The organism is Photorhabdus hindustanensis, assembly GCF_002968995.1.
Lineage (GTDB): Bacteria > Pseudomonadota > Gammaproteobacteria > Enterobacterales > Enterobacteriaceae > Photorhabdus > Photorhabdus akhurstii.
The window spans coordinates 57,672-99,221 of record NZ_PUWT01000052.1 but is presented as its reverse complement, the minus strand read 5'-3'; the positions used below and the strand labels follow the sequence as shown (position 1 = coordinate 99,221).

Sequence of the window (41,550 nt, the reverse complement as noted above, 5' to 3'; positions counted from 1 at the left end):
TATTCGAGTTAAAAGGACATTTATTAAATAATGGTTAAAATTAAACTATTTTATAAACAATATTCAGTGGGAGTAGGTGAATTTTTTATAATTAATATTTGTTTGAAAAATATGACAGCCAAAACTACCTCGGCCTTGTGAATTGCTCCCCAAAATCAGACAATTCAAATCACGCTTTCATTAAGGTCCGAGTCCTGTATTTTACTGGACTCAGACCATTTAATTTATACTTGATGCGTAAGCGTGCAGCGAAAAAGGGTAACAGTGTTATGGTCAAGAGAATTTATATTTCAGCTATTAATAACGACTATAATGGAAAAATGATTTTGGTTGATAATTATTTTTTTACAATCAAACATGCGTCTCAATATTATGCTGAAATGATCAAGAATAGCAAATGGAATAATCCAAAGGTTGTATATAATTTGGAGAGCAGTTCTGTTGGTAAGTAAATGTTAATATATTGTAAGATGTAAAAGGTGGTTAATTTATTCTTTATCAGATAGATATGAACTTGGTATAACAATGATATTAGGAGAGCCAGGTAAACGGATTTTTACGTTAAGACTATTTTTCAATTGTCATGAATTTTCTTTTTTCCCTATTCAGGGCCTGTATCTGGTTAACTTTAAAATTAATTATTGCCTTAATTTTCTTTTTATTATCTGGATATTTTAATTTTACTCAAGAAAACTTCTTGCTTTGTTTAAAATTAGGAACTTTGGGAGAGTCTGTTGATAGAATAGAATGTTGATTCATATATTATTGTTAACGTAATTTATATTCAAATACTGGAATAATTAAATCACATTTTTATTGTTATAAATCTTTATAAGTTAGGATTGAAAGAATCTATTGATTTAGCAATAAGCTTTTTCCCACATTTTTGGCAGATATAATGACTCTCTCCTCGCAGAATTTTATTATGGCGTCGCAGGGTTAGTTCATGTTGCTGGCAACTACAATAATAAGTAAAAGTTTGACTGCGTACTGAGTCGATTTTAAATTTGTGTGTACGGTTAGCTGGAATGTTTAGTACTTCTTCCATCATCCAACGCCACTGTTTCCCATGTGGAGGTACTTTCCCAAAGTAGCGATAAATCAATAGATGAGCTAATTCGTGAGGCACAACTTCATCAATAAAAGCTTGTTGGTTTTCAATCAGTAACACGGGATTCAGGCGGATTTCCCAATTTTTTATATAGGCGCTGCCCGCGGTGGTTCCCCGCTGGTGATAATTTATTGTAGGTTCAGGGAAATCACGGTTGAGATATGAGTTTGCCTGTCGCAGTTTTTGCCGCAAAGTATTCATAACGGCTTGTTGTAGGGAAATTGGAACGCTAGCTGATTTCATGTGTTGAAAATAAATAGGTAAGGATTGGTGAATTTTATTAAAAATCCTTGAACAACCGATAGTAATATTTTTAGGGCTCCTTCGGTCGTCAGCTAATGTTAAAAAAGCCCGGTTTAGTTATCCAAACGGGCTTTTCGTATTTATATTTTTACATATTCATCGCTGATAGCTTCAAACCCGCAGCGTCACGCAGTGCTTCTGCTTTATCAGTGGCTTCCCACGGGAACTGTGGACGACCAAAATGACCATAAGCCGCAGTATCACGATAGATTGGGTGTAATAGATCCAGCATCTGAATCAAACCATAAGGACGTAGATCAAAGAATTCACGTACCAGCAGAGTCAGAGTTGCGGTTGAAACTTTTTCGGTACCGAATGTTTCCACCATGATGGACGTGGGTTCTGCAACGCCGATAGCGTAAGAAACTTGAATTTCACAACGATCAGCCAGGCCGGCAGCGACAATATTTTTTGCTACATAGCGTGCTGCATAAGCCGCTGAACGGTCAACTTTGGATGGATCTTTACCAGAGAATGCTCCACCACCATGACGTGCCATACCACCGTAAGTATCTACGATAATTTTACGGCCAGTCAGACCACAATCACCCATCGGGCCACCAATGACAAAACGACCGGTTGGGTTAATGAAATATTTGGTTGTTGGATTTAACCATTCAGCAGGTAGAACCGGCTTGATGATCTCTTCCATGACGGCTTCTTGCAGATCTTTCTGGCTAATATTTTCAGCATGCTGTGTGGAAAGTACAACTGCGTCAACGCCGACAATTTTGTCGTTATTGTATTGGAACGTGACTTGGCTTTTAGCATCGGGACGTAACCAAGGCAGTACACCATTTTTTCGAACTTCGGCTTGACGTTGAACCAGGCGGTGAGCATAGGTGATAGGCGCAGGCATGAGGACATCAGTTTCGTTGGTTGCATAACCAAACATTAGCCCTTGGTCGCCAGCACCTTGTTGCAGGGGATCTTCACGGTCAACACCTTGGTTAATATCCGGTGACTGTTTACCAATGGCGCTTAATACTGCGCATGAGTTCGCATCAAAACCCATTTCAGAATTAACATAACCAATCTCTCGAACTGTTTGTCGCGTAATTTCTTCAATATCAACCCAAGCGCTGGTAGTAATTTCACCACCAACCATGACCATGCCGGTTTTAACATAGGTTTCGCAGGCAACTCGTGCTTTTGGATCTTGTTCCAGGATAGCATCAAGAACGGCATCAGATATTTGGTCTGCAATTTTATCAGGATGCCCTTCGGAAACAGATTCGGAAGTGAAAAGGTATGTGGTCATTATATAACGTTACCTTAAAGTATAATTTCAGTTTGGAAATGGATGGATTAACATCTAGATGGCTATTCTAGGGTAATTCTTATCCATGTGCTAGATTTTTTTAGTTCAGTGAGTAATTTTCATCGAGTGAATGAATAATTTCTTGGTTTAATGAATAATTTCTTGGTTTATAGTCAGTTTTGTTCAATTTCATTTTGCAATTTTGTGTAATTGCGAGTATAAACAGCGGCCGTAGTTGAATGATTTGTGCTACAGACTCGCAGAAAGCTAAATAGCTTCTGTTTCTCAATCGAGAAATGGCTCCTTAAATATGAGTCATGTGTGGGGGTGAATGGGGTAATGAACCATTATCTGCTGATTGCAAATGGCCAACAGCCACACTTGGCGTCGGATGTATCCGCGTCTTTTTCCTTTCTTTTCAATATGTCTTTAATTCGATGTTATCTGTTGCCAGCAAATAGGCCGGGTATGTCGAACAGGCGTGTTGTCACTCGGTAATTTTATCATTGTTTAGTAGTAACTAAACGCTTATTTATAACCTGAGAACATGCTCTTCCCTGATATTTCTCAACACGCGAGAGTATAGCGTTTTGGGTTATTTATTAATTACAGGCGAAGGCGAAAAACTCTAACTCCCTTAAGGAGACTGCCATGAATGATAATATCGCTCGTAAAATGCAACAGACTTATAATATTGCATATTGGGGAGGGAGTTACTACTACGTCAATGATCTTGGCAATGTTAGTGTGTGTCCAAATCCTGATTTGCCGGGGGCAAGAATTGATCTCGCGGAATTGGTGAAAAGAGTTCAGCAGGAGCAGAAAAATTTGCGCTTGCCGGCGCTATTTTGTTTCCCTCAAATCCTGCAACATCGTTTGCGTTCAATCAACGCTGCATTTAAACGTGCTAGAGAGTCATATGGTTATAAAGGCGATTACTTTTTAGTTTATCCCATTAAAGTTAACCAACAACGCCGCGTTATTGAAGCACTGGCCAGTTCCGGCGAACCTTTAGGGCTTGAGGCTGGCTCCAAAGCCGAGCTAATGGCGGTGCTAGCGCATGCGGGCATGACTCGTACCGTTATCGTGTGTAATGGATATAAAGATCGTGAATATATTCGTCTGGCGCTGATAGGTGAAAAGTTAGGTCACAAGGTTTATTTGGTGATCGAAAAAATGTCTGAGATTGCCCAGGTATTGGAAGAAGCTGAACGATTGAATGTGATCCCTCGCTTGGGAGTCCGTGCACGTTTGGCATCTCAGGGGTCAGGCAAATGGCAGGCCAGTGGCGGTGAAAAATCGAAGTTTGGTTTGGCGGCGACTCAGGTGTTGCAGTTGGTTGAGACTTTGCGCGCAGTGGATCGACTTGATAGTCTGCAATTATTGCATTTTCACCTTGGCTCGCAGTTGGCGAATATCCGTGATATTGCAACAGGCGTCCGTGAATCAGCGCGTTTTTATGTCGAGTTACATAAACTAGGTGTCAATATTCAATGTTTTGATGTTGGTGGTGGATTGGGTGTCGATTATGAAGGGACTCGTTCTCAATCTGATTGTTCTGTGAACTATGGGTTGAATGAATATGCCAACAATGTCATTTGGGGTATTGGTGATGCTTGTGATGAGCATGGTTTACCCCATCCAACAGTTATTACCGAATCTGGTCGCGCCCTGACCGCTCATCATACCGTCTTGGTCTCCAATGTTATCGGGGTTGAGCGTAATGAATTTACGCAGACGACGCCACCGGCAGAGGATGCTTCCCGCCCACTCGCCAGTTTGTGGGAAACATGGCAGGAGATGCACTCGGAAGGAAATAGGCGCTCTTTACGTGAATCTCTGCATGATGGTCAGCTCGATCTGCATGATGTTCATACACAATATGCTCATGGCATGTTGGATTTAAAGGAGCGGGCGTGGGCGGAAGAGTTATATCTGAATATCTGTCGCCGTATTCAACAGGATCTTGATCCAAGCAACCGTGCTCACCGGCCAATTATTGATGAGCTGCAAGAGCGTATGGCAGACAAATTCTATGTGAATTTTTCACTGTTTCAGTCTATGCCTGATGCATGGGGCATTGATCAGTTGTTTCCTGTGTTACCCATTGAAGGGCTGGATAAGCCGTTGGATCGCCGTGCGGTATTGTTAGATATCACCTGTGACTCCGATGGTATTATTGATCATTATGTGGATGGTGATGGTGTAGCAGCGACAATGCCGATGCCTGCTTATGATCCTGATTGCCCGCCAATGATTGGTTTCTTTATGGTGGGAGCATATCAGGAAATTCTTGGCAATATGCATAACCTGTTTGGCGATACAGCGGCTATTGATGTTTATGTATTCGATAATGGCGAAGTGACCTATAACCAAAGTGAAGAGGGGGATTCAGTCGCTGATATGCTGCAATATGTGAAACTGGACCCTAACGTACTGATGGCTCGTTTCCGTGATCAAGTAAAAAGCACGGATTTGGATACAGGTTTGCAAGAGCAATTTTTACTGGAATTTGAAAGTGGTCTTTATGGCTACACATATCTGGAAGATGAATAATCTTCTGGTGTTAATTAAGCCTCCTGTATACAGATAATGTTATTTATATAAACCAGATACAGAATGCAGAAAAATGGGGTTATCTCAGAAATACCCCATTTCGTCATGGCATGGGTATTCTGGTATTAAGTAACTTTGTCCTGTCAGGAAACTTTTGAGGATATATCTCATGACAATAAGTACCTTGGGCAACCAACAAGATGACTCTTTGGTTTCAAATGCCTTCGGTTTCCTGCGCTTTCCGTTGAATTTCCAGCCATATTCTAGCGATGCAGAGTGGGTAATTACCGGGGTGCCATTTGATATGGCAACATCAGGTCGTGCAGGTAGCCGCCACGGGCCTGCGGCTATTCGTCAGGTTTCTACCAACTTGGCATGGGAAAGCCGCCGTTGGCCGTGGGATTTTAAATTACGCAATTGTCTTAACGTTGTGGATTGTGGTGATTTAGTCTTCAACTTTGGTGATGCTCAGGATATGAGTGATAAGTTGCAAGCTCATGCTGAAAAAGTGCTGGCTTCCGGTAAGCGTATGCTCTCTTTTGGTGGCGACCACTTTATTACTTTGCCTTTGCTGCGCGCTCATGCCAAACATTTCGGCAAAATGGCTCTGGTTCATTTTGATGCTCATGCTGATACCTATCCAAATGGCAGTCAATTTGATCACGGCACCATGTTCTATCATGCGCCAAATGAAGGGTTGATCGACCCGTATCATTCAGTACAAATTGGTATTCGTACTGAACATGGACGGGACAATGGTTTTACGGTGCTGGATGCTGATCAGGTTAATGATCGTAGTGTGGATGATTTGCTTGCTCAGATAAAAGAGACGGTTGGTGATATGCCGGTTTACCTGACTTTCGATATCGATTGTCTTGATCCGGCTTTTGCACCAGGTACGGGTACACCCGTCATTGGTGGTTTGACAACCGATCGAGCACTGAAATTACTGCGTGGTTTGCAACCGCTAAATATTGTCGGTATGGATGTGGTGGAAGTCGCTCCAGCGTATGATCAGTCTGAAATTACGGCTCTGGCAGGTGCGACTATTGCACTGGAGATGCTCTATTTACAGGCGTCTAAGAAGCGCTAAAGAGCACGTAGTCTTAATATAGCCTTAGGGGATAGTGAGATAAGCTCGTGCTGAGTTGTGGCGCTATCCCCTTGAAACTCGGCTATTTTGATTGATGTAACCTTTATATGCTTTTCTGGATTCTCTTTGTCATTTTTTACATGCGAGCATCAATTAACCGAATATCATATTGAGAGAAAATACTATCGGCTGAAATCAATGTCAGTCCTTCCATCTGAGATTGAACAATTAGCATCCTATCAAAAGGATCACTATGATAGCGTGGTAAGTCCCCTGCGTACTCAGCATGGGAATGGGATATAGGTAGTGGAAAGAAGTTATTCTTCTCCATAGCAATTTCAAAGTCGGCTCTGAAGTCCAGTTTACCGATGGAGCGTTTAATAGATATTTCCCAAGGCGTAACCGCGCTAACATGAACAATGTTTGCCCCTTTGGACAAAATATTCCGAGTAATTGGCCCCAGTTTTGAATTATTGGTGAGCCACCAGATAAAAACATGTGTATCAAGCAACAAACGTTTCACTTGTCACCTTCAAACATGAACTGAATTTCCCGATCTGCATCAAAAAAATCTTCTCCTATGGTAATAAGATCTTCGAATCCTCCAGGAACTCTATTTTGTTGGGTTATTGGTACAATCTGGACATAAGGCTTGCCAGCTTTGGCTATGATGATAACTTCACCACTGACAGCTTTGTCAGCTAGTTGGCTTAAGTTACTTTTAGCTTCATGCATATTTGCTTGGATAGTCATAATAAAGCCCTCATACTTGGCTAGATTAGCTAAGTATAACAAAAAATGCCGAAATAACCGGCAATTTTTTGCTGCATAGAATTGAGATGCCGCAGTGTTGAACTGGGTATCTACTAGTAGCATACTTTTTAAATCAAAGAATGATATTTTCTTAGCGTTATTGTAGCGCTATATCTAATTTCTTTTCTTTTTCCCACGCATGAGATTCAGTGTTTCTACTGCTATTGAGAAGAACATAGCGAAATAGATGTAACCTTTAGGTATATGCACTTGTACGCTTTCCAGAATAAGGGTAAAGCCCACAAGGATTAAGAACGACAGCGCCAGCATTTTGACTGAGGGGTGACGGTCAACGAATTCGCCGATAGGACGAGCGGCTAGCATCATAACACCGACCGCTATGATAACGGCTGCCATCATAATGAATAGGTGATCGGACAGACCAACAGCGGTGATGACTGAATCCAGGCTGAAAATAATATCCAGCAACATAATCTGGATGATGGCTCCCAAGAAAGAGTGAACAGGACGTTTTAGCTCTCCTTCATTGTCACCTTCGATAGCTTCGTGGATTTCTTTGCTGGCTTTCCAGATCAGGAACAGACCACCGAAGAATAGGATTAAATCACGGGCAGAGACATCATGCTCAAAAACTGTCAATATCGGGTAGGTCAGTCGAATAACCCAGGCAATAGATGCTAACAGCGCCAAGCGCATTAGCATTGCTCCCATTAGTCCGATCTTACGTGCTTTATTTTGTTGATGGCTAGGGAGTTTTGCCACAACAAGTGACAAAAAGATAATATTATCAATTCCTAAAACGATTTCTAGAACTGTCAGGGTGGCAAGTGCCATCCAAGCCTGGGGATCAGCAATCCATTCTAACATTGCTTATTAAAACCTTAAGGTAAAAATCCAATTATACGCGCGATTAGGTGTAAGGTAAGTATGCCAATGTAAAAATCAGTCAGAGCTAACGCTAAATTAAGAAATGACGGGCCAATAGAGGAGCCGTGAAATTTTTCCTCAGATAGAACCCGCGAGGTAGAGTCATAATAGGCTGGCCGTGTACTCCTATTGCTTCGGTTAATGCTTTACTGTTAGCCGCTTTTGGACGTAACTGTAATACTTCGCCATGACGGGCGGTAACGCTCTCTACTTTGCCAAGCACGATGAAATCCATCAATTCTTCCCAGTCACGACGCAGTAACTCTTCCTCTTGTTGATTGGGACTCCACAATAAAGGGGAACCAACTCGGCGTTTGGCTAAAGGAATTTCCCGTTCGCCTTCAACAGGTATCCATAGCACTCGCGATAATTTGCGTCTGACATGACAACTTTCCCAGGTAATACCACTGTTCCCTGTTAATGGTGCAACGCAGACAAATGTTGTCTCCAGTGGATAACCTCTTCTGTCCACGGGGATGGTTTTAAGCTCAATACCGATATGTTCGAAATCTTGCTCCGGCTTACTGCCGGCACTCGCACCGAGGTAATATTCTAGCAACATGCCCACCCAGCCTTTATCTCGTTTCAGATTGGGCGGGATAGGTAAATTTGCTTTTGCCGCGAGTTCTCCCATTGATAAGCCAGCCAGAAGGTGGGCGCATTCAAGCAATTGTTGCTCGTTGTCTGGTGGTGGTGGAGGGGAAAAAAGAGTGCTCATTTGGGATATCCGTTTTTTAGGTCAAAAAACAGCCTTAGTTTCTGTGAATAATAAATTTGAGGTTCATACAATAGCTAACAAGTGATAATAGCATGATATACAAACATTTTTTATTGCTGTTTCAAATGTTGTAAAATTGACAGCCGTTCTTGTTCACCTATTGCCGGTAATAATGAACAGGATCTTACACCATGTTATCCACAGTTTTATGGGATAAGTAGACAAAAATGAGATCACTGGTTTGATTTACAGGTTTGACTAACACTTTTTTCTACAAAAACCGCTGTTTTTTGCTTAACTAAAAAGAATAACTTGTGGATAACATGATGTTTGGTTGTTTTTTGTTCTCATCAACTAACGTTGTCCATTATAGCCGTGACTGACGTTAGAAATAACGAGGTAAATAGCTGCTATTTCAATGAAAAATAAATACTATTTCATTTTTTGTCTATAAATTGATAATTCATAATATAAAGCTATACCTGAATTACCCCTGCCTTTTTCACATAGATATCCACAGAAAAAGTGAATAAAAGCGAGTTTGTACACCTGTGTATGTTCATAACTCTGGCCTTTTCTGTGAATTACCCTTCAGATGGGTTGAACCAGGCAGATTTGAAATCAAACCAACCAAAGGTGTTCATTTTGACTCCCCGCATACTTCTCTGTCCCTGTAACTCAAGCCAGTGGTGGAACAGTGGATGCAGCCAATGTTCATCAATTATTTTTTCACACCACTCTTCAAGCGATAACTCTTGTTGTCGCCATTGTGATACTTCTTTACTTAAATCATTACCAAGGCACTTTTTCAATAATGGCATCTCGTACAGCGTAGCGAACAGCGAAAACTCCAGAGGATTATAAAAGTTGGCGGTAGCAAGCCAGAGGTCACTTTCGGTGTTGCCATTGAACCATGTGTCATAATCCACGATGTTGATTTTCAATTCGACGCCGCACTTGGTCAGTATGGCTTGAAGGATCTGGCTGATTGTGTGGTATTCGTGATGTTGATGGCAAAGCGTGACGGTCAGATGGGTAATATCCTCTGGTTTGTTCAATTCAGATATCAGCTTACTGTGATGCCAGCGTAGTAATAAACCATAAGCGGGTGACCAGTGGCGTTGATAAAAGGGGTCACAGTGCGCTAGTAGATTGATCGGTGTTAGCAGGCTGCATAGCCATTGGCGAACCTCTTCTCTCTTACATTTAGTTGAACGATGGTCGTGTAGTAGGAAATAACAGCCTTCTTCTATCCTGCTATCTAACGAGTTATTATCCGTGCTGTCACTTTCCAGATGCAGAGTTGTACAAACCAGTTTCTCGGCGAGTTCCGGTAGAAACCATATGTTCACTTGATCAATCAGCGCCCGAAAGCCAAAGTAATTATCGAAGGCACGAATTTGTAGTTTCTGAGCGCTGTTTTTTATGACCTGGTAAGGACCGGTTCCCACTGGCATACGAGAGAAGTTCGGTAACTTTTGCCACTCTTGAGGCAAGATCATGGCATGTGGGCTGCCGATTAATAAAGGGAGCCAGAGATCGGGTTCTGAAAGAAAAATATCAATCACATAGGGTGTGGGTGTGGTGACTTTTTCAATATGAGAAAAAAGGGGTAGGTTGCGTAATCTTTGTAGCGAAGCAATGACATCCGCCATCTGTAATTCTCTGCCGTGGTGAAAATGGATGGCCGGCCGTAGATAAAATCGCCAATGATTTGAGGATAATTGTTGCCAATGATGAGCTAAGTCAGCTTCTGGTTCCCCATTTTCCTCATTTATGCGGGTTAAGCTATTAAATATCTGCCTGACCAGATGAATTTCAGAACGGCGTAACGGTGAGCCGGGTAGAAGATTAGGAAAGGGGCGATAATAGAGTATCCGCAGTAAGTTTTTCCCCTGACGGAAACGGCGTTCAATCTGGGAGAGTACCATATGACGAACTGTATCTTTATCACCAACCAGTTGGACCAACTTCTCAACGTTATGTTGCTCGAGTAACTCTTCAGCTCGTTGTTGTTGAAGTTCCCATCCATCGCGTAAGAAATTCAGTTGAGAACGTTTCCCTCGACCAGACTCAGCCTGCCACTGTAACCAACCCGCTTTCTGCATATTGTTGAGCAGTGAACGGATATGGCGTTTTGAACAATGCAGTACATTTGCCAGCTCTTGTAATGTTGTTTCAGCCTCTTTTCCTTGATGGTGTTGCCATAATCGAATGAATTGTTGTTGTAAGCGTGAACTGGGCATAAAAGAGGAACTCCAGAGTATTATTCATCAATTTTTATTTCCTTATATTGCGACGATAATTATCCATATTGAAAGTAGCTCAATAGGCCAGGCGAAATCTGGCTTCTCCCCCAATTTTCTTGAGTAATGGTGATTTGCCAGCCAGTAAGAAAACTTACTGGCTTTTTTTCTTATTGTACATTATGTACTCCCCGCTTCTTTTTTACATGTTAGCTTAAAACGAGTAATCATCTGGCATTGATGGCGATTTGTCCAGCCACTATCGCTATTTTATCTGTTAATTTCTTTTAAATGTGATATGGAGTGATTAAATATTAGTTAAGACATTGTATGTGGCTGAAAAGTGACTGCCTGCATGAGTATAGACGTGGTGGGATTGTTCTTGCCTTTGACGTCGATAGAAAAATCCCGTAGTAGAAAACTACGGGATGAATCAGTAAAGGAAAAATTAACGCAGAAAAATCGGTTGTTCCTGCTCGTAGGCTGTTATGGCGTCCAGATGTTGTAATGTCAAGCCGATGCTGTCCAGACCATTCATCATACAGTGACGTCGGAAACTATCGATTTCAAAATCATAATTTTTATTGCCAGCATGAACTTTCTGTTGTTCTAGATCGACAGTAAAACGACAAGCTTTGTTTTGTTGAACCAAATCAAATAGCTCATTGACATCTTTATCGTTCAGTTTTACTGGCAATAACTGGTTGTTGAAAGCGTTACTGTAGAAAATATCCGCAAAACTTGGGGCGATAACCACTTTAAAACCATAATCCGTTAGTGCCCAAGGCGCATGTTCGCGGGAGGAACCGCAACCAAAGTTTTCACGAGCCAGAAGGATACTGGCACCCTGATAACAAGGCTGATTTAATACGAATTCAGGGTTAGGTTTTTGTCCTGCATCATCAAGAAAACGCCAGTCATGAAACAGATGTTGACCAAATCCTGTACGAGTAACTTTCTGCAAGAATTGTTTGGGAATAATGGCATCAGTATCGACGTTTGCCGCATCTAAAGGAGCAACTAAACCGATATGTTGAATAAACTTTTCCATCATTCTCTCCTTTATGACTTCTGTGCTGGATGGCGTATATCGATAAAATGACCATTAATCGCTGCTGCTGCTGCCATCGCTGGACTGACCAAATGGGTGCGTCCACCACGTCCCTGGCGCCCTTCAAAGTTGCGGTTACTAGTAGAAGCGCAGCGTTCACCGGGTTGCAGGCGGTCGTTATTCATTGCCAGACACATGGAACATCCGGGTAAGCGCCATTCAAAACCAGCCTCTATGAAAATTTTATCCAAACCCTCTGCTTCCGCTTGTGCTTGAACAGGGCCTGATCCGGGAACAACGATTGCCTGAACGCCAGGAGCCACTTTATGGCCTTGTGCGATGGCTGCGGCAGCCCGTAAATCTTCAATCCGGGAGTTGGTGCAAGAGCCGATAAAGACTTTATCGATCTTCACATCTGTCAGCTTAATACCGGGTTTCAAATCCATATAAGCCAGTGCTTTTTCAGCAGAGGCACGTTCGACAGGATCACTAAAAGATTCTGGCGCTGGAATGGCTTGATCAATAGCGATCACCTGTCCAGGGTTTGTTCCCCATGTGACCTGCGGAGAGATCTCTTCTGCATTAATCGTAATAACGGTGTCATATTGTGCGTCAGGATCAGATTTCAATGTCTTCCAGTAAGCAACAGCTTGTTCCCACAGCTCTCCTTTTGGTGAGAACTGGCGGCCTTTCATATAAGCAAAAGTCGTTTCATCCGGTGCAACCAAACCAGCTTTAGCACCCATTTCAATTGCCATGTTACATAAAGTCATACGGCCTTCCATGCTAAGCGCTTCAATCGCCTTACCACAGAATTCCACCACATACCCGGTACCACCCGCGCTACCTGTTTTGCCGATGATCGCCAGAACGATATCTTTGGCGGTGATAGCATTACCGACACCACCCATCACTTCGATTTTCATAGTTTTAGCGCGGGCTTGTTTCAGGGTTTGGGTGGCGAGTACATGTTCAACTTCAGAAGTGCCAATGCCGAAAGCCAGTGAGCCGAATGCCCCATGCGTTGCGGTATGGGAATCACCACAAACAATCGTCATGCCCGGCAGGGTTATACCCTGTTCAGGTCCGATGACATGAACAATCCCCTGATAAGGGTGGTTGAGATCATATAATGTGATACCGAATTCGGCACAGTTTTTCATCAACTCCTGCATTTGAATACGAGCCATGTCACCACAGGCGTTAATATCTTTTGTTTGCGTGGATACGTTATGATCCATTGTTGCGAACGTTTTACCTGGCTGGTGCACTGGGCGGCCTTTGGTGCGCAAACCATCAAAGGCTTGCGGCGAGGTCACTTCATGAACCAGATGACGATCAATATAGAGTAACGGGGTTTCATTCGGTACTTCCCGGACAATATGGGCGTCATATAATTTTTGGTATAAAGTTTTAGCCATGTTAAATACCCTCGGCTATATAACGGGCGATAGCGCTGCCCATTTCATCAGTACTAATTGCTTTACCGTTTCCGGCTAAATCTGTTGTGCGATAGCCCTGTTCCAGCGCGTAGTTAACCGCCTGTTCAATCGCATTTGCGGCGTCATTGCGACCTAAGCTGTAACGCAATAGTAAGGCGGCAGACAGGATCTGGGCTATCGGGTTAGCAATACCTTTTCCGGCAATATCTGGAGCAGAACCACCTGCGGGTTCATACAGGCCAAAGCCTTTTTCATTCAGGCTGGCGGAAGGTAACATGCCCATTGAACCGGTAATCATGGCGCATTCATCAGATAAGATATCGCCGAAAATATTAGAGCACAGCATCACATCAAACTGAGATGGATCTTTAATTAACTGCATGGTGGCGTTATCAATATACATGTGATTGATTTCTACATCTGGATGCTCTTTTGCAATCTCAGTAACAACTTCTCGCCACAATACGGAACTCTGCAACACATTTGCTTTATCAATAGATGTAACTTTATTACTACGTTTGCGAGCGGATTCGAAGGCGATACGGGCAATGCGCTCGATTTCAAAACGGTGATAAATCTCAGTATCAAATGCTCGTTCGTATTTACCTTGGCCTTCACGTCCTTTGGGTTGACCAAAATAGATACCGCCGGTTAATTCACGGACACATAAAATATCAAAGCCTTTGGCGGCAATATCACTGCGTAAAGGACAAAATACTTCTAATCCGGCATATAAGCGAGCAGGGCGTAAGTTGCTGAACAGTTTGAAATGTTTGCGTAATGGCAACAATGCGCCACGCTCAGGTTGTTCTGTTGGTGGTAAATGTTCCCATTTAGGCCCTCCCACGGAGCCGAACAATATGGCATCAGCCTGTTCACAACCAGCTATGGTTTTTGCCGGTAGCGGACAGCCGTGGCGATCGATAGCAATCCCCCCCACATCATATTCGCTGGTGGTGATGCGGATATTGAAACGCTTACGGATTGCATCCAATATCTTATAGGCTTGTGCCATAACTTCGGGGCCAATACCATCACCGGGTAAAACTGCAATATGATAATTGTTCGACATGTTTACACCATTTCCTTTGTATTTTGCTGTATGCGTTGTTTCTCTTTCTTAACTTGCTCTGTACGCCAAACGCAGTTCAGAGCATGAACCATTGCTTTGGCAGAAGATTCAACAATATCGGTTTCCAACCCCATGCCGTGGAAGCGACGCCCAAAGCATTCGACAACGATATTTACCTGGCCCAGTGCATTTTTCCCGTGTCCTTTACCTGATAACTGATAAGAAACCAGTTCAATTGGGTATTCAGTTATTCGGCTAATTGCCTGATAAACCGCATCTACCGGGCCATTACCTGTGGCAGCTTCTGATTTCAGCTCTTTGCCACACACTAAACGTACAGCGGCTGTTGCCATCACATTGGAGCCAGATTGGATATTAAAGTGATCAAGATGGAAAAATTCGGGTTCTTGCTGTTGCAGGTTCATGAAAGCTAAGGCTTCCAAATCATAGTCAAATACCTGACCTTTTTTATCTGCCAGGCGTAAAAAGGCTTCGTATAAGCTATCCAGATCGTAATCTTTATCCTGATATCCCATCTCCTCCATACGGTGTTTCACTGCGGCACGACCGGATCGGGAAGTCAGATTCAATTGAATTTCTTTCAGGCCGATGGACTCTGGTGTCATAATCTCGTAAGTTTCACGATTTTTCAGTACTCCGTCCTGATGAATCCCGGATGAGTGGGAAAATGCATTGCTACCAACAACTGCTTTATTCGCGGGGATCGGCATATTGCATAATTGACTGACCAACTGACTGGTGCGGTAAATTTCTTGATGGTTGATATTGGTATAAACGCCTAACGTTTGCTGACGAACTTTAATCGCCATAATGACTTCTTCCAGTGAGCAGTTGCCGGCACGTTCACCCAAACCGTTTATCGTCCCTTCTATCTGACGGGCGCCCGATTGTACTGCTGAGATCGAGTTGGCGACCGACATCCCCAAATCATCGTGGCAATGGACGGATAATATCGCTTTATCGATATTAGGAACGCGTTCGATCAAATTGGTAATGATGCCGCCGAATTGATATGGCACGGTGTAACCGACAGTATCTGGGATATTGATAGTCGTTGCGCCAGCTTTGATAGCGTTTTCAACGATCCGACACAGATTATCAATAGGTGTACGGCCCGCATCTTCACAGGAGAATTCGACATCATCAGTGTAACGACGTGCTCGTTTGATTGATTGAGCTGCCATTTCCATAACATTTTCGAATGTTTTTTTCAGCTTGGATTCAATATGTAAATTGGAAGTGGCCAGGAACACGTGGATTCGAAAGGCTTCCGCAACTTTTAATGCTTCTGCGGCCACATCGATATCTTTTTCTACACAACGCGCCAAGGCACAAACACGGCTGTTTTTGATCTGTTTAGCGATCGTTTGGACAGATTCAAAATCACCAGGAGAGGAAACTGGAAAACCGACTTCCATGATATCAACACCCATTCTTTCCAGAGCCAAGGCAATTTGGAGTTTTTCGTTCACACATAAGCTGGCTTGTAATGCTTGTTCTCCATCACGTAACGTGGTGTCGAAGATAATAACTTGCTGGTTCATATGTACGTTCCTCTCGTGGTTATTTTTTGCGCCCAGCAGGTAAAAAAAACCCGCGCATGGCGCGGGTTCTTGTGAATGTCTGGTTTGGACCAACTCTGTTTTGAATCAACTCTGTTTTCTGTCCACCAGCATACCGCGCATATCAGATACGATAAGTAGTAGGTTTAATAGACAAATTGAGTGAATCATATCGATCCAACCTTTCAGTAGTATTAATGAGTGTTCGTGATTCGTATGCTTTTATTGATACGTTATCTTAAAAGTGATGTCAAGAATTCATTTAGGCATATGATTCTTGGTTTTACTTTTCTTATGGCGGTAAATTGAAGTGTTGATCTGTTTATATTTAAAAAGATTTTATTTTATCCTTTTTTGTTTGGGTTTGACTTTCGTGATGAGCTAAGATTTATATAAAAATAGTGCATTATACTGATTAATTAAAATTAAGTATTTTTCGTTTGGTGAGCTGGAAGTGGATTTGTATTTTTCTGAAAAACATCATTTATCATTGGAAAAATAGATACAAATAGGAAGTTATGTTATATATCTTTGAAAAAATAATTCTATAACATAATAACTCTGATAAAATTGTTTAATAATAATAAGTCAGTAATTTTATTATGAATTGTGTCATTCTTTGATTTATCATCATATACAGAATAGCAGGGTGAATAAATTGTTAACATAATTGTACTTTTTTGTGAATAAATAATGAGCATTACATTGTCTACTAATTGAAATTATATATTTTTAACACTAATAGGGGGATGCGCTGGTTAGCTATGCGTATTCAGATTTGTACAAGGACGAGTCTTAATTATTTGTTATCGAAATGATTAAGACAATTGATCTCGTTAATAGTTATAGTCATCGTAATATCTGAGTAATAAATGAAGGTATTTCCGATGTTTTGTTATTAGCCGGGATCATCTGCATGAGTTTAGTGGAGTTAAACAATGGCTGAATACACCTCAGTAACTGCAACCAAAAAAGATCCAAATGAAATTCATTTGCGTAATGTGGATCTCAATCTGCTGACTGTTTTTGATGCAGTTATGCAAATGCAGAATGTGACACGTGCGGCACAGATATTAGGAATGTCACAACCGGCGGTCAGTAATGCGGTTTCTCGTTTGAAGCTAATGTTCAATGACGAATTATTTGTACGTTATGGGCGTGGAATACAACCGACGGCAAGGGCCCATCAATTATTTGGTCCAGTCCGTCAGGCATTACAACTGGTATATAATGAGTTACCTGGGGTTGGTTTTGAACCTGATAATAGTGATAGGGTTTTTAGTCTTTCAATTTGTAGCCCTTTGGATATTAGGCTGGCTGCAAAAATAGTTGAACAGGTAAAACAAAATACACCTAATCTGGGTGTGACGATTAGATCATATTTACATGATAATATTGAGCATCAGCTCAGATACCAGGAAACTGAGTTTGTCATTAGCTATACGCAGCTAGAACGCATGGATTTTCATCATTACCCGTTATTCAATGATGAGTTGGTTTTGGCTGTTTCTAATCATCATCCAAGAATTGAAAATAGTATTAGTGAGCAGCAATTGTATGAGGAACATCATGCAGTTGTATCATTGGATAATATATGTTCATTCAGCGTTCCCTATTATGATGGAGGTGAACGTCTGCGTTCGGTTGTTTATCAGGGTACCGACTTGAATAGTGTGTTGCACATTGTCTCTCAAACTTATTTGGTTGCAATTGCGCCAAAATGGCTGGTTGAGCACTATAGCGAACAATTAGCAATAAGGGCGGTTTCATTACCGTGGGATCAAGTAAGTCGTCCGTGTTATTTGATTTGGCACGAATCTACAACGAAAGATAAAGGGCATCAGTGGATGAAGTCGTTGTTGAGTCAACTTAGTAACAGATAATTAATTTGAAACTCACTACTGCATAAGGGTGGTGAGTTTTTTTATTTTATCACAAATTTTTCAACTTTTGATAAATAGGCTTTTCCTGTTGTTCAGGAATCGGTAGACTGCGAGGAAATAGCTAACACCTGTAAGCTGAAAAGCGAATAAGTGATGCGAAAAGGTATTATCAGAGAATAAAATTACTGTTTTTTCTCCGATAAGAAAAAAAATTTTCGAACAGGAAAAAAATTGTGATAACTAAAAATTTACATCCTTATCACTTGATAAACCGATTGCAACAACAAATCAAACGACACCCAGAGAAAATTGCTTTTCGCCAATGGTCTCCGGCTGAACAACTCGAACTAAATTGGAATGATATTGGCAAAAAGACCAATGCTATTAGCCGGGCATTGTTGGAGATTGGTGTTGATGTGCAAGAAAAAATTGGTCTCTTTGCACATAACAGCATGGCGTGGTCATTGACAGATATTGCTGTATTACAACTTCGGGCGGTTACTGTTCCTCTGTATGCGACTAGTAGTCAAGAACAAGCGAGTTTCATACTGAATGATGCTAGTGTGCGTATTCTGTTTGTCGGTGGGCAGCCGCAGTATGATGTTGCTATTACTTTGACAGAACGTTGTCCCCAGTTGAGTCACATTATTGTCTTAGATGAATCAGTCGATTTGCGGGATTGTTCATTAGCTCAACATTTATCTGATTTCATGGCTGATGATAAATTACAACATCAGTCGGAGTTGGAAACCCGTATCGCTAACCACAATCTGGATGATCTTTTTACGCTTATTTATACGTCTGGTACAACTGGCGAGCCTAAAGGCGTCATGCTTGATTACCGTAATTTAGCCTATCAGTTGTATTCACATGATCATGTCCTGGCGTTAACTGATCAGGATGTTTCTTTGAGTTTTCTGCCGTTATCCCATGTCTTTGAACGCGCATGGAGTTTTTATGTCATGCATGTAGGGGCACAAAATGTTTATCTGACAGACACTAACTTTGTTCGTCAAGCTATGGCCGATATTCGCCCGACCGTGATGTGCGCAGTGCCGAGATTTTATGAAAAAATTTACAGTGCGATTTTTGAAAAAGTTTCTCAGGCTCCTTGGCATCGAAGAAAACTCTTTAATTGGGCGATTAAATGTGGTGAGCGTCAGTTTTTACGTAAGTTGCAAGGTAAAAAAAGCTGCCCTTGGTCGACAGCAATGCATCGACTGGCTGATAAATTGGTATTGAGTAAATTGCGTAATGTATTGGGGGGCAGAGTTCGGTTTTTACCTGCTGCTGGCGCGCGTCTGGACGAAACGATTATCCTGTTCTTTCTCGCTGTTGGGATAAATATCAAATATGGCTATGGCATGACAGAGACTTGCGCCACAGTTTCTTGTTGGGAAGAGCAAGGTTATGTACTTGGTTCTATTGGCAAACCATTGCCTGGCATTGACGTCCGTATCGGTGAAGAAGATGAGATACAAGTGCGTGGCCCAATTGTGATGAAAGGCTATTTCAATAATCAGCAAGAAACCGCCAAAGCATTTACTCAAGACGGTTGGTTGCGTACCGGTGACGCCGGTAAATTGGATGAAAATGGTCATTTGTTCATTACTGAACGTCTGAAAGATTTGATGAAAACATCGAATGGCAAATATATTGCCCCTCAAATGATTGAAGGTATTTTGGGACAAGATCGTTTTATTGAACATATTGCTGTTATTGCTGATGCTCGTAAATTTGTATCCGCCCTTATAGTGCCTTGTTATGAAGCATTGGAAGAGTATGCAAGGTCAATTAACCTCAAATATCATGATCGAGTTGAATTGCTGCGTCATAGTCAAATTATCAATATGTTTGAGCAACGCTTGAAAGAGATGCAGAAAAACTTCGCTCACTTCGATCAGGTAAAGCGTTTCACATTGTTGCCAAATCCATTTTCAATGGAAACAGGGGAATTAACGCCAACACTAAAATTGCGAAGGAAAATTATTATGCAGCGTTACCATAACGAAATTGAATCCATGTATCGAGATTAATTTCTGGAGCTTTATAGAGCGCGACCGGCTATTCAAGGGAAATTTAAGGTAGTATTCTACTTTCAATTTATCTCAGGAGTATCCGGTTTTTAAAATTTCAATATTAGATGAATAAGCTGTAGTTTAATTTTAAAAATTATAAATAAATTATATTCACGGGTATCATTCTATGCCTGGAATAGAGCACTTGTTATTTAATAGGTTAGGGCAAGGTATAATTATCTGACTTCAAACGTCATGATGAAAAAGATGGTTATAAAAATGAAATAATAGTATTTTGTACTTGTGCGGTGCGCATGCATAGTAAATAAGACATATTTTGTATAATGAGGTGAATTGATGAATTTTGATAATATAGTTATTGTTCATGGCCTTATGGCGACTCCTGATCATCATTGGTTTCCTTGGCTTAAAAGTCAATATGAAAGGTCAAATGTTCGGGTAATAGTGCCGGAAATGCCTGAATCTCACGCTCCTTCACCTCATTTATGGCAAGAAAAGTTGCAGGAGAGTGTACCTAATCCTAATGAAAAAACGCTTTTTATTGGGCATAGCTTGGGTTGTATTGCCGCCCTCCGTTATATTTCATCTTTACCTGATAATGTAAATATTGGCGGGATTGTATTAATTGCAGGATTTTATGAAAAATTATCGACTTTACCCGAATTAAGTATATTTACTGAGGAGAACTTGGATTTTCATCCCCTTATACACAGAATAAACCAACGAATAGTAATATTATCGCTTAATGATGAAATTGTACCTCCACAGTTTACATTAAATTTAAGTCAGCAGCTCCGGGCTGAATTATATGGCTTCCCTGATGGCGGGCATTTTTTAGATCGCGACGGTTTTACTGTTTTTCCTAGCTTAGAGAAGGTATTAAAAGACAATTCAATGTTGTAAATAAATGTCTTTGTTGTTCTGTAAATATGCCAAGTTTACTTATATTCATAACTTGGCTATTTTAATTGATATGGATTATGACTAATAACAAATAAGTTCGGGATAGTGTAAATTAAAACTTAATCTAAATAAATGAAGTGGAATGGTTAGTACCAAAATATATATTCTGCATTTTTAATCGCAGCGGTGAAAAAATTAAACTATAAGCTGCTATCGAAGTTCTCTATCGTTTGATGAAGGGTGAGGTCTGCTGACAAAATGGGCACTTCACGTCAACTTTGGCCATCAAAAATTTTTTAATAAATGACGGAATTTTACATGATGATCACTGCATTGAATGCATGGCCGAGAGAATAATGACAATAAATTCAAGTAATTACGTAAAATCAGCCTATTGAAAAGCATACCAAGCTCGGTACAATTTTCATCACAAAAAGTAACAAAAAATGTACAATTTTTTCAATGGGTTACATTTTTAGTTGTGATGATACCCACAAATAATTAACTATTATATAACTGAAATAATAAAAACTGTTAATATTACAAAACTGAATTAAATTTTAATCCAGTGTAATTTGTCAAAACAAACATCCCGGAGGGGAATAAAGTGGATGTGATAACAGCACAAGCATTTAGACCACTAACTGATGATGAAACATTAAATTATGATAATGGTTTAATGAGTTCGTCACCTAATTAATAGAAAAAGGAATAAAGGTATATCATAACCTTTATTCCTTTATTTGTTCTTTCATTTATAAGATAAAAGGTAAAGCATGGACATAATTAACGTAAAAAGGAAAATAACAGAAATAATAAATAAAAAATTTAATGATACTGATCTGTATACTTGCTACTTGTCAGGCTCAGTCATTGAAGGGTTTGCAACGCCAAAATCTGATTATGATGTCTATGTTATATTGGAAGAAGAATTAGAAAAAGAATGCGAAGAGATATTTATACCATCCGATATCGGAATGTTAGAAGTGACAATAATCTCTTTAAAAGAGATAAAAGAAATCATGAAGATAATCAACAATGGAAGCTTAAACTCCGATTGGTATAAATTACATTTATCTCATAGGATATTAACAGGGGAATCGATTATAAAATCAAATAATTTTGACACATTAAAAGGAGGAATAAATAAAGCTAAATTATGTGAAATACTTAAGACCAAAGCAAAAAACTTTGGAGAAAAGTGTTTTTCCGATGGGATTGGAAATATTTTAAATAATGACCTAATATCAGCAGCATTTAACTTTGAACGAACAGTTAATTCAGCAATGGATTATATCCTGGCTTCAAGTGAAAACACATCCACTTTAATAAAGTGGCGCTATCAAAATGCAATGAAGGTGTTTGGAAAAGACCATCCAATAACATCTATATACTTGATGGTTTGTTCAAAATTTAATGTAATCAATGATATTGCAACAATTGATTACATAAATTCAGTTGCAAAAATGTGGCAATTAACTTTAGACTATTGTCAAGGAAAAGATATTTTTAGTTACAATGTATCTTTTACAAAAAAAAGCATAGCTAATACATCCGACATTTCATTATCAAATGAAAATAATAAACCAATAATAAAAAATTTATGGTATAGAGTCTTGTGTAAAGATGGGAAATTAATACTTTTCGCAAAGAAAGCATTATGTGAGATCAATTCAGATGCATATAGGGTTTGGTTAGTAATAGACAATGGAAAAACAGAGTTTGAAGTTGTTTCAGAGTTGGAAAAACTTGGAATAACTAATACAAATGCTAATTTTTATATATCGGAATTCGAAAGACTAGGGGCATTAACAAAGTAATACATATTTGGAATGAATTAGTTGATTATTTAAATGCAAATAGACTTACTTCTGGTATGGATACTAATTTAGTAAATAAATATGGCTTAGATCCAGAATTAGCCTTATATGGTACTGAACTATGCGAGTTAAAGAGAAATAAAGAAAACATCTTAGGAAACTTTCCCCACATTAAACATAGAAAACATTTACCAAGATCATTACCTGTGGGATAAGATTTTTACGCTAGCTAAAAACAAACCATTTATTATCGGTAGTGGCAGAAATTCACTTGATACTGAAGCGTACTACGGGGAAAAAAGAAATGATTAAGCGCGGTTTATTTATAGCTTTTGAAGGAAATGATGGTGCAGGTAAATCAACAATTTCACGCGAAGTTTATGATATTTTATCTCTAGATTATAATAATATTGTTTTTTTAGATAAAAATTATCCTTTACTACCATCTAGGTATAGTGTGTATCACATGGGAAAAATACGAGATGTCCTTTGGGATTATGACATTTCAGCTCCATTGGGTGAACTTGGTGACCGGCATTGGATTCTATTGATAGCATCATGGTTTTCTGTTTTAGATAGTTTAATTATTCAACCTTGTTTATTGCAAGGTAAAATTATTATATGTGATAGTTGGTATTATAAATATTTGGCAAGATTCTTACTTAAATCCACGGAATTAGCAGAATTAAGTAAATTAGTTCTATCTATAAACACAAAACCAGACATGGTTATATATCTTGATGTTCCTCCAAATATTGCTGAAAAAAGGAAAAGAATATTAAAACCTAGTGAGTCTGGAAAATTAGAGACAAATGAAAACTATGATTTTATAGAATATCAAAAACATGTTATTAATCAATACCAGACGTTTTATGATGACACTTGGGAAATTATTGATACTGACACCTTAACTAAAGATGCAGTAATTAAATTAATAGTGGATATTATTCAAGTGGAAATACTGAAAAAAATGTAATTATTGCAAGACCTATATTTATTGAGGTTATTTTATCTGGAGGAAAATAATGGATAAAGAATTTAGAAAATTAATATTAGCTTCCTCAGGAAATTCTTTTACCTTGTATTTGGAGATGATAATATCATTCACGCTATTCTTTATTATTTTATTAAAAATATCCTTCTTTTATTTTTATAATCTTCTGATTTTTTAATATTAAAAAACATATCAACCAACCAACCAATTTGAAAAAATTTAGTTATTTTTAGGTTTTATTCTTATCTATTGCTCAATAAAACAGATTCTTATTTTAATATGGTAATATGATTTTTATGGGCTATTAAGATTATTTCATGAACCTTGTGAATAATTTGTTTCTATTTTAAATAATCATTTGACTGATTATTATATTTGGTTGTTTAATTATGAAAATGAATATTTATATATCCAAGTGAGTATTGAATATATGGAATTACTATTCCAGAAATAAACGCTAGCTTCTATATATTCTCTAATTAAAATGGAGTAAAAAGATTTTACTCGAATGCATTATTTGCAATGGCTATCCAAAAACGAGGAAATGACGGTCAAATTATCTGAGGCGTTTGTCGGCATTCCCTTTATCAGCTTCATACTTCGGTGACCTAAACGATTTTGAAAACTGCTTTTTAGTTTTTTATCGTATATATACTGGATAATACCTATATGTTGTCGTTCTTTTTAGGTATAGCCGCTCATATTCTACTTATTTTTAGCTTCTTGATAGTAAGATAACGCTTACCGGAGACATTTGGAATTGTCATAAAATTGCTATTCTGCCTTTACTCACATTGCTAACGCCTGTTTCTAGCGTTATGTTAATTAACTCAGCATCAATATATCGCTGAGAGGTTATTCGTCTTACTAAAATAAAAGTGGAAGTCACTTCCGATTTATTAACTTGCAAACAGAGCCTGGAGGAAAACCTATGGAGATGTTATCAGGAGCTGAAATGGTCGTCCGATCGTTAATTGATCAGGGCGTTGAGCATATATTCGGTTATCCGGGAGGGGCAGTACTGGATATTTATGATGCCCTGCATACGGTTGGGGGTATTGAGCATATCCTGGTACGTCATGAGCAGGGGGCAGTTCATATGGCTGATGGCTATGCCCGTTCTACCGGGAAGGTTGGTGTGGTATTGATCACCTCCGGTCCTGGAGCAACCAATGCCATTACCGGTATTGCCACAGCTTATATGGATTCAATTCCGATGGTTGTATTATCCGGTCAAGTCGCCAGTTCCCTGATTGGCAATGATGCATTTCAGGAATGTGACATGGTAGGGATATCCCGTCCGATCGTAAAACATAGTTTTTTAGTGAAAAAAGCGGAAGATATCCCGAAGGTACTGAAAAAAGCCTTCTATCTAGCCTCCAGTGGCCGTCCGGGACCCGTTGTTATTGATTTACCGAAAGATACGGTAAATCCGGCAGTAAAATTACCCTATATTTATCCTGATCAGATCAGTATGCGTTCTTATAGTCCAACGATTCAAGGACACAAAGGGCAGATTAAGCGGGCATTAAGAAAACTATTGAATGCGAAAAAACCGGTCATATATGTAGGCGGGGGGGCGATTAACGCAGATTGTTCAGCAGAATTATTGGTATTGGCAGAAAAATTCAATATCCCTGTTGTTAGCTCCCTGATGGGATTAGGCAGTTTCCCTGCAACTCATCCGCAAAGTCTGGGTATGCTCGGTATGCATGGTACATTCGAAGCTAATAAAGCAATCCATAATTCAGATGTCATTTTTGCTGTCGGTGTACGTTTTGATGATCGTACTACCAATAATCTGGAAAAGTATTGCCCGGGAGCAACGGTATTACATATTGATATTGATCCGACATCAATTTCGAAAACGGTTTCCGCAGATGTACCTATTGTTGGTGATGCTAAACAGGTGCTTGGGCAAATGCTGGCGTTGCTGGAGACAGTGGAAGACACACAAGATCCCGATGCGCTAAAGGATTGGTGGTTATCTATTCAGCAATGGCGCAGCCGTAAATGTCTCAGTTTTGATCGCAGTGGTGAAAAAATTAAACCACAAGCTGCTATTGAAGTTCTCTATCGTCTGACGAAGGGGGAAGCTTATGTCACTTCCGATGTCGGGCAGCATCAGATGTTTGTTGCATTGCATTACCCATTTGATAAACCAAGGCGTTGGATCAGTTCCGGTGGTTTGGGAACGATGGGATTTGGTTTACCGGCGGCTTTGGGCGTTAAACTGGTGAAACCGGAAGCGACGGTAGTTTGTGTTACCGGGGATGGCAGTATTCAGATGAATATTCAGGAGCTGTCTACCGCGTTGCAATATGGGCTGCCGATACTGGTTCTGAATTTGAATAACCGTTTCCTGGGGATGATAAGACAGTGGCAAGACATGATTTATGCCGGTCGTCACTCTCAATCTTATATGGAATCCTTGCCTGATTTTGTCAAATTGGCTGAGGCTTATGGTCATATTGGCATTTCTATCCAACGTTATGATGAATTGGAAAGTAAATTGGCGGAGGCCCTGAAAGAGGTGACTGAAAATCAGCGGCTGGTATTTGTTGATGTCACAGTGGATGAAACTGAACATGTATATCCTATGCAGATCCGTGGAGGAGCAATGGATGAGATGTGGTTAAGCAAAACGGAGAGAACCTGATTATGCGCCGGATTTTATCTGTATTACTTGAAAACGAATCAGGGGCTTTGTCCCGGGTTGTTGGTCTGTTTTCCCAACGTGGCTACAACATTGAAAGTTTAACTGTTGCCCCAACTGATGATCCGACATTATCGCGAATGACAATTCAGACTAAAGGCGATGCAAGGGTACTTGAACAGATTGAAAAACAGTTGCACAAGTTGGTGGATGTGTTGCGAGTCAGCGAGTTGGCGTCGGGTTCTCACGTAGAGCGTGAAATCATGTTAGTTAAATTACAGGCCAGCGGATATGGACGTGAAGAGATCAAACGCAGCGCTGACATCTTCCGTGGGCAGATCATTGATGTGACTTCGACCTTATATACTGTGCAATTGGTAGGAACCAGCGATAAATTGGATGCATTTCTTGATGCTGTTCGAGATGTTGCTGAAATTGTTGAAGTTGCTCGTTCAGGTATTGTCGGCGTATCTCGCGGGGATAAAATTATGCGATGAAAAATCGCAAACTGCGGGGCAATATGCATACATTTATCAGGCTCTGCGATAAAGTAGGGCCTTTTTTGGGGTCTATAAGGAGTTAATGTGAAACTGGATGAAATCGCCCGCCTTGCAGGTGTTTCACGCACAACGGCCAGTTATGTAATTAATGGTAAAGCCAAGCAATACCGTGTCAGTGATAAAACGGTAGAAAAAGTGATGGCGGTGGTTAGAGAGCATAATTACCATCCTAATGCTGTGGCAGCCGGTCTCCGTGCAGGGCGTACCCGTTCTATTGGTTTGGTTATTCCAGATTTAGAAAATACTAGCTATACCCGTATTGCTAATTATTTGGAACGTCAGGCTCGTCAACGTGGCTATCAGTTATTGATAGCCTGTTCGGAAGACCAACCTGATAATGAAATGCGCTGTGTTGAACACCTGTTGCAACGTCAGGTGGATGCAATTATTGTTTCTACCGCATTACCGCCGGAGCATCCTTTTTATCAACGCTGGGCAAATCGTTCTTTGCCTATTATTGCTCTCGATCGGGCGCTTGAAAATGAACACTTTATCAGCGTAGTGGGTGATGATTTTGAAGATGCAAAGATGTTGGCGCAAGAATTTCGTCAATTTCCGGCTGAATCTGTGCTTTATCTCGGCGCATTACCTGAATTATCAGTCAGTTTCCTGCGTGAACAGGGGTTCCGTGAAGCATGGAAAGATGATCCTCGTAAAGTAATGTATCTTTACTCAAACAGCTATGAGCGTGATGCGGCTGCTGAAGTGTACTCCAAATGGTTAGAAACTCATCCAATGCCGCAAGCGTTGTTCACCACCTCTTTTGCCCTGTTGCAAGGGGTCATGGATGTTACTCTTAAACACAGCGGCCGTTTACCAAATCAATTGGTTATTGCGACTTTTGGTGATCATGAATTATTGGATTTCCTTGAATGTCCAGTGCTCTCTGTAGCGCAGCGTCATCGTGAAATTGCTGAACGGGTATTGGAACTGGTGTTAGCAAGTCTGGATGAAAAGCAGAAGCCAGGGCCAGGCATTACACGGATACATCGCGACTTATGTCGCCGAGGAAGCCTGAGTCGAAAAATATGATAAAAACCCCTCATTAATTTTCTGATGAGGGGTTTTGGTTGTCAGATTTGTCTTAAAAGAAGTGTGCAAAGGCAACTTTCGAGCAATCCTTACGTTGGGTGTTTCAGCGCGAGCAAATAGCAATTTCGTTCATAGATAAATTATTCAGTAGCAAGAAGTGTATGGAACAGCGATTATTTGAGTTTGGGATTTGTCTATTTACCCCCGTTTTTTACCCTCTTTTATATATTAAATTGATTTTAATAATATTTATCTTGTAGTTTTTTGTTGCTAGTTAGTTTGAGGGTTGAATTCATCAAATAGAATGATAAACATTGCTGCACGGTAGTTAAATAGTAATGAAATGTAAATTATGTAAATAAATTAATCACACAACTATTTTTTTATTATTTTATCGTAAACATTTACTCTCCTTGTGCTTGTAAAATTATTCAGAATTATCATGGTGTTAATTATTATTGATATTGCTAAATTTAATACTTATGCCTCCCAACAGCCAAAATCCTGCCATCAAATATAGCTAAAGCACATCGGCTCTGGCTTGACAAGGTTTTCGTCCCATCCGTAAACTCCTTATTGTGGGGATTAGTGGGATAAAGTGGTAATTTTTGATCACCAGGGGCGACCTGAGTATGTTTCGTGGAGCAACGCAGATTAACCTCGATAGCAAGGGGCGGCTCACCGTACCTACCCGATACCGGGTTATGCTAAATGAGGAATCGCAAGGGCAAATGGTTTGTACCATTGACCTCCATCAGCCATGCCTGTTGCTCTATACATTATCTGAATGGGAAATTATTGAAGAAAAACTTTCTCGCTTATCCAGCATGAATCCGGCGGAGCGTCGGGTACAACGTTTGCTTTTAGGTCATGCCAGTGAATGCCAGATGGATAGTGCAGGACGTCTTTTGCTAGCCGGTACATTGCGCCAGCATGCAGGGCTAGTCAAAGAGGTTATGCTGGTTGGTCAGTTCAACAAATTTGAACTGTGGGATGAGCAGGCTTGGTATCAACAGGTTAAGGATGACATTGCGGCTGAGCAATCCACACAGGAACCTTTATCAGTACGGCTACAGGAATTATCACTATAAATATGGCAAATAGTCATTTTAAACATACCAGCGTATTGCTGGATGAAGCAGTCAACGGACTGAATATTCGTGAAAATGGAATCTATATTGACGGCACATTTGGACGTGGTGGGCATTCACGTCTGATTTTGTCGCAATTGGGAACGGCAGGTCGTTTAATTGCAATTGATCGAGATCCGCAAGCGATTGAAGTGGCAAAAGCGATCACAGATCCCCGTTTTTCAATTGTACATGGGCCATTTTCTAAATTGGCCCACTATACAGAAAACGCCGGACTGGCTGGCAAAATTGATGGTGTATTACTGGATTTAGGTGTTTCTTCGCCTCAGTTGGATGATCCAGAACGCGGTTTTTCTTTTATGCGTGATGGGCCGCTAGATATGCGGATGGACCCGACTCGTGGGCAATCAGCAGCAGAATGGCTGATGCATGCGACAGCAGATGATATTGCCTGGGTATTGAAAACATTTGGTGAAGAGCGTTTCGCCAAACGTATTGCTAGGGCAATTGTGGCGCGCAATCAGGAAGATCCCATTACCCGAACAAAAGCGTTAGCTGATTTGATTGCTCAGGCTAGCCCAGTAAAAGAGAAACATAAGCATCCAGCAACCAGGAGCTTCCAGGCGATTAGGATTTATATCAATAGTGAGCTGGAAGAGATTGAGCAGGCGCTGGAAGGGGCATTACAAGTGCTTGCGCCACAGGGGAGACTTTCAGTTATCAGTTTCCATTCGCTGGAAGATCGTATTGTTAAACGATTTATTCGTCAGAATAGTCGAGGGCCACAAGTACCGGCAGGATTGCCATTAACAGAAGAGCAACTGAAAGCGCAAGGTGGGCGTAGCTTGAAATCGATTGGCAAGATGAAACCTTCAGAGGAAGAAGTGGCGGATAATCCACGGGCTCGCAGTTCTGTTTTGCGCTTTGCTGAAAAAGTTAGTGAATAATGGCAGGTGAACGTCACGGATTAACCGGTATTATCGGCAACGATTTACTCAAGAATGCCAAAATACCGTTAATTCTTCTAGTCGCTGTATTGGTTTCGGCCATAGTCGTTGTAACCATTGCACATGAAACCCGCTTATTGACGGCTGAAAGAGAACATTTGGTCGTGGAACGAGATGCATTAGATATCGAGTGGCGCAATCTGATCCTCGAAGAAAATGCCTTAGGTGATCACAGTCGAGTTGAGCGGATAGCTGTTGAAAAAATGCATATGCAGCATGTTAATCCTGCTCAGGAAAACATTGTTGTTTCACAGTGAGTTAATTTAATTATTAAAAGGTAAGCGATGAAAGCAGCACGCTCCGTGAAATTAAAACGGCAAGAAGATAAAGCCAGTTTTGTTAGCTGGCGTTTTGCTTTGTTGTGCGGGGGGATTGCCGTGGCTTTAATTGGTTTATTGCTGAGGGTGACTTATTTGCAGGTCATTAACCCGGATCAACTGGTTAAAGAAGGTGATTTACGTTCCCTGCGCGTGCAATCAATCCCTACCGCTCGCGGTATGATCAGTGACCGTATGGGGCGACCTTTGGCTGTCAGCGTTCCAGTCAATGCAGTTTGGGCAGATCCGAAAGAGGTATTTGAAAAAGGGGGGATTACGGATGATACCCGCTGGAAAGCTTTATCTGATGCCATTAATTTGCCTCTTGAGCAACTTACCGACAAAGTTAGTACTAATCCGAAAGGTCGTTTTGTTTATTTAGCGCGTCAGGTTAATCCATCGGTTGGCGATTACATTCATAAACTGAAATTGCCGGGGATTTATTTGCGTCAGGAATCCCGGCGTTATTATCCGGCAGGTCAAGTAACGGCACATATTATTGGCGTGACCAACGTTGATGGTCAGGGTATTGAAGGTATAGAAAAAAGTTTTGATCGTTGGCTGACGGGTCAACCGGGTGAACGAACTGTACGCAAAGACCGCTTTGGTCGTGTCATCGAAGATATTTCATCTGTTGATAGTCTGGCGGCACACAATCTGGTATTGAGTATTGATGAACGCTTACAGGCGCTAGTTTACCGTGAATTAACCAATGCGGTGGCCTTTAACAAAGCGGAATCCGGTACAGCGGTATTGGTGGATGTTAATACCGGAGAAGTGCTGGCAATGGCAAACAGCCCGTCTTATAACCCAAATAATCTCGTCAATACACCAAAAGACGCGATGCGCAACCGTGCTATCACCGATATTTTCGAGCCAGGTTCCACGGTTAAGCCGATGGTGGTAATGGCTGCGCTGAATGATGGTATCATCAAAGAAAATACGGTTATTAATACCGTACCTTATAGGATAAGCGGTAAGGAAATTAGAGATGTATCCCGTTATCCGGAATTATCTATCACTGGTATTTTACAAAAATCGAGTAATGTCGGTGTTTCTAAGCTAGCGTTAGCTATGCCTGCGACAGAGTTGGTGGATGTTTATTCACGTTTTGGGTTAGGAAAGGCGACCAATCTGGGGTTGGTTGGAGAAAGTAGTGGCTTATATCCAACAGGAAAACAACGGTGGTCAGACCTTGAGAGAGCGACCTTTTCTTACGGTTATGGGCTGATGGTAACACCATTACAGTTAGCGCGGGTCTATGCAACAATTGGTAGCTTGGGTGTTTATCGTCCTCTGTCAATTACCAAAGTTGATCCACCTGTGCCCGGCACAAGAGTATTTCCTGAGCCTATCATGCGAACAGTCGTTCATATGATGGAGAGTGTGGCTTTGCCTGGCGGTGGTGGAGTGCGGGCCGCGATAAAAGGTTATCGGATTGCAATCAAGACGGGGACTGCAAAGAAAGTCGGGCCGGATGGCAAATATGCTAATCGATATATTTCTTATGCCGCAGGTGTTGCCCCGGCAAGTAACCCAAGATTTGCACTGGTTGTGGTCATTAATGATCCACAGACAGGTAAGTATTACGGTGGTGTGGTTTCTGCGCCGGTATTTGGCGCCATTATGGGGGGCGCTCTACGCATCATGAATGTGGAGCCAGATGCTTTGGCGGCAGGTGATAAAAACGAATTTGTGATTAATAAGAAAGAGGATACAGGTGGCAGATCGTAATCTACGCGATTTACTCGCGCCGTTAGGTATTGACGCCCCAGTGCGTGAGTTACGCGAAATGACATTGGACAGCCGTAAATCGTCTGCCGGAGATCTGTTTGTTGCTATTAAAGGGCACCAGACAGATGGTCGACACTACATTCCTCAAGCCATCGCACAAGGGGTTGCGGCGGTTATTGCAGAAGCCCAGGGCGAGGCTGATAACGGAACCGTACAAATTATGCATGGTATTCCGGTTGTTTATGTGAACGATTTGAATAATAAGTTGTCACAGTTAGCTGGTGAGTTTTATTGTCACCCTGGTGATAAATTGCACTTGATTGGTGTAACCGGAACCAATGGTAAAACAACCACTACTCAATTACTTGCGCAGTGGAGCCGCGGATTAGGTGAAACCAGTGCCGTGATGGGAACTGTTGGCAATGGTTTACTGGGGCATGTGGCGCCAAGTGAAAATACCACAGGCTCGGCTGTTGATATCCAACTGGATTTGCAACAACTTGTTCGGCAAGGGGCGACTTTTGCGGCAATGGAAGTCTCTTCTCATGGACTGGTTCAGGGGCGTGTGGCTGCGTTGCCGTTTGAGGCGGCGGTGTTTACCAATTTGAGCCGTGACCATCTTGATTATCACGGTGATATGGAACACTACGAAGCCGCTAAATGGCTGCTATTTTCCACTCATAATGTGAAGCAACAAATTATTAATGCTGATGATGAGATTGGATTGAAATGGTTATCCCATTTACCACAAGCGGTTGCTGTAACGATGGAAAACCGTCTGCCGGAAAATTGGCAGGGCCGTTGGTTGGCGGCGCGTGAAATAAAGTATCACGATAAAGGGGTATCTATCACCTTCGAGTCTAGCTGGGGTGGCGGTACAATTGATAGTTCTTTAATGGGGGCATTTAATGTCAGCAATCTGTTGTTGGCGCTTTCCACCCTATTAGCTCTGGATTATCCGTTGGAAAAACTGCTTGAAACAGCTTCCTGCCTGGAACCTGTCTGTGGACGAATGGAAGTATTCACTGCACCGGGCAAACCCGTTGTCGTTGTTGATTATGCTCACACACCTGACGCGCTGGAAAAAGCTTTGATGGCTGCACGTTTGCATTGTCAAGGTAAGCTTTGGTGTGTTTTTGGTTGTGGTGGTGATCGTGATAAAGGTAAACGCCCATTGATGGGAGGTGTTGCGGAACAGTGGGCCGATTGTGTGATTGTGACTGATGATAATCCGCGCAATGAAGAACCACAGGCAATTGTTGCTGACATTCTGACGGGTTTTCTTGACCCGGGGAGAGCGATAGCGATTCATGGACGTGTTGAAGCGGTAACCAACGCTATTATGCAGGCAAAAGCAGATGATGTTGTATTGATAGCGGGTAAAGGCCATGAAGATTATCAATTGGTCGGCCATCGTCGTCTGGATTATTCGGACCGGTTAACTGTTGCTCGGTTATTGGGGGTGATTGCATGATTTCCCTCACTTTGCAACAACTGGCACAAGTAACGAATGGCGTATTGAATCAGGTGACTGAACAGCAAGCAGCAAATATTTGTATCAGTGATGTGACTACTGACAGCCGTCAGATTGGCAATGGCAGTCTGTTTATTGCCTTGAAAGGTGAACGTTTTGATGCTCATGATTTTTTTGCTGATGCAGTAAAAGCTGGTGCCGGTGCTTTGCTTGTCAGCCGTGTGTTGGATGTTCACTTTCCACAAGTCGTGGTTAAAGATACTCGTTTAGCAATGGGTAAATTAGCGGGTTGGGTTCGCCAGCAGAGTAATGCGCGTGTCGTTGCGTTAACAGGTTCGTCCGGTAAAACATCGGTAAAAGAGATGACTGCGGCGATTTTGCGTCAGTGTGGCAACACGCTCTATACCGCGGGTAACCTGAATAATGATATCGGCGTACCGCTGACATTGTTCAGGCTGACGGAACAACATGAGTTTGCTGTGGTTGAATTAGGTGCAAGCCATGTTGGTGAAATTGCCTATACCGTAGAAATGGTTCGGCCAGAAACGGCATTAGTCAATAACCTGTTTGCTGCGCACTTAGCGGATTTTGGTTCTCTTGCGAGTATTGCAAAAGCTAAGGGCGAGATTTTTACCGGCCTGCCAGAAAAAGGTACGGCGATTATTAATCTGGAAAGCAATGACTGGACTCACTGGCAACGGGTTATTGGTGACAAAACAGTACAGCGTTTTTCCATGCAACAAGCATCAGGTGCTGATTTTTATGCTACGGATATTCAGGTTAAACAAATGACCACGGATTTTTGTCTGCACACGCCTATTGGCGGCACAGAAATCAACTTGCCGTTGCCTGGGAAACACAATGTCGCCAATGCGTTAGCGGCCAGTGCGTTGGCAATCTCTGTTGGTGCAACTTTACAAGATATTCGTCTGGGCTTGTCGGAGCTGAAATCGGTCCCGGGGCGGTTGTTTCCAATCAATCTGGCAGAAGGAAAATTGCTGCTTGATGACACATATAACGCCAATGTTGGTTCAATGACCGTTGCGGTCCAAGTGTTATCACAGATGCCGGGTTATCGAGTGCTGGTAGTCGGCGATATCGGGGCATTGGGTGAACAGTCAGAAGATTACCATCGTCAGATTGGTGAAACCGCCGCGTCTTGCGGTATCGATAGTGTGTTCAGTGTGGGCAAATTAAGTATTCATGTTAGTGAGGCAAGCGGTTGTGGTCAGCACTTTGCGGATAAAGCCGCATTGATCGCAACATTGGTTCCGTTATTACAGCAACACAAGGTCATTTCCGTGTTAGTTAAAGGTTCGCGCAATACCACAATGGAAGATGTTGTCCACGCATTACAGGAGAGCTTCACATGTTAGTTTGGCTGGCCGAATATTTGGTCAAATATCACACCGGCTTTAACGTCTTTTCTTACTTGACGTTTAGGGCTATCGTCAGCCTGCTGACTGCTTTGGCTATCGCATTGTGGATGGGGCCGCGCATGATCGCCTTCCTGCAAAAATTACAAATTGGGCAGGTTGTTCGCAACGATGGGCCGGAATCTCACTTTAGCAAACGTGGTACGCCGACGATGGGCGGTTTGCTGATCTTACTTTCAATTACGATTTCTACACTGTTGTGGGTGCGTTTGAATAACCCCTATGTTTGGTGTGTGCTGATTGTGCTGATTGGTTACGGCATTGTTGGTTTTGTGGATGATTACCGCAAAGTCGTGCGCAAAGATACTAAAGGGTTAATTGCCCGCTGGAAGTATTTCTGGCAGTCCGTCCTGGCGTTAGGGGTGGCGTTTGCCATGTACAGCGTCGGTAAAGATACTCCTGCAACGCAATTGGTCGTGCCATTCTTTAAAGATGTGATGCCGCAACTGGGCGTGCTTTACATTCTGTTGACCTACTTTGTGATTGTCGGAACCAGTAACGCAGTGAATCTGACGGACGGATTGGATGGTTTGGCAATTATGCCAACCGTTTTTGTCGCGGCGGGTTTTGCTTTGGTGGCATGGGCGACAGGTAACGTCAATTTTGCTAACTATCTGCATATCCCTTATCTGAGCCATGCTGGCGAACTGGTTATCGTCTGTACTGCGATTGTTGGCGCGGGGTTAGGTTTCTTGTGGTTCAACACTTATCCGGCGCAAGTTTTCATGGGTGATGTGGGTTCTTTGGCATTAGGTGGCGCATTGGGGACGATTGCTGTGTTGCTACGCCAGGAGTTTCTACTGGTGATTATGGGCGGTGTGTTTGTGGTAGAAACCCTGTCAGTTATTTTACAGGTGGGTTCTTTTAAACTGCGCGGGCAGCGTATTTTCCGTATGGCGCCTATTCACCATCACTATGAATTGAAAGGCTGGCCAGAACCGCGTGTTATTGTGCGTTTTTGGATTATTTCTCTGATGCTGGTGCTGATTGGCCTGGCAACATTGAAGGTGCGTTAATCATGGCGGATTATTTGGGTAAAAAAGTCGTTATTGTCGGGTTGGGGCTGACAGGTCTCTCCTGTGTTGACTTTTTTATGGCACGAGGTGTGATCCCGCGAGTGATGGATACGCGTGCGGCGCCACCCGGTAAGGATAAGCTGCCCGATGGTGTTGAGTGTCACAGTGGAAGCCTGAATACGGGTTGGTTGATGGATGCTGACTTGATTGTTGTAAGCCCAGGCGTTGCTTTGGCAACGGCGGAATTGCAGGTTGCGGCTAATGCAGGTATTGAAATTGTTGGCGATATCGAGTTGTTTTGCCGTGAAGCAACAGCTCCGATAGTCGCTATTACTGGCTCTAATGGTAAAAGTACCGTTACCAGTCTTGTCGGTGAAATGGCGAAAGCGGCTAATTGGCAGGTGGGGGTTGGCGGTAATATTGGCCTGCCTGCATTAGAATTGTTGAAGAAATCTTGTCAGCTTTATGTCTTAGAACTCTCCAGCTTCCAGTTGGAAACCACATATGGCCTGAACGCAACAGCCGCCGCTGTGCTTAATGTGACTGAGGACCATATGGATCGTTATCCTCATGGGGTATCTCAGTACCGGGCGGCTAAATTGAGGATTTATTGTCAGGCGAAGAGATGCATTGTGAATGCTCAAGATCCTCTGACACTGCCTGAAACGGGTATGGACAGCCGTTGTGTCAGCTTTGGTGTCGATTGTGGCGACTACCAGCTTGATAGTGAAAATGCCTGTTTGAAAGTTCACAACCAATCACTGCTGGCGACAAATGAAATTAAGCTGACTGGACGACATAACTACGTCAATGGGTTGGTTGCATTAGCTTTAGCTGATGCGGTTGGTATTCCCCGTGAAGCCAGTTTGGCGACATTGACGGTTTATCCAGGGCTTGACCATCGTTTCCAACTTGTTCATTTGAACAACGGGGTGCGTTGGGTTAACGATTCTAAGGCGACCAATGTTGGCAGTACGGTGGCGGCGCTCGATGGTCTGAACCTAGAGGGCACGCTTTATTTGCTGTTAGGTGGTGATGGCAAGTCGGCAGACTTTTCTCCGCTCAAGCCTCTTCTTTGTGGGGATAAAATTCGGTTTTACTGCTTTGGTCGGGATGGGAAACGACTGGCGCAACTACGCCCGGAAATAGCGACATTAACTGAAACTATGGAACAGGCGATACGTGATATTGTTCCGCGGCTGGTGGCGGGTGACATGGTGCTGTTATCTCCTGCTTGTGCAAGCCTTGATCAGTTCCGTAATTTTGAACAGCGGGGTCATGAGTTTACTCGTTTGGCAGAGGAGTTGGGCTGATGTCTATTCCGGGATTCAGTAGATTAAAAGACTGGGTTATTGGTGGCCGTGAAACTGATGCCGCCAATATGGTGTTGTATGATCGCACACTGGTTTGGCTGACACTCGGATTGGGAATTATCGGCTTTGTCATGGTGACATCAGCATCAATGCCGGTTGGGCAGCGTCTTGCAGAAGATCCGTTTCTGTTTGCTAAGCGTGATGCGATTTATCTCTTGCTGGCTTTCGGGTTGTCATTGATCACACTGCGTATCCCGATGGATTTCTGGCAACGTTATAGCAATCTGATGCTGCTTATTTCCGTTATTTTGTTGCTGGTTGTTCTGGTGGTGGGAAATTCAGTAAATGGGGCATCGCGTTGGATTGCCATTGGGCCTTTGAGAATTCAACCTGCTGAGTTATCGAAACTTTCTCTATTTTGCTATCTCGCCAGTTATTTGGTGCGCAAAGTAGAGGAAGTGCGGAATAATTTTTGGGGGTTCTGTAAGCCAATGGGCGTGATGGTTGTGTTAGCGGTGTTGCTTCTGGCTCAACCTGACTTGGGAACCGTGGTTGTACTGTTTGTAACAACGCTGGCAATGCTATTTCTGGCTGGGGCAAAGCTATGGCAGTTTCTCGCGATTATTGGTTCAGGGGTATTCGCGGTGGTTTTGTTAATCATTGCTGAACCTTACCGTATACGCCGTGTAACTTCCTTTCTGGACCCTTGGGAAGATCCATACGGCAAAGGTTATCAATTAACGCAATCTTTGATGGCTTTTGGTCGTGGGGAATTTTTAGGGCAAGGACTAGGAAATTCAGTACAGAAATTGGAATACCTGCCGGAAGCGCATACTGACTTTATTTTCTCTGTTTTGGCAGAAGAATTAGGTTACGTAGGTGTGGTTTTGGTGTTGTTAATGATATTCTTCGTCGCTTTTCGCGCAATGACGATAGGTCGTCGCGCATTACAGATGGATCAGCGTTTTTCGGGTTTTCTGGCTTGTTCGGTAGGTATCTGGTTCAGTTTTCAGGCTCTGGTTAACGTTGGGGCCGCCGCAGGTATGTTACCAACTAAAGGGTTGACTTTACCTTTGATTAGTTACGGTGGTTCAAGTTTGCTGATTATGTCGACAGCTATCGTATTGCTATTAAGAATTGATTTTGAAACACGCTTGGCAAAAGCTCAGGCGTTTGTAAGGAGCCCCCGATGAGTGACAAAACCCGGCGTTTAATGGTGATGGCAGGTGGAACCGGAGGACATGTCTTCCCAGGGTTGGCTGTAGCTCATCATTTAAAAGACCAGGGCTGGGACGTTCTCTGGTTGGGAACAGCGGATCGGATGGAAGCCGATTTAGTACCGAAACATGGCATTGACATTGAATTTATTCAGATTTCTGGTCTGCGAGGTAAAGGGATCAAAGCATTGTTAGCTGCCCCGGTCCGAATTTTCAAAGCAATCCGTCAGGCAAAGGTGATTCTACGTCGCTATCAGCCAGATGTCGTGCTTGGCATGGGGGGATATGTTTCTGGTCCCGGCGGTATTGCTGCGTGGATGTGCGGTGTTCCGGTTGTGTTGCATGAACAGAATGGTATTGCCGGGCTGACAAACCGGTGGTTGGCTAAAATTGCTACGACTGTTTTACAAGCCTTTCCCGGTGCATTTCCAAAAGCCCCCGTTGTGGGCAACCCTGTTCGCGAAGATGTGTTGGCACTGCCTGTACCTAAACAACGTTTGGCAGGGCGTGAAGGTCCGATTCGGGTTCTGGTTGTTGGTGGCAGTCAGGGGGCGAGAATTCTTAACCAGGCAATGCCTGAAATTGCCGCCGGTATGGGTGATAAAATTACGCTTTGGCATCAGACAGGCAAAGGGGCTAAAGAAAGTGTTCAGCATGCCTATAACAATTCAGTTAAATGCCAACATAAGATTACTGAGTTTATTGACGATATGGCACAAGCTTATGCTTGGGCTGATGTGGTGATTTGTCGCTCTGGCGCGTTGACGGTTAGTGAAGTGTCTGCTGCGGGATTACCTGGGATTTTTGTGCCATTTCAGCATAAAGATCGTCAGCAATACTGGAATGCGTTACCTCTAGAAAAGGTTGGCGCGGCAAAAATACTGGAGCAACCACAATTTACGGTTGATGCAGTAATCGAATTGTTAACTCAGTGGCAACGGCCACAATTGTTGGAAATGGCGGAAAAAGCCCGTTCAGCAGCAATTGTTGATGCAACTGAGCGAGTATCGGCGGCATTAATCGATGCGGCAAAAAAGTAATTTAGACCGCCTTAAAAGGGGCGGTGAAGCAAACATACATAGTGAAGAAGAAAACGTGAATACACAACAACTGGCGAAATTAAGAGCTTTCGTGCCTGAGATGAGAAAAGTCAGGCACATCCACTTTGTTGGCATTGGTGGTGCTGGCATGGGGGGGATCGCCGAAGTGTTGGCTAATGAAGGTTATCAGATTAGTGGATCTGATTTGGCGCCAAACCCGGTAACTCGGCAACTGACTAAGTTGGGCGCTCAGATTTATTTTAACCATCGTCCTGAAAATATACTGGATGCCAGTGTGGTTGTGGCTTCAAGCGCAATCCAGGCGGATAACCCGGAAATTGTTGCGGCTCGTGAGGCCCGAATTCCGGTTATTCGCAGAGCGGAGATGTTGGCGGAACTCATGCGCTATCGTCATGGTATTGCTATTGCCGGGACTCACGGTAAAACAACCACAACGGCGATGATTTCTAGCATCTATGCACAGGCTGGCTTAGATCCCACTTTTGTGAATGGTGGTTTGGTTAAAGCCGCGGGAACACATGCTCGTCTTGGCAGTAGCCGTTATTTAATTGCGGAAGCTGACGAAAGTGATGCCTCCTTCTTGCATTTGCAGCCGATGGTGGCGGTCATTACGAATATCGAAGCAGACCATATGGATACCTATCATGGTGACTTCGAAAACCTGAAACAGACGTTTATTAACTTCTTGCACAACTTACCGTTCTATGGGCGTGCAGTTATGTGCATTGATGATCCGGTTGTCAAAGAGTTAATTCCTCGTGTGGGGCGCTATATCACGACGTATGGTTTTAGTGAAGAAGCAGATGTGCGTATTACCCATTATGTGCAAAAAGGCGCTCAGGGATATTTTACTGTCAGTCGTCAAGATATGGCGGATCTGAAAGTCGTATTGAATGCACCTGGTCGTCATAATGCGCTGAATGCTGCGGCGGCAGTGGCTGTTGCGACTGAAGAGGGGATTTCTGGCAGTGATATTTTGGCTGCGTTGGCAGGTTTTCAGGGAACCGGACGCCGTTTTGATTTTTTGGGCAGTTTTTCTCTGGAACATGTTAACGGCAAAGGTGGCAGTGTAATGTTGGTTGATGATTATGGCCATCATCCAACGGAAGTGGATGCAACCATTAAAGCCGCCCGTGCTGGCTGGCCGGATAAACGTATTGTGATGATATTTCAACCTCATCGTTATACCCGAACCCGTGATTTATACGATGACTTTGCCAATGTATTGAATCAGGTAGATGTATTGTTGATGTTGGATGTTTACTCTGCGGGTGAAGCGGTTATTCCGGGGGCGGATAGTCGTTCGTTGTGCCGTACTATCCGTAGTCGCGGTAAGTTAGATCCGATTTTGGTATCTGATCCGGCAAAGGTGACCTCTGCATTGGCACAGGTGCTGGATGGTAATGATTTAATTCTGGTTCAAGGGGCCGGCAATATAGGCAAAATAGCGCGTAATCTGGCTGAAACAAAATTACAGCCATCTTTGAATGAGGAAAAACACAATGGCTGAGAAAGTCGCGGTACTGTTGGGGGGAACTTCCGCTGAACGTGAAGTTTCGCTGTTATCGGGACACGCCGTGTTGGCTGGATTGAGAGAAGCAGGTATTGATGCTCATCCAGTTGATACAAAAGATTTTCCTGTGACTCAACTTAAAGAGGCCGGATTTGAGAAAGTCTTTATCGCGCTTCATGGGCGCGGTGGGGAAGATGGTACTTTGCAAGGTGTATTAGAATTTTTGCAGTTACCCTATACCGGTAGTGGCGTGATGGCCTCGGCACTGTCAATGGACAAATTGCGCACAAAACAGTTATGGCAAGGGATTGGATTGACTGTTTCGCCATATGTTTCAATGAATTCTC

Annotated in this window: 33 protein-coding genes (1 of these 33 cut by a window edge); 22 read left to right on the top strand and 11 right to left on the bottom strand. The window is 42.3% G+C overall.

Annotation, left to right across the window (positions count from 1 at the left end):
• Positions 1-829: 829 nt before the first annotated feature.
• On the bottom strand, positions 830-1,354 hold the full coding sequence (locus C6H66_RS18095) for a SprT family zinc-dependent metalloprotease (RefSeq protein WP_105396294.1): 525 nt from the start codon (positions 1,352-1,354) through the stop codon (positions 830-832).
• A gap of 148 nt (positions 1,355-1,502) precedes the next feature.
• Positions 1,503-2,675, bottom strand: a complete 1,173-nt coding sequence (gene metK, locus C6H66_RS18090) for a methionine adenosyltransferase (RefSeq protein WP_036810890.1) — start codon at positions 2,673-2,675, stop codon at positions 1,503-1,505.
• A gap of 651 nt (positions 2,676-3,326) precedes the next feature.
• Between metK and speA the strand changes: the two genes are divergently transcribed.
• Complete coding sequence (speA, locus tag C6H66_RS18085) at positions 3,327-5,231, top strand: biosynthetic arginine decarboxylase (RefSeq protein ID WP_036810887.1); 1,905 nt, start codon at positions 3,327-3,329, stop codon at positions 5,229-5,231.
• Positions 5,232-5,400: 169 nt separating this feature from the next.
• Complete coding sequence (speB, locus tag C6H66_RS18080; RefSeq protein ID WP_046397118.1) at positions 5,401-6,324, top strand: agmatinase; 924 nt, start codon at positions 5,401-5,403, stop codon at positions 6,322-6,324.
• Between the two features lie 136 nt (positions 6,325-6,460).
• On the opposite strand, the gene C6H66_RS18075 is transcribed toward speB, so the two are convergent.
• The 9 genes from C6H66_RS18075 to leuA all read right to left on the bottom strand — a co-directional run bounded on the left by C6H66_RS18075 (position 6,461) and on the right by leuA (position 16,119).
• Entirely contained in the window at positions 6,461-6,847 is a 387-nt protein-coding gene (locus C6H66_RS18075; RefSeq protein WP_046397117.1) for a type II toxin-antitoxin system VapC family toxin, read from the bottom strand.
• A complete protein-coding gene (locus C6H66_RS18070; protein ID WP_088776098.1) occupies positions 6,844-7,077 on the bottom strand; it encodes a type II toxin-antitoxin system Phd/YefM family antitoxin in 234 nt (77 codons plus the stop codon). The genes C6H66_RS18075 and C6H66_RS18070 overlap by 4 nt, the downstream gene beginning before the upstream one ends.
• Positions 7,078-7,251: 174 nt before the next feature.
• The gene (locus C6H66_RS18065) at positions 7,252-7,965 is read right to left on the bottom strand and encodes a TerC family protein (RefSeq protein WP_105396293.1); all 714 of its coding nucleotides are present in this window, start codon (positions 7,963-7,965) and stop codon (positions 7,252-7,254) included.
• 91 nt (positions 7,966-8,056) lie between these two features.
• Entirely contained in the window at positions 8,057-8,743 is a 687-nt protein-coding gene (gene mutH, locus C6H66_RS18060; RefSeq protein ID WP_105396292.1) for a DNA mismatch repair endonuclease MutH, read from the bottom strand.
• A gap of 584 nt (positions 8,744-9,327) precedes the next feature.
• Positions 9,328-10,989, bottom strand: coding sequence for an HTH-type transcriptional regulator SgrR (gene sgrR / locus C6H66_RS18055; protein WP_046397114.1), 1,662 nt, complete (start codon positions 10,987-10,989; stop codon positions 9,328-9,330).
• A 448-nt stretch (positions 10,990-11,437) separates the two neighbouring features.
• Positions 11,438-12,043, bottom strand: a complete 606-nt coding sequence (gene leuD, locus C6H66_RS18050; protein WP_105396291.1) for a 3-isopropylmalate dehydratase small subunit — start codon at positions 12,041-12,043, stop codon at positions 11,438-11,440.
• 8 nt (positions 12,044-12,051) lie between these two features.
• Positions 12,052-13,461, bottom strand: coding sequence for a 3-isopropylmalate dehydratase large subunit (gene leuC / locus C6H66_RS18045; RefSeq protein ID WP_046397112.1), 1,410 nt, complete (start codon positions 13,459-13,461; stop codon positions 12,052-12,054).
• Between the two features lies 1 nt (position 13,462).
• On the bottom strand, positions 13,463-14,554 hold the full coding sequence (gene leuB, locus C6H66_RS18040; protein WP_105396290.1) for a 3-isopropylmalate dehydrogenase: 1,092 nt from the start codon (positions 14,552-14,554) through the stop codon (positions 13,463-13,465).
• A gap of 2 nt (positions 14,555-14,556) precedes the next feature.
• Entirely contained in the window at positions 14,557-16,119 is a 1,563-nt protein-coding gene (gene leuA, locus C6H66_RS18035; RefSeq protein WP_036777464.1) for a 2-isopropylmalate synthase, read from the bottom strand.
• A gap of 956 nt (positions 16,120-17,075) precedes the next feature.
• On the opposite strand from leuA, the gene leuO reads away from it, so the two are divergent.
• The 20 genes from leuO to C6H66_RS17930 all read left to right on the top strand — a co-directional run.
• On the top strand, positions 17,076-18,020 hold the full coding sequence (leuO, locus tag C6H66_RS18030) for a transcriptional regulator LeuO (RefSeq protein ID WP_036777467.1): 945 nt from the start codon (positions 17,076-17,078) through the stop codon (positions 18,018-18,020).
• Between the two features lie 236 nt (positions 18,021-18,256).
• Positions 18,257-20,056 (top strand): AMP-dependent synthetase/ligase, encoded by a 1,800-nt coding sequence (locus C6H66_RS18025; RefSeq protein ID WP_181150234.1) that lies wholly within the window; start codon positions 18,257-18,259, stop codon positions 20,054-20,056.
• 339 nt (positions 20,057-20,395) lie between these two features.
• The gene (locus C6H66_RS18020; protein ID WP_105396288.1) at positions 20,396-20,962 is read left to right on the top strand and encodes an RBBP9/YdeN family alpha/beta hydrolase; all 567 of its coding nucleotides are present in this window, start codon (positions 20,396-20,398) and stop codon (positions 20,960-20,962) included.
• 776 nt (positions 20,963-21,738) lie between these two features.
• Positions 21,739-22,782, top strand: a complete 1,044-nt coding sequence (locus C6H66_RS18015; protein WP_105396287.1) for a nucleotidyltransferase domain-containing protein — start codon at positions 21,739-21,741, stop codon at positions 22,780-22,782.
• 304 nt (positions 22,783-23,086) lie between these two features.
• On the top strand, positions 23,087-23,758 hold the full coding sequence (locus C6H66_RS18010) for a dTMP kinase (protein WP_105396286.1): 672 nt from the start codon (positions 23,087-23,089) through the stop codon (positions 23,756-23,758).
• Positions 23,759-24,707: 949 nt separating this feature from the next.
• Positions 24,708-26,435: an acetolactate synthase 3 large subunit gene (ilvI, locus tag C6H66_RS18000; RefSeq protein WP_036777476.1), complete on the top strand. Its 1,728-nt coding sequence runs from the start codon at positions 24,708-24,710 to the stop codon at positions 26,433-26,435.
• 2 nt (positions 26,436-26,437) lie between these two features.
• Positions 26,438-26,929: an acetolactate synthase small subunit gene (gene ilvN / locus C6H66_RS17995; protein ID WP_046395709.1), complete on the top strand. Its 492-nt coding sequence runs from the start codon at positions 26,438-26,440 to the stop codon at positions 26,927-26,929.
• Positions 26,930-27,016: 87 nt separating this feature from the next.
• On the top strand, positions 27,017-28,024 hold the full coding sequence (cra, locus tag C6H66_RS17990) for a catabolite repressor/activator (protein WP_036777478.1): 1,008 nt from the start codon (positions 27,017-27,019) through the stop codon (positions 28,022-28,024).
• 632 nt (positions 28,025-28,656) lie between these two features.
• Complete coding sequence (gene mraZ, locus C6H66_RS17985; RefSeq protein WP_046395707.1) at positions 28,657-29,115, top strand: division/cell wall cluster transcriptional repressor MraZ; 459 nt, start codon at positions 28,657-28,659, stop codon at positions 29,113-29,115.
• Between the two features lie 2 nt (positions 29,116-29,117).
• Positions 29,118-30,062 (top strand): 16S rRNA (cytosine(1402)-N(4))-methyltransferase RsmH, encoded by a 945-nt coding sequence (rsmH, locus tag C6H66_RS17980; RefSeq protein WP_046395706.1) that lies wholly within the window; start codon positions 29,118-29,120, stop codon positions 30,060-30,062.
• On the top strand, positions 30,059-30,379 hold the full coding sequence (gene ftsL / locus C6H66_RS17975) for a cell division protein FtsL (protein WP_074524835.1): 321 nt from the start codon (positions 30,059-30,061) through the stop codon (positions 30,377-30,379). The genes rsmH and ftsL overlap by 4 nt, the downstream gene beginning before the upstream one ends.
• Before the next feature lie 27 nt (positions 30,380-30,406).
• Positions 30,407-32,173, top strand: a complete 1,767-nt coding sequence (locus tag C6H66_RS17970; protein ID WP_105396285.1) for a peptidoglycan glycosyltransferase FtsI — start codon at positions 30,407-30,409, stop codon at positions 32,171-32,173.
• The gene (gene murE, locus C6H66_RS17965) at positions 32,160-33,647 is read left to right on the top strand and encodes a UDP-N-acetylmuramoyl-L-alanyl-D-glutamate--2,6-diaminopimelate ligase (RefSeq protein ID WP_046395703.1); all 1,488 of its coding nucleotides are present in this window, start codon (positions 32,160-32,162) and stop codon (positions 33,645-33,647) included. The genes C6H66_RS17970 and murE overlap by 14 nt, the downstream gene beginning before the upstream one ends.
• The gene (murF, locus tag C6H66_RS17960) at positions 33,644-35,023 is read left to right on the top strand and encodes a UDP-N-acetylmuramoyl-tripeptide--D-alanyl-D-alanine ligase (protein WP_105396284.1); all 1,380 of its coding nucleotides are present in this window, start codon (positions 33,644-33,646) and stop codon (positions 35,021-35,023) included. The genes murE and murF overlap by 4 nt, the downstream gene beginning before the upstream one ends.
• Positions 35,017-36,099, top strand: a complete 1,083-nt coding sequence (gene mraY / locus C6H66_RS17955) for a phospho-N-acetylmuramoyl-pentapeptide-transferase (RefSeq protein WP_036777487.1) — start codon at positions 35,017-35,019, stop codon at positions 36,097-36,099. Before murF ends, mraY begins: the two co-directional genes overlap by 7 nt.
• 2 nt (positions 36,100-36,101) lie before the next feature.
• On the top strand, positions 36,102-37,412 hold the full coding sequence (gene murD, locus C6H66_RS17950; protein WP_105396283.1) for a UDP-N-acetylmuramoyl-L-alanine--D-glutamate ligase: 1,311 nt from the start codon (positions 36,102-36,104) through the stop codon (positions 37,410-37,412).
• Entirely contained in the window at positions 37,412-38,605 is a 1,194-nt protein-coding gene (gene ftsW, locus C6H66_RS17945) for a cell division protein FtsW (protein ID WP_046395699.1), read from the top strand. The genes murD and ftsW overlap by 1 nt, the downstream gene beginning before the upstream one ends.
• Positions 38,602-39,669 carry an undecaprenyldiphospho-muramoylpentapeptide beta-N-acetylglucosaminyltransferase gene (gene murG, locus C6H66_RS17940; protein ID WP_046395698.1) on the top strand — a complete coding sequence of 356 codons (1,068 nt, stop codon included), beginning with the start codon at positions 38,602-38,604 and terminating at the stop codon, positions 39,667-39,669. The genes ftsW and murG overlap by 4 nt, the downstream gene beginning before the upstream one ends.
• 55 nt (positions 39,670-39,724) lie before the next feature.
• The gene (gene murC / locus C6H66_RS17935; protein WP_105396295.1) at positions 39,725-41,200 is read left to right on the top strand and encodes a UDP-N-acetylmuramate--L-alanine ligase; all 1,476 of its coding nucleotides are present in this window, start codon (positions 39,725-39,727) and stop codon (positions 41,198-41,200) included.
• Positions 41,193-41,550, top strand: the beginning of a protein-coding gene (locus C6H66_RS17930) for a D-alanine--D-alanine ligase (protein ID WP_046395697.1). It continues 563 nt past the right edge of the window; only the first 358 of its 921 coding nucleotides appear in the window; it begins with the start codon at positions 41,193-41,195; the stop codon falls past the right edge of the window. Before murC ends, C6H66_RS17930 begins: the two co-directional genes overlap by 8 nt.

Bases quoted from the DNA above. Each gene is read 5' to 3' on its own strand.
- leuD (WP_105396291.1), bottom strand. From the start codon at position 12,043: ATGATGGAAAAGTTTATTCAACATATCGGTTTAGTTGCTCCTTTAGAT.
- C6H66_RS18010 (WP_105396286.1), top strand. From the start codon at position 23,087: ATGATTAAGCGCGGTTTATTTATAGCTTTTGAAGGAAATGATGGTGCA.
- C6H66_RS18065 (WP_105396293.1), bottom strand. From the start codon at position 7,965: ATGTTAGAATGGATTGCTGATCCCCAGGCTTGGATGGCACTTGCCACC.
- leuB (WP_105396290.1), bottom strand. From the start codon at position 14,554: ATGTCGAACAATTATCATATTGCAGTTTTACCCGGTGATGGTATTGGC.
- speB (WP_046397118.1), top strand. From the start codon at position 5,401: ATGACAATAAGTACCTTGGGCAACCAACAAGATGACTCTTTGGTTTCA.
- sgrR (WP_046397114.1), bottom strand. From the start codon at position 10,989: ATGCCCAGTTCACGCTTACAACAACAATTCATTCGATTATGGCAACAC.
- leuC (WP_046397112.1), bottom strand. From the start codon at position 13,461: ATGGCTAAAACTTTATACCAAAAATTATATGACGCCCATATTGTCCGG.
- speA (WP_036810887.1), top strand. From the start codon at position 3,327: ATGAATGATAATATCGCTCGTAAAATGCAACAGACTTATAATATTGCA.
- ilvN (WP_046395709.1), top strand. From the start codon at position 26,438: ATGCGCCGGATTTTATCTGTATTACTTGAAAACGAATCAGGGGCTTTG.
- leuA (WP_036777464.1), bottom strand. From the start codon at position 16,119: ATGAACCAGCAAGTTATTATCTTCGACACCACGTTACGTGATGGAGAA.
- C6H66_RS18070 (WP_088776098.1), bottom strand. From the start codon at position 7,077: ATGACTATCCAAGCAAATATGCATGAAGCTAAAAGTAACTTAAGCCAA.
- C6H66_RS18020 (WP_105396288.1), top strand. From the start codon at position 20,396: ATGAATTTTGATAATATAGTTATTGTTCATGGCCTTATGGCGACTCCT.
- C6H66_RS18015 (WP_105396287.1), top strand. From the start codon at position 21,739: ATGGACATAATTAACGTAAAAAGGAAAATAACAGAAATAATAAATAAA.
- ftsW (WP_046395699.1), top strand. From the start codon at position 37,412: ATGTCTATTCCGGGATTCAGTAGATTAAAAGACTGGGTTATTGGTGGC.
- murG (WP_046395698.1), top strand. From the start codon at position 38,602: ATGAGTGACAAAACCCGGCGTTTAATGGTGATGGCAGGTGGAACCGGA.
- murD (WP_105396283.1), top strand. From the start codon at position 36,102: ATGGCGGATTATTTGGGTAAAAAAGTCGTTATTGTCGGGTTGGGGCTG.
- C6H66_RS18095 (WP_105396294.1), bottom strand. From the start codon at position 1,354: ATGAAATCAGCTAGCGTTCCAATTTCCCTACAACAAGCCGTTATGAAT.
- mraZ (WP_046395707.1), top strand. From the start codon at position 28,657: ATGTTTCGTGGAGCAACGCAGATTAACCTCGATAGCAAGGGGCGGCTC.
- rsmH (WP_046395706.1), top strand. From the start codon at position 29,118: ATGGCAAATAGTCATTTTAAACATACCAGCGTATTGCTGGATGAAGCA.
- mraY (WP_036777487.1), top strand. From the start codon at position 35,017: ATGTTAGTTTGGCTGGCCGAATATTTGGTCAAATATCACACCGGCTTT.
- mutH (WP_105396292.1), bottom strand. From the start codon at position 8,743: ATGAGCACTCTTTTTTCCCCTCCACCACCACCAGACAACGAGCAACAA.
- leuO (WP_036777467.1), top strand. From the start codon at position 17,076: ATGGCTGAATACACCTCAGTAACTGCAACCAAAAAAGATCCAAATGAA.
- murF (WP_105396284.1), top strand. From the start codon at position 33,644: ATGATTTCCCTCACTTTGCAACAACTGGCACAAGTAACGAATGGCGTA.
- ilvI (WP_036777476.1), top strand. From the start codon at position 24,708: ATGGAGATGTTATCAGGAGCTGAAATGGTCGTCCGATCGTTAATTGAT.
- C6H66_RS17970 (WP_105396285.1), top strand. From the start codon at position 30,407: ATGAAAGCAGCACGCTCCGTGAAATTAAAACGGCAAGAAGATAAAGCC.
- metK (WP_036810890.1), bottom strand. From the start codon at position 2,675: ATGACCACATACCTTTTCACTTCCGAATCTGTTTCCGAAGGGCATCCT.